Annotated in this window: 62 protein-coding genes, 1 riboswitch and 3 other annotated features (2 of these 66 cut by a window edge); of the genes, 16 read left to right on the top strand and 46 right to left on the bottom strand. The window is 49.0% G+C overall.

Annotated features, from left to right (window positions below; genetic code table 11):
* On the bottom strand, positions 1-1,216 hold the 5' portion of the coding sequence (locus tag AF331_RS04085) for an MDR family MFS transporter (protein ID WP_053426877.1). Its footprint begins 290 nt before the window's first position; 1,216 of the gene's 1,506 nt are visible here — the first part of the coding sequence; it begins with the start codon at positions 1,214-1,216; the stop codon falls past the left edge of the window.
* A 145-nt stretch (positions 1,217-1,361) separates the two neighbouring features.
* The gene (gene cspD, locus AF331_RS04080) at positions 1,362-1,559 is read right to left on the bottom strand and encodes a cold-shock protein CspD (protein ID WP_053426876.1); all 198 of its coding nucleotides are present in this window, start codon (positions 1,557-1,559) and stop codon (positions 1,362-1,364) included.
* Positions 1,560-1,797: 238 nt separating this feature from the next.
* On the opposite strand from cspD, the gene AF331_RS04075 reads away from it, so the two are divergent.
* On the top strand, positions 1,798-2,397 hold the full coding sequence (locus AF331_RS04075) for a hypothetical protein (protein ID WP_053426875.1): 600 nt from the start codon (positions 1,798-1,800) through the stop codon (positions 2,395-2,397).
* Positions 2,398-2,428: 31 nt separating this feature from the next.
* Here AF331_RS04075 and AF331_RS04070 read toward each other — a convergent pair whose 3' ends face one another.
* Positions 2,429-2,872, bottom strand: coding sequence for a hypothetical protein (locus AF331_RS04070; RefSeq protein WP_053426874.1), 444 nt, complete (start codon positions 2,870-2,872; stop codon positions 2,429-2,431).
* A gap of 176 nt (positions 2,873-3,048) precedes the next feature.
* Here AF331_RS04070 and AF331_RS04065 point away from each other — a divergent pair, with 176 nt between their 5' ends.
* Entirely contained in the window at positions 3,049-3,306 is a 258-nt protein-coding gene (locus AF331_RS04065) for an excalibur calcium-binding domain-containing protein (RefSeq protein WP_053426873.1), read from the top strand.
* Positions 3,307-3,677: 371 nt separating this feature from the next.
* On the opposite strand, the gene AF331_RS04060 is transcribed toward AF331_RS04065, so the two are convergent.
* Entirely contained in the window at positions 3,678-4,304 is a 627-nt protein-coding gene (locus AF331_RS04060) for an NUDIX hydrolase (RefSeq protein WP_053426872.1), read from the bottom strand.
* 141 nt (positions 4,305-4,445) lie between these two features.
* Here AF331_RS04060 and AF331_RS04055 point away from each other — a divergent pair, with 141 nt between their 5' ends.
* Positions 4,446-5,060 (top strand): PH domain-containing protein, encoded by a 615-nt coding sequence (locus tag AF331_RS04055; protein ID WP_053426871.1) that lies wholly within the window; start codon positions 4,446-4,448, stop codon positions 5,058-5,060.
* A 111-nt stretch (positions 5,061-5,171) separates the two neighbouring features.
* Positions 5,172-6,236: a DUF3900 domain-containing protein gene (locus AF331_RS04050; protein ID WP_053426870.1), complete on the top strand. Its 1,065-nt coding sequence runs from the start codon at positions 5,172-5,174 to the stop codon at positions 6,234-6,236.
* Positions 6,237-6,369: 133 nt separating this feature from the next.
* Here AF331_RS04050 and AF331_RS04045 read toward each other — a convergent pair whose 3' ends face one another.
* Positions 6,370-6,732: a VOC family protein gene (locus AF331_RS04045; protein ID WP_053426869.1), complete on the bottom strand. Its 363-nt coding sequence runs from the start codon at positions 6,730-6,732 to the stop codon at positions 6,370-6,372.
* A 174-nt stretch (positions 6,733-6,906) separates the two neighbouring features.
* On the opposite strand from AF331_RS04045, the gene AF331_RS04040 reads away from it, so the two are divergent.
* Positions 6,907-7,710: a GNAT family N-acetyltransferase gene (locus AF331_RS04040; protein WP_053426868.1), complete on the top strand. Its 804-nt coding sequence runs from the start codon at positions 6,907-6,909 to the stop codon at positions 7,708-7,710.
* A 47-nt stretch (positions 7,711-7,757) separates the two neighbouring features.
* Here AF331_RS04040 and AF331_RS04035 read toward each other — a convergent pair whose 3' ends face one another.
* Together AF331_RS04035 and metG are read right to left on the bottom strand one after the other, a co-directional pair.
* The gene (locus AF331_RS04035; protein ID WP_235576307.1) at positions 7,758-8,249 is read right to left on the bottom strand and encodes a metallophosphoesterase family protein; all 492 of its coding nucleotides are present in this window, start codon (positions 8,247-8,249) and stop codon (positions 7,758-7,760) included.
* The gene (gene metG / locus AF331_RS04030) at positions 8,246-9,880 is read right to left on the bottom strand and encodes a methionine--tRNA ligase (protein WP_053426867.1); all 1,635 of its coding nucleotides are present in this window, start codon (positions 9,878-9,880) and stop codon (positions 8,246-8,248) included. The genes AF331_RS04035 and metG overlap by 4 nt, the downstream gene beginning before the upstream one ends.
* Positions 9,881-9,938: 58 nt before the next feature.
* Positions 9,939-10,203 (bottom strand) — a binding site (T-box leader).
* Positions 10,204-10,295: 92 nt separating this feature from the next.
* Here metG and AF331_RS04025 point away from each other — a divergent pair.
* Positions 10,296-10,895 (top strand): SAM-dependent methyltransferase, encoded by a 600-nt coding sequence (locus tag AF331_RS04025; RefSeq protein WP_053426866.1) that lies wholly within the window; start codon positions 10,296-10,298, stop codon positions 10,893-10,895.
* Between the two features lie 164 nt (positions 10,896-11,059).
* Here AF331_RS04025 and trpA read toward each other — a convergent pair whose 3' ends face one another.
* The 12 genes from trpA to ku form a co-directional block, all read right to left on the bottom strand.
* Complete coding sequence (trpA, locus tag AF331_RS04020) at positions 11,060-11,845, bottom strand: tryptophan synthase subunit alpha (RefSeq protein WP_053426865.1); 786 nt, start codon at positions 11,843-11,845, stop codon at positions 11,060-11,062.
* Entirely contained in the window at positions 11,838-13,037 is a 1,200-nt protein-coding gene (gene trpB, locus AF331_RS04015; protein WP_053426864.1) for a tryptophan synthase subunit beta, read from the bottom strand. The genes trpA and trpB overlap by 8 nt, the downstream gene beginning before the upstream one ends.
* On the bottom strand, positions 13,034-13,654 hold the full coding sequence (locus AF331_RS22130) for a phosphoribosylanthranilate isomerase (protein WP_053426863.1): 621 nt from the start codon (positions 13,652-13,654) through the stop codon (positions 13,034-13,036). The genes trpB and AF331_RS22130 overlap by 4 nt, the downstream gene beginning before the upstream one ends.
* Positions 13,651-14,430, bottom strand: coding sequence for an indole-3-glycerol phosphate synthase TrpC (gene trpC, locus AF331_RS22125; protein WP_053426862.1), 780 nt, complete (start codon positions 14,428-14,430; stop codon positions 13,651-13,653). Before trpC ends, AF331_RS22130 begins: the two co-directional genes overlap by 4 nt.
* Complete coding sequence (gene trpD, locus AF331_RS04000; protein WP_053426861.1) at positions 14,427-15,458, bottom strand: anthranilate phosphoribosyltransferase; 1,032 nt, start codon at positions 15,456-15,458, stop codon at positions 14,427-14,429. The genes trpC and trpD overlap by 4 nt, the downstream gene beginning before the upstream one ends.
* Positions 15,430-16,041, bottom strand: coding sequence for an anthranilate synthase component II (locus tag AF331_RS03995; RefSeq protein ID WP_053426860.1), 612 nt, complete (start codon positions 16,039-16,041; stop codon positions 15,430-15,432). Before AF331_RS03995 ends, trpD begins: the two co-directional genes overlap by 29 nt.
* Positions 16,038-17,402, bottom strand: a complete 1,365-nt coding sequence (gene trpE, locus AF331_RS03990) for an anthranilate synthase component I (protein ID WP_053426859.1) — start codon at positions 17,400-17,402, stop codon at positions 16,038-16,040. The genes AF331_RS03995 and trpE overlap by 4 nt, the downstream gene beginning before the upstream one ends.
* Before the next feature lie 52 nt (positions 17,403-17,454).
* Positions 17,455-17,699, bottom strand: a binding site (T-box leader).
* A 51-nt stretch (positions 17,700-17,750) separates the two neighbouring features.
* Positions 17,751-17,998, bottom strand: a binding site (T-box leader).
* Between the two features lie 78 nt (positions 17,999-18,076).
* Entirely contained in the window at positions 18,077-19,555 is a 1,479-nt protein-coding gene (locus AF331_RS03985) for an FAD-dependent oxidoreductase (RefSeq protein WP_053426858.1), read from the bottom strand.
* Positions 19,556-19,635: 80 nt separating this feature from the next.
* Positions 19,636-21,075: a sodium/pantothenate symporter gene (gene panF, locus AF331_RS03980; RefSeq protein WP_053426857.1), complete on the bottom strand. Its 1,440-nt coding sequence runs from the start codon at positions 21,073-21,075 to the stop codon at positions 19,636-19,638.
* The gene (locus AF331_RS03975; protein WP_053426856.1) at positions 21,068-21,340 is read right to left on the bottom strand and encodes a YhdT family protein; all 273 of its coding nucleotides are present in this window, start codon (positions 21,338-21,340) and stop codon (positions 21,068-21,070) included. Before AF331_RS03975 ends, panF begins: the two co-directional genes overlap by 8 nt.
* A gap of 212 nt (positions 21,341-21,552) precedes the next feature.
* Positions 21,553-22,230, bottom strand: coding sequence for a phosphatase PAP2 family protein (locus tag AF331_RS03970; protein ID WP_053426855.1), 678 nt, complete (start codon positions 22,228-22,230; stop codon positions 21,553-21,555).
* A gap of 14 nt (positions 22,231-22,244) precedes the next feature.
* On the bottom strand, positions 22,245-23,072 hold the full coding sequence (ku, locus tag AF331_RS03965; protein WP_053426854.1) for a non-homologous end joining protein Ku: 828 nt from the start codon (positions 23,070-23,072) through the stop codon (positions 22,245-22,247).
* A 151-nt stretch (positions 23,073-23,223) separates the two neighbouring features.
* On the opposite strand from ku, the gene ligD reads away from it, so the two are divergent.
* Entirely contained in the window at positions 23,224-25,050 is a 1,827-nt protein-coding gene (gene ligD, locus AF331_RS03960) for a DNA ligase D (protein WP_053426853.1), read from the top strand.
* 55 nt (positions 25,051-25,105) lie between these two features.
* On the opposite strand, the gene dapF is transcribed toward ligD, so the two are convergent.
* A complete protein-coding gene (gene dapF / locus AF331_RS03955) occupies positions 25,106-26,095 on the bottom strand; it encodes a diaminopimelate epimerase (protein WP_053426852.1) in 990 nt (329 codons plus the stop codon).
* Between the two features lie 111 nt (positions 26,096-26,206).
* Between dapF and AF331_RS03950 the strand changes: the two genes are divergently transcribed.
* Entirely contained in the window at positions 26,207-26,503 is a 297-nt protein-coding gene (locus AF331_RS03950; protein ID WP_053426851.1) for a hypothetical protein, read from the top strand.
* A 104-nt stretch (positions 26,504-26,607) separates the two neighbouring features.
* On the opposite strand, the gene AF331_RS03945 is transcribed toward AF331_RS03950, so the two are convergent.
* The 11 genes from AF331_RS03945 to AF331_RS03895 all read right to left on the bottom strand — a co-directional run bounded on the left by AF331_RS03945 (position 26,608) and on the right by AF331_RS03895 (position 35,882).
* The gene (locus AF331_RS03945; RefSeq protein WP_053426850.1) at positions 26,608-27,897 is read right to left on the bottom strand and encodes an NCS2 family permease; all 1,290 of its coding nucleotides are present in this window, start codon (positions 27,895-27,897) and stop codon (positions 26,608-26,610) included.
* 103 nt (positions 27,898-28,000) lie between these two features.
* Positions 28,001-28,474, bottom strand: coding sequence for a 6,7-dimethyl-8-ribityllumazine synthase (gene ribH / locus AF331_RS03940; RefSeq protein WP_053426849.1), 474 nt, complete (start codon positions 28,472-28,474; stop codon positions 28,001-28,003).
* Positions 28,475-28,497: 23 nt separating this feature from the next.
* Positions 28,498-29,691 (bottom strand): bifunctional 3,4-dihydroxy-2-butanone-4-phosphate synthase/GTP cyclohydrolase II, encoded by a 1,194-nt coding sequence (locus tag AF331_RS03935; RefSeq protein ID WP_053426848.1) that lies wholly within the window; start codon positions 29,689-29,691, stop codon positions 28,498-28,500.
* Between the two features lie 16 nt (positions 29,692-29,707).
* On the bottom strand, positions 29,708-30,361 hold the full coding sequence (gene ribE / locus AF331_RS03930; RefSeq protein ID WP_053426847.1) for a riboflavin synthase: 654 nt from the start codon (positions 30,359-30,361) through the stop codon (positions 29,708-29,710).
* A 2-nt stretch (positions 30,362-30,363) separates the two neighbouring features.
* Positions 30,364-31,461 carry a bifunctional diaminohydroxyphosphoribosylaminopyrimidine deaminase/5-amino-6-(5-phosphoribosylamino)uracil reductase RibD gene (gene ribD, locus AF331_RS03925; RefSeq protein ID WP_152915532.1) on the bottom strand — a complete coding sequence of 366 codons (1,098 nt, stop codon included), beginning with the start codon at positions 31,459-31,461 and terminating at the stop codon, positions 30,364-30,366.
* A gap of 124 nt (positions 31,462-31,585) precedes the next feature.
* Positions 31,586-31,729, bottom strand: a riboswitch (FMN riboswitch).
* 116 nt (positions 31,730-31,845) lie between these two features.
* The gene (locus AF331_RS03920) at positions 31,846-32,064 is read right to left on the bottom strand and encodes a hypothetical protein (RefSeq protein WP_053426846.1); all 219 of its coding nucleotides are present in this window, start codon (positions 32,062-32,064) and stop codon (positions 31,846-31,848) included.
* 73 nt (positions 32,065-32,137) lie between these two features.
* A complete protein-coding gene (locus AF331_RS03915) occupies positions 32,138-32,830 on the bottom strand; it encodes a hypothetical protein (protein ID WP_053426845.1) in 693 nt (230 codons plus the stop codon).
* Positions 32,831-33,167: 337 nt separating this feature from the next.
* Positions 33,168-34,016 carry a patatin-like phospholipase family protein gene (locus AF331_RS03910; protein WP_053426844.1) on the bottom strand — a complete coding sequence of 283 codons (849 nt, stop codon included), beginning with the start codon at positions 34,014-34,016 and terminating at the stop codon, positions 33,168-33,170.
* Between the two features lie 12 nt (positions 34,017-34,028).
* A complete protein-coding gene (locus AF331_RS03905) occupies positions 34,029-34,424 on the bottom strand; it encodes an NUDIX hydrolase (protein ID WP_160316481.1) in 396 nt (131 codons plus the stop codon).
* Positions 34,414-35,412 (bottom strand): helix-turn-helix transcriptional regulator, encoded by a 999-nt coding sequence (locus AF331_RS03900; RefSeq protein WP_053426842.1) that lies wholly within the window; start codon positions 35,410-35,412, stop codon positions 34,414-34,416. The genes AF331_RS03905 and AF331_RS03900 overlap by 11 nt, the downstream gene beginning before the upstream one ends.
* A gap of 134 nt (positions 35,413-35,546) precedes the next feature.
* Positions 35,547-35,882 (bottom strand): DUF4870 domain-containing protein, encoded by a 336-nt coding sequence (locus AF331_RS03895; RefSeq protein ID WP_235576306.1) that lies wholly within the window; start codon positions 35,880-35,882, stop codon positions 35,547-35,549.
* 163 nt (positions 35,883-36,045) lie between these two features.
* Between AF331_RS03895 and AF331_RS03890 the strand changes: the two genes are divergently transcribed.
* The 5 genes from AF331_RS03890 (at position 36,046) to AF331_RS03870 (ending at position 40,181) form a co-directional block, all read left to right on the top strand.
* On the top strand, positions 36,046-36,825 hold the full coding sequence (locus AF331_RS03890; protein WP_053427776.1) for an undecaprenyl-diphosphate phosphatase: 780 nt from the start codon (positions 36,046-36,048) through the stop codon (positions 36,823-36,825).
* Between the two features lie 13 nt (positions 36,826-36,838).
* Positions 36,839-37,438: an undecaprenyl phosphate transporter UptA gene (uptA, locus tag AF331_RS03885; protein ID WP_053426841.1), complete on the top strand. Its 600-nt coding sequence runs from the start codon at positions 36,839-36,841 to the stop codon at positions 37,436-37,438.
* A gap of 63 nt (positions 37,439-37,501) precedes the next feature.
* Positions 37,502-38,629 carry an amidohydrolase gene (locus AF331_RS03880; protein WP_053426840.1) on the top strand — a complete coding sequence of 376 codons (1,128 nt, stop codon included), beginning with the start codon at positions 37,502-37,504 and terminating at the stop codon, positions 38,627-38,629.
* Between the two features lie 376 nt (positions 38,630-39,005).
* On the top strand, positions 39,006-39,557 hold the full coding sequence (locus AF331_RS03875; protein WP_053426839.1) for a GNAT family N-acetyltransferase: 552 nt from the start codon (positions 39,006-39,008) through the stop codon (positions 39,555-39,557).
* A 105-nt stretch (positions 39,558-39,662) separates the two neighbouring features.
* Positions 39,663-40,181 carry a hypothetical protein gene (locus tag AF331_RS03870; RefSeq protein ID WP_053426838.1) on the top strand — a complete coding sequence of 173 codons (519 nt, stop codon included), beginning with the start codon at positions 39,663-39,665 and terminating at the stop codon, positions 40,179-40,181.
* 285 nt (positions 40,182-40,466) lie between these two features.
* On the opposite strand, the gene AF331_RS21740 is transcribed toward AF331_RS03870, so the two are convergent.
* The 6 genes from AF331_RS21740 to AF331_RS03845 all read right to left on the bottom strand — a co-directional run bounded on the left by AF331_RS21740 (position 40,467) and on the right by AF331_RS03845 (position 45,886).
* A complete protein-coding gene (locus AF331_RS21740) occupies positions 40,467-40,613 on the bottom strand; it encodes a YflJ family protein (RefSeq protein ID WP_082346713.1) in 147 nt (48 codons plus the stop codon).
* Positions 40,614-40,672: 59 nt separating this feature from the next.
* Positions 40,673-41,743, bottom strand: a complete 1,071-nt coding sequence (locus AF331_RS03865; protein WP_053426837.1) for an undecaprenyldiphospho-muramoylpentapeptide beta-N-acetylglucosaminyltransferase — start codon at positions 41,741-41,743, stop codon at positions 40,673-40,675.
* A gap of 117 nt (positions 41,744-41,860) precedes the next feature.
* Entirely contained in the window at positions 41,861-43,327 is a 1,467-nt protein-coding gene (locus tag AF331_RS03860) for a phytoene desaturase family protein (protein ID WP_053426836.1), read from the bottom strand.
* Entirely contained in the window at positions 43,324-44,418 is a 1,095-nt protein-coding gene (locus tag AF331_RS03855; RefSeq protein ID WP_152915531.1) for a glycosyltransferase family 2 protein, read from the bottom strand. Before AF331_RS03855 ends, AF331_RS03860 begins: the two co-directional genes overlap by 4 nt.
* A 6-nt stretch (positions 44,419-44,424) precedes the next feature.
* Complete coding sequence (locus tag AF331_RS03850; protein ID WP_053426835.1) at positions 44,425-45,123, bottom strand: lysophospholipid acyltransferase family protein; 699 nt, start codon at positions 45,121-45,123, stop codon at positions 44,425-44,427.
* A complete protein-coding gene (locus AF331_RS03845) occupies positions 45,110-45,886 on the bottom strand; it encodes a carotenoid biosynthesis protein (RefSeq protein ID WP_053426834.1) in 777 nt (258 codons plus the stop codon). The genes AF331_RS03850 and AF331_RS03845 overlap by 14 nt, the downstream gene beginning before the upstream one ends.
* Before the next feature lie 99 nt (positions 45,887-45,985).
* On the opposite strand from AF331_RS03845, the gene AF331_RS03840 reads away from it, so the two are divergent.
* Positions 45,986-47,350, top strand: a complete 1,365-nt coding sequence (locus AF331_RS03840) for an MATE family efflux transporter (RefSeq protein WP_053426833.1) — start codon at positions 45,986-45,988, stop codon at positions 47,348-47,350.
* A gap of 53 nt (positions 47,351-47,403) precedes the next feature.
* Here AF331_RS03840 and AF331_RS03835 read toward each other — a convergent pair whose 3' ends face one another.
* The 3 genes from AF331_RS03835 to AF331_RS03825 all read right to left on the bottom strand — a co-directional run bounded on the left by AF331_RS03835 (position 47,404) and on the right by AF331_RS03825 (position 49,693).
* Positions 47,404-48,189 (bottom strand): SDR family oxidoreductase, encoded by a 786-nt coding sequence (locus AF331_RS03835; RefSeq protein ID WP_200908236.1) that lies wholly within the window; start codon positions 48,187-48,189, stop codon positions 47,404-47,406.
* Positions 48,190-48,323: 134 nt separating this feature from the next.
* Positions 48,324-49,106: a CAP domain-containing protein gene (locus AF331_RS03830; RefSeq protein ID WP_053426832.1), complete on the bottom strand. Its 783-nt coding sequence runs from the start codon at positions 49,104-49,106 to the stop codon at positions 48,324-48,326.
* Positions 49,107-49,429: 323 nt separating this feature from the next.
* Positions 49,430-49,693 (bottom strand): hypothetical protein, encoded by a 264-nt coding sequence (locus tag AF331_RS03825; protein ID WP_082346711.1) that lies wholly within the window; start codon positions 49,691-49,693, stop codon positions 49,430-49,432.
* 75 nt (positions 49,694-49,768) lie between these two features.
* Here AF331_RS03825 and AF331_RS03820 point away from each other — a divergent pair, with 75 nt between their 5' ends.
* Entirely contained in the window at positions 49,769-50,011 is a 243-nt protein-coding gene (locus AF331_RS03820) for a DNA alkylation repair protein (RefSeq protein ID WP_053426830.1), read from the top strand.
* 51 nt (positions 50,012-50,062) lie between these two features.
* Here the strand turns inward: AF331_RS03820 and AF331_RS03815 are convergent, their stop codons facing one another.
* The 3 genes from AF331_RS03815 to AF331_RS03805 form a co-directional block, all read right to left on the bottom strand.
* Positions 50,063-51,664 carry an MDR family MFS transporter gene (locus AF331_RS03815; protein ID WP_053426829.1) on the bottom strand — a complete coding sequence of 534 codons (1,602 nt, stop codon included), beginning with the start codon at positions 51,662-51,664 and terminating at the stop codon, positions 50,063-50,065.
* Positions 51,665-51,763: 99 nt separating this feature from the next.
* Positions 51,764-52,192, bottom strand: a complete 429-nt coding sequence (locus AF331_RS03810) for a MarR family winged helix-turn-helix transcriptional regulator (protein ID WP_235563523.1) — start codon at positions 52,190-52,192, stop codon at positions 51,764-51,766.
* Positions 52,193-52,274: 82 nt separating this feature from the next.
* The gene (locus AF331_RS03805) at positions 52,275-53,177 is read right to left on the bottom strand and encodes a CobW family GTP-binding protein (protein ID WP_053426828.1); all 903 of its coding nucleotides are present in this window, start codon (positions 53,175-53,177) and stop codon (positions 52,275-52,277) included.
* A gap of 210 nt (positions 53,178-53,387) precedes the next feature.
* Between AF331_RS03805 and AF331_RS03800 the strand changes: the two genes are divergently transcribed.
* Positions 53,388-54,101, top strand: a complete 714-nt coding sequence (locus tag AF331_RS03800) for an AlbA family DNA-binding domain-containing protein (RefSeq protein ID WP_053426827.1) — start codon at positions 53,388-53,390, stop codon at positions 54,099-54,101.
* A gap of 41 nt (positions 54,102-54,142) precedes the next feature.
* Here AF331_RS03800 and AF331_RS03795 read toward each other — a convergent pair whose 3' ends face one another.
* The 3 genes from AF331_RS03795 to AF331_RS03785 all read right to left on the bottom strand — a co-directional run.
* Positions 54,143-55,546, bottom strand: a complete 1,404-nt coding sequence (locus AF331_RS03795) for a lmo1851 family serine protease (protein ID WP_235576305.1) — start codon at positions 55,544-55,546, stop codon at positions 54,143-54,145.
* 160 nt (positions 55,547-55,706) lie between these two features.
* Positions 55,707-56,291: a YitT family protein gene (locus tag AF331_RS03790; protein WP_053426825.1), complete on the bottom strand. Its 585-nt coding sequence runs from the start codon at positions 56,289-56,291 to the stop codon at positions 55,707-55,709.
* A gap of 411 nt (positions 56,292-56,702) precedes the next feature.
* Positions 56,703-57,041 carry the 3' end of a M15 family metallopeptidase gene (locus AF331_RS03785; RefSeq protein WP_053426824.1) on the bottom strand. Its footprint extends 501 nt past the window's final position, so the window shows 339 of its 840 coding nt (coding positions 502-840); its start codon lies off the right edge, out of view — the gene reads right to left on this strand; its stop codon occupies positions 56,703-56,705.

The following is a 57,041-nucleotide window of genomic DNA, read 5'->3' as shown; positions in this document are numbered from 1 at the left end:
CTATGGTCATCCCAAGGGAGCGGAAGAATGAATTTGTTGAATTCGCGGAACCGCGATAGCGAGGTTCGAGCTTATGGATCGTGGCATTGGGCAGGAGGGAGAACGAAAATCCTACGCCGAATCCACTGATGACCATATAGATCGTCAGAAGCCATCTGCTCGTATCAGGCCCGACCGTCGATAAAAGGGCCATTCCGATGATAAAGGAAATGATGGAAATCCACATGATATTCCTGTAGCTCGTCTTGGACATGGCAATTCCGGCCACTGCACTCCCGACAACGGAGCCCAGCATAAGGGGTGTGAGGACAAGCCCGGCATTCGTTGCCGATCCCCCGTAAACTGCCTGAACGAAGATCGGAATCAGGATGGTCAGGATGATGAAGGTAGCACCATACAGGAATGCCAATGCCTGCGCAGAGGCAAAAAGCGGTTTCTTGAACATCCAGAATGAAATGATCGGTTCGCTAGCCTTGCGTTCGATCATCAAGAATGCGAGGAAGAAAATCAAAAAGCCTGCGAACAGAGAAAGGATCTGCCAGGAAGTCCAGGCATATTCTTTCCCTCCGAATTCAAGTCCGAACATCAGGCTGACGACAGCCACCACGAGGGTAATCGCTCCACCCCAATCAATGCGCTGATCGGATCGTTCCGGTGATTCCTTGTATGAACCCAGAATAAAGATTAACGAAAGAAGACCGATAGGGAGGTTCACATAGAAAATCCAGTGCCATGAAAAATTGTCCGTCAGAAACGCCCCGATCAACGGACCGAAGACGGAGGATGAACCAAAGACAGCTCCGAGGAGCCCGGTCATTTTCCCACGTGCTTCAGGGGGGAAGATGTCAAAAACGATCGTAAAGGCAATCGGCATCAAAGCTCCCCCGCCGATTCCCTGGATGGCCCGGAAAATACTGAGCTGGACGATACTTTGTGAAAGACCGCACAGAACCGATCCAAGCAGAAACACAAATAAGCCGAACACGAAGAATTTTTTCCTGCCGTACATATCCGATAGTTTCCCGAAAATCGGCATTCCCGCCATGACCGCGACCATATAAGCGGAGGTTACCCATACGAACTTATCTGCACCGTTCAAATCGGCGACGATAGCCCCCAAAGCGGTTGCAACGATGGTATTGTCCATCGCAGACATAAGTATGGCCAAAAGAAGTCCCGCAAGGACAAGTTTGGACCCTTTTTGTTCTATTACCACTGTTCTGCACCCTTTCTATATGTCTAAAGTGTCATATAATGATATCGTAGTTAATTATAACCCTTTTTTACATGATGTCCAATTCAAACTCTCCGCAAAAAAACAGGGAGCGTGACCACGCTCCCTGTCCGGAAATCGAAAATGATTACTTTTGAACGTTGGCTGCCTGAGGTCCACGGGCCCCTTCAACGATTTCAAACGTCACGTCCTGACCCTCTTCCAACGTCTTGTATCCTTCGCCTTGAATCGCTGAAAAATGAACGAATACATCGTCTTGGCCTTCGACTTCGATGAAGCCGAATCCTTTTTCGGCATTGAACCATTTAACTTTACCCTGTAACATAGATCATAGACCTCCTCGTGCAGCATGCACATTAAAATGATACTATTCCTGCTCTGATTAAGATTCAAGACGAAAGATTTCTATCAAGATAATTAACCGAACAAAAATAACTACCTATACTATAGCAGTATTTTTCAGAAAACTCAATAATCTTACATCATTTTATTCATGCTGTTTAGGGTGCACGATTTAAGGTTAGAAGAGTATCATCATGTGAAAATGAAACGGAGGAAAATGAATGCTCTTGCTTTGGATCCTTCTCATCCTTTATGCAATCTTCCTCGCTCCCGGGTCAGGAAGAGATGAAATCTTCCATGCACTGATTCGCGGTGATTTCGCCGATGTCGAACCCCTGGTGGTGACCATCTTCTCTTTCTTAGGGGTATTCCCCTTGCTCTTCGCCGCCATCCTCCTGCCGGATCGAAGAAGTGGTTCCTGGCCGTTCGTCCTATTATCCATGGGAACGGGAGCCTTCAGTCTCCTCCCGTATTTCTACTTAAGGGGACGTTTCAAGGGTCTTGAGAAGATTGTCACTCCTGTCTGGCTCATGAGGGTAGCGTCCTCCAGATCATTCATCGGCATCATAGTGGCTTTGTTCATTTTATCGCTGTTACCTCTGACCGGAGGGATTTCTTTGAATGCATACAAGGATGCATTCATGCACTCTTCCCTGGTCAGCGTCATGACCGTCGATTTCCTGATCCTCGTTCCCCTATCCTGGTACGCCATGAAAAGGTTTCGCGGCATCCCTTCGCCGATTTCGTTCATCCCGATCATCGGTCCAGCCCTCCTCCTATGGCAGCAGAGGGGAGAGAAGGATAATGAAAGGACGGAATGAAAAAGACGTGCACCTGCACGTCTTTTTTTAATCAATTGACTTTCACTTCATGAATCGTACGGTCGTCGATCCGTCCTTTATCATTAACAATTTCTATCGTCACGGACTCCTTATCCTTGTCCCGGATGTCTTTGATAATTTGCTTGAGAGTTTCTTTGTTTTTGAGCGGGACCGTCACTTCCTGGGTCACATCACCCTCTTTTTTCTTCCTGCTCTTCAACTCTTTGTCTGTATAAACCAAGTCGGTTCCAAGAGCTTCTTTCAACGTATTGCCTTCTAAGAAGAAACGCGTCTGATAAGGTGTTCCCGTCTCAATTTCCTTATCAGTCACAATGGCTTTAAAGGTAAGTTCACCCGCTTCTTCATCCACTTGCACGCTCCCTCCCTTGATCATCTCGGCTGCATTACGGTTACAACCGGTGATCAATAGCAGAAGCATCATTCCCACGACCGTTACAAACATTTTCTTTTTCACTGTCAGATCCCCCTCTAAAGTTGTGCCTTTTCATTTTACATGAATGTCGATTGGAATCCCACTTCTATGTCGGGATCACGTGCTTCAAGTCTACTTTAAAAAAAGACAGCTTGGAAAGGAATTCCCTTTCTTTTGTCGAATATACTTTCTCATCCATAGTGAAAGGAAGGATTCCAATGAAGAAAATGATTGGTTGTGTGCTCATTCTCTCTCTCTCGCTCGCTTCACTGGGGGTACCCACCACAGAGGCAGCCGCCAAAAAGTACAAAAATTGTACTGAACTGAACAAAGACTACAAAGGTGGTGTCGCCAAGGCGAAAGGTGTGAAGAATAAAGGAGGTAAGACAAAATACACCCCGCATGTTTCAAAAGCACTCTATGAAGCCAACAAGAGTAAGGATCGTGACAAAGACTCCATCGCATGCGAAAGATAAAGAGCAGACCAAATAGGGACATCCGGCACTTCAATGTGCGGATGTCCCTATTTTGCTCCATTCATCATATGAATTCCCCTGACTGAGTATAGAATGACGGATTCTCTTAAACCACGTGTCTGTTGCAAAGCGCTTTTAAAATGAACAGCTTCTCCCGAGAACTTAACATTTTCCAGCTTTTCGCACGAATCATCACGATTGGTTCCCCCTCCTGCATTCGATATACTGTTCTATACCTTCTTTTCAGCCATGACAAACACGTCAAATTGTTCATTATTCACCCTTAATGTGCCAAAGCATGACAGATTCATGCAGGAAAAAGGGATCAAAGTCAGAAAGTATGTCGGTACATAGGGGAACCTCCCGAAAGATTATTGGTTTTTCTTCAGCTCACTTAAAAAATGATGAAGGATCCGTGCCGTCAATCCCCAGATGACTTTGTCTTCATGGTAATAAAAGACCTCCTGCATCTTTCTGGCCTGCCATTCATACTGTTTGCCACCTGGAATGCGGTCATAGGGGAACGACTCTTCCGGATGCATCTTCACATCGATCGTATAGATATCAGGTTCATCATTCAACAGATCATCCAATGGCACAGTAAAGACCTCCCCCACCTCTGCCGGATTAGGTTGAAGATCTTCCGGGGAGGTTTCGATCCTACCGACAAACGGATAGATCATCGTTCCAAAGGGTGTGATGATATAGTCAAGGGGATACACATCCCTCACCTCATCCAATGAGATCCCGAGTTCTTCAGAAGTCTCCCTGATGGCAGCTTCCTTTTCACCTTGATCGGATGGATCCACTTTCCCTCCAGGAAAACAGATTTCACCCGGCTGTCGGCGCATGTCCTGTGAACGGACTTCAAACAGGATATGAGGCTTTCCATCGACCCGGATCAGTGGCAGCAAAATCCCGAAGGAAGCATAGGATCCCGCTCCAAGCAGCCTTGGTTTCCGGTGCCTGAATGTCTCAAGCCACTTTTGCTCATCCATGTACTCACTCCCTTTTTCTTACCATTATAAACCGTTCCGGCGACCCGTCACAACAATGATGCCCCCATCAACTGCCGAGGCTCCAAGGAACTCCAATATGATATAATGAAAGAGTATATACGAGAAAGGAATTGATGCGATATGTTCGGAAAGATGGCTTCAGATGTACTGGGACTGAGCGATATTGGTTCGGTCATCCATCCACAGGATTATGATAAGGCGGATGCAGATGACTACATCATGCATGAAGACGGTGAGAAGATCTATTTCCTGATCAAATCGAAGTCCGACGAATATTGTTTCACCAATAAAGCCCTCATCCACCTTGACGGGACGAGCGCCACAAGCAAAAAGCGCATGTTGAAACGCTTTGATTATTATAAGCATACCATCAGCGGCGTCATGCTTGAAACGGCCGGTACAGTCGACTTGGATGTGGAGATCAAATTCAAGATCGGTTCAGAATCTTATTCCATCGATGTGCATAAAAAATTCCTCACTGAAGTGAAGGACCTTTATAAATCCCTCATCAAGATCGGTGAAATTGCCGCTGATAACAGCGTGTATTCAACTTATGCTTCAGAGAGCCTTTCCGTTGCATCCCAAACCCTGGGACAGGTAAAGGCAGACCGCGCAGATGTGTCCGCTCAATTCAGGGAAATCAATGAATATGCCTTCGACTGGCTGCTTGAAAAGAAAAAGACCTTCGTGCAGAAGGATTATGGAAGCGTCTTTGAAACGTTCATCCAAAATTGACATCCAGCGACCCGGCCCCGGCCGGGTCTCCTTTTGTATTAGGAATCATTGACGGGAAGAGATGGATTTTCTTATACTGGATAAGCACAAAATGATGACAGGAGAGGACTTATGGACTTTACGATACAATATCTATCATTCTATCTGATTTCTGTCGATGGAAAGGGTGAAGAAGCAGACAAGCGCCAAAAACACTTCCAGACCCTTACGACTGCTACCTATGAAGAAAGCCCCCTTAAAACATTTTTAGACGGGGAGCTCACAAAGATCACTAAACGGAAGGTGGACCGTCATGCAAAATCCGAAAATGCACCAACCAAAATCGGACGGTTCATCGTTGAACCCGGTCATGAGCTGACAGCGAATCCCAACTACAACCTCTTCCATAAGACCCGGTTCGCAGAAGACAGCGACACCTTCCGAGAGGCGACCGATCAAATCGTGCAGATGTACCTCGAAACGAGCGCAATCCGTGGAGGGGCCGTGATCGTTGCCACTGCAAAGCTGACGAAATTCTTCGATGATCCTTTTGTCTTCATCATGAAATGTGATTTTGAACCGAAGGTCGCGACCATCACGGACGAAGCGACGCTTATTCACAATGTTGAAATGGCCATCACGACAAAGGGGATGAAATCGGTGCAGTATCCGTATATGCCGGAAGACGGGATGATGGACCCGGCTGAACTGAAAATTCATCAGGCATCTCATGCCCACTACTTCGAAAACTTCCTCAAATGGGTCGAGTTCGAGAAATCCATGCCTGAAATCGTAAAATCCCAAGTGTATGGCATGGTGAAGGAACATATCTCCGAAACCTATGCAGAATCAAGCGACGAGCGCGTGGAATTTGAAGAAGCAGTGGAGGAATGGGCCATCAGTCCGAAACGGGAGATGCAGGAAAGATTCACCCCGGAACAAGTCGTCGAAGCCGCAGCGCAGATTGTCGAGCAGTCACCTGAAGTGGAGCTGAAGATGCGCCTTGACCATATGGCCGTAAAGGCAATGCTGTCGGATTTCGGTGATCGTCTCCATTTTGCAAAAGTGAACGACCGCTACGTCCTCATGATCGAGAGCGATACCGTGACGTTCGAGCAGGGATTTTCTCCTTTGGAGTTCCTGAAACCGGATGACCTTCATGAGGTGATCGAGCGTATACAGAATAAGCCACAGTAAAAAGCAGTAGGGTTCCACAGGAATAGGAATCCCTACTGCTTTTCTTTATTCAATCCACCTTCAGGGGAATCGTGATTGATTCCGAGCCAAGCAGGTCGAACACACCCTATGTCTATGAACACCAGCAAAAGAGCTAAAGAACCTGTATCATCTCCACCCGATTGCCAAAGGGATCCCGACATTCAAAGCGGTCATAGCCCGGTATGGCAATCGACTGAAGGATGTTGGTACCATGCTTCTCCAAATGTTCCTTCCAATACCTCACATCGTTGACTTCATAGGCAATGTGGGCCTTTGTTTGGTATCGATCGACCCCTTCTTCCGTTCCGATATGAAGGTCTGCGTTACCTGTGTGGAGCCAGAAGCCGCCCCTCCCTTTCAAACTCTCCGGCTTATCCATTTCCTCCAGTCCAAGCAAGCCACAGTAAAAAGCCCTCGCTTCTTCTTCCTTCCCTGAAGGAATCGTAATTTGTGCATGATGAATCCCTGCGATCATCGCCATCACTCTCCTTTTCTCATTTTCATTATACCTGATAGGGTAGGCCAGAACCGATCAAATCCATGATGACTGCTCATAAGGATTTCTTATCAGATGGGTATTGCCGGACAGACGTCGCTCTGCTAATCTAATACAATATAGACATATTACGGAAGAATGGAGATCCACTGCATGCTAACACATGATCAACTCGATGACATATTCACCCTTCAATCCCTATGCGAAACGCATGACGGCATCACCATCAAATTGAACGGCGACATGCTCAGGAGAGAATCCTATGAGTCTTATGATCTCCTGAGTTACGATAACGGACGCCTCACCGGCTTCCTTGGAGTCTACCCTTTTGGGAGCACCATTGAGCTTTGCGGGATGGTACATCCCGATTTCAGGAGGAGGGGGATCTTCCAATCCCTCTTCAATCGGGCATTGAAAGAAATCAGTAAGAATACGGTGGATAAGGTGCTTGCCAATTCACACGGACGCTCTCCTGCCGGGAAAGCGTTCATTGAAGCGAATGGCGGCCTTTTCGACAACACCGAATTTGAGATGGAGTGGGTCCCATGTGAGCTGCCGGAACCGGATGAATCAGTCCAGCTCCGCGGTGCAACCCGGAAGGATACACCGGAGATGACACGTCTCGGATTGGAATGTTTCGGCATTAAGGACGCATCATTCGATGAGGCTCATATCGACGATACCCTCATGATCCTGTTTGATGGAGAAGTCGCAGGGCAAATGAAGATATCCCGCGACGGGGGGCAGTGCTACATCTACTGGTTTTCAGTGTTTCCTGCGCTCCAGGGACGCGGAATCGGTCGACGTGCATTGAGCCGGGTGGTGAGGGAAGCTGAAGGTAAATACTCCGTTATCGGACTCGATGTGGCAGCAAAGAATGAACATGCACTAAAACTCTACACGTCCTTAGGTTTTGTTGTTCAGAGTCATCAGGACTATTATTCTCTTTCCCTTTAAATAAACAGCCGGGACCTGTAGGAGGCCCCGGCTGTTTATTTATTTATTTATTTATAGAAGATATGCTTTATACTCCACACGTCATCAATCTCAAGCACCCCGTGAGAATGATACGAAAGCTTGCGTTTATCGGTGGGCGATCCCGGATTGAACAGAAGCACTCCAGCATCCACCCTCACGTAGGGAATATGGGAATGACCAAAGATGATCAGGTCGACTTCTTCCTGTTCAAAGGCATGGCGAGCGCGTTTTTCCGTCGTCTTTCCGGTGCCGTCTCCATGAACCACACCAATGCGGAGGTCCTTCAATGTAATGATCGTCTTCTCCGGAAGGATTTCCTTGAGGCTCTCATCATCGACATTCCCCGCCACAGCTGTTACCTGCCCGTATTCTTTGAACGCCTCATAGTGCTCAATCGTTTGAAAATCACCTGCGTGGATGATATGATCCGCCGTTTTGAGATCTCCCAACAAAGGGGAGGGCAGATCCCTCCCTTTTTTCGGAAAATGGGTATCGGCCACGATCACCACCTTCATCATGGGTTGCTGCTTTCCGCAATCAGTTTCTCCACTTCTTCTTCGATGACAGATGGATCGATCCTCTCAAACAGCGGTCCACCTTCTTGAAGATGAAGGACATCAGATCCTACAGGACCCCAGATGGCGCTGCCCGAACCGAGCTGCCTGCCTAGCTCCTCCCCTTTCTCTGGAAGAAAGGGCGTCAGGAGGGCACGCAGGTTGGTGATGATATAAATGAATTCCGTGAGAAGTTCTTTCCCGCGATCCTCATCCTCCTTGACGACCACCCAGGGTTTCGATTCATCGAAGCGTTTATTGATCCCCCTGATGTAAGTGAAGATTCCATCAAGCGCCTCCCTGGTCGTACCCTCTTCGATGCGCCCTCCGGCCAAATCGAATTGTCTTTGTGCTTCTTCACGCAACCCTTTTCCAACGGTAGTAAAGTCGACCTTTTCTCCGTACGCTTTACGATAAAACTTCAGCGTGCGCTGCACCAGATTACCGAATGCTCCGAGGAGCTCTCCGTTGTGGCTATGGATGAACTCCCTCCAGGAGAAATCCGCATCCCTCTTTTCCGGGGCATTGATCGTGAGGAAATATCGCAGGGAATCGGGTTCATATCGATCCAACAGATCGCGCGCCCACACGGCCCAATTGCCGCTGGTGGAGAACTTCTTTTTTTCGAGGGTCAGATACTCATTGGACACCACGTGATGAGGAAGCGCTTCTACTCCGATCCCTTTCATGACAGCCGGCCAGATGATCGTGTGGAATGGAATATTGTCCTTTCCATGGACGTAATATGTATGGGTGTCCTCTTCCCAGAAATGTTTCCAGTCCTTCCCGGTTTCAACTCCCCATTCCTTGGAGGCACTATAATATCCGCTCACCGCCTCGATCCACACATACACCTTTTTATCTTCAAATCCCTGAATCGGAACAGCCACCCCGTTTTCAAGGTCACGTGTCACGGCCCGGTCATGAAGACCTTCATTTAAATATCTCTGCGTCAGATTAAGGGCATTTTCACGCCAGTCCCCCCCATGGTCCTTTACCCATTCCTCAAGTGCATCCTGAAATTCCGAGAGGGCAAAATAGAGATGGGTCGTCGATTTAATCACCGGTTCGGTCTGACATAGTTTGCACGTTCGATCCTTGAGATCCAAGGGATCCAGGACCGTCGAACAATGATCACACTGATCTCCCCTTGCCTTTGCACCGCATACCGGACAGATTCCCTCTACGAATCTGTCTGGCAGGAAACGTTGATCCACTTCACAATAGGCCTGTTCGACTTCTTTCTCATACAGCCACCCATTTCGGTGAAGCGTCCGAAAGATTTCCTGCACCGCTTCATGATGGGGCTGCTTGTCTGTTCGCGTATAAAGGTCATAGCTGAATCCGAGGGAATCGAACGTTTCCTTGAATTCCCGGTGGAACCGATCGGCGATTTCCTCCACGGGGACACCTTCCTGGCTCGCCCTGATCCCGATGGGCGTTCCGTTGCAATCACTCCCGGATACGTAAAGGACATCTTCCCCTCTCATCCTATAGTAGCGTGCGAGGATATCTCCCGGCAGCAGGGCTGCAATATGCCCCAGGTGCAGGGAACCATTCGCATACGGCCATGCTCCTCCAATGAATACTGTCATGCTGATCATCTCCTTTTGTTGTAAACAAAAAAACCCCCGTCCTGACGCCATAAAGACGTCTAAGGACGAGGGGGATGCTCGTGGTACCACCTTAGTTCGCAGGATGCTCGCGCAAATCCTGCCTTCATGAGTACGAAGCCGATCTAGCCCTTATACTCCGGCGTGTGATAACGGGTGCCTGCCCCGTCCCACCCTACTCCAAAGGTTTCGAATGGAACGCTCCGAGACCATCTTCGGGACCAGTCTGTGCCTGCCCCTTTTCAGCTGCCGGGGCTCTCTTTCAAGACCGAATTGATCCGTACTCTTCTCATCGTCGCGATTAAGTATAGTATGCCACTTTTTTCAAAAAAGGCAAGAGGTTTATTTCTGCACCGTTGTGGAAAGAGAAAGAAAAACAAGGAAGGAGTGTTCCGCCTTGAGCGTATTGCAGAAACAATTCAAAGAACCATCCGGACCGTTGGGTTGGTTGGCAGGAAAAATCATGGAGTTCGATAATCGCAGGATCCATCATTGGAGCTTGAAGCGGCTCGGCATTCAAAACGGGGACAAGGTGCTTGAAATCGGATACGGGACGGGTTCTTGCATCGATAGGATCGCTGCTTCATACCCACATGCGGTCGTCGACGGAATCGACATCTCAGAAACGATGGAGGAAACGGCAAAGAAGAAGAATGAGAAAGCGATCCGCGAAGGCCGGGTACGCCTCTGGACTGGAGATATAGGCGATTTCTCCAGTGAGACGTCCTATGATAAAATCTTTGCCATCAACAACTATCCCCTTTGGAACGATCAAGAGAAATCCCTCGCGAGGATCCACTCCCTATTGCATGAAGGTGGCATCCTCTTGATCACAGTTCAGCCGAGAGGCGATGAAGCGAGCGATGAACGAGCGAAAGAGTACGGTGAAGAAATTGCTGCTGTAGTCCGTTCAACCGGTTTCAAAGATGTTTCGATCGCTTATAAAAAAGGATCCCCTGCCATGACCGCCTGTGTTACCTGCAAAAAAACAGGTTGAGCCCGGTGCTATGGACCTGCCCATTCTAGGGGTGATCCATTCATCGATCGGAGTGTGATTTCCGCTCCTACTTATCACTCCACAAAAAATCCAAGCAGCTCCATCTTTAGGGACAAGACGGAGATTGCTTGGATTTCTGGAACTACGTTCAGGTTTACTTTTTCTTACGCACGTACTCCTTTGGATGCACCGATCAGGGACTTGATGGTTTCCTCATCCCCCGCTTGAAGGAGATCGATGATCCTGCTCCCAACCACCACTCCGTCACAGCTCTGCGACATGGTTTTCACATGCTCAGGGCTCGAGATCCCGAAGCCTGCGAGGACCGGGACAGGGCTGTGTTCCTTCAGTAGATTGAGGTGTCTGCTGATGACGTCATCGAATTCCTTCCGTGCCCCGGTGATTCCTTTGACCGTTACGGCATAAAGGAAGCCCTCCGATCTTCTTGCAAGCTCCTTGACGCGTTCTTCACTGCTTGTCAGGGTGGCCAGCTGGATAATGGCGATTCCATGCTCCACGGCATCCGCTTCAATCAGGTCAAGATGCTCGAGGGGGAGATCGGGGATGATGAGTCCGTCCACTCCCGCTTCCCGGCAATCATGGAAGAAGCGGGAGACACCATAGCGGAAAATCGGATTGATATACGTCATGAATACCAATGGGATCGTGACTTCATGACGATTTCCCTTCAGGACATCCAGTACGTCGGCGAGTGTCGTCCCGTGCTTCAAGGCCCGCTTACCAGCTTCCTGGATCGTTGGGCCATCGGCAACGGGATCTGAAAACGGGATCCCAAGCTCAATGGCTGTCGCCCCATGCGCCTCCAACCGTCGTAGCGTGGGGATAAGTTCATCAAGCCCTCCATCACCGGCCATGATATAGGGGATGAACACCTTATTTTCGAGCTCGAGTTCGGTTTTCAATGCCTTTTCCAAAAACTCCTTACCCATGTTGACTACCTCCCAGCATGTCTTGTACTTGATTCACATCTTTATCTCCACGGCCCGATAGGCAGATGACGATGGATTCTTCCGGCTTCATCCCCTTCGCAAGCTCCACAGCATAAGCAACGGCATGGGAGCTTTCCAGTGCCGGGATGATTCCTTCGGTCTTGCACAGAAGCTGAAATGCATCCAGTGCCTCACCGTCTGTCACCGCCGCATAGGTCACGCGTCCTTGATCTTTCAAAAAGCTATGTTCTGGACCGACCCCCGGGTAATCAAGTCCCGCTGAAACCGAATGGGCTTCTTGGATCTGGCCGCTATCATCTTGGAGCAGATACATCATGCTTCCGTGCAGGATCCCCACAGATCCCTTCGTCAGAGTGGCTGCATGCTTATCCGTTTCAACACCTGCCCCTGCAGCTTCCACCCCGTATAATGCAACATCGTCCCCGACAAACGGGTGGAACATGCCCATGGCATTGCTACCTCCGCCCACGCAGGCGACAATCGCATCGGGCAGCCTGTTTTCTTTCAGGAAGAACTGTCTCTTCGTTTCATTTCCGATGACGCTCTGGAAGTTCCTGACCATTTTCGGGAACGGGTGCGGTCCAAGGACAGACCCCATGATGTAATGGGTGTCATCCACATGGGAGACCCAGTAGCGAAGGGCTTCATTCACGGCATCCTTCAGGGTTGCGCTTCCCTGTTTCACCCCCACCACTTGGGCACCGAGTAGCTCCATCCTGAATACATTGAGCTTCTGCCTTCTGATATCTTCTTCCCCCATGAAAATGACGCATTCCAGATTCAGAAGGGCACATACCGTTGCCGTAGCCACGCCATGCTGGCCGGCACCTGTTTCTGCGACGACTTTCTTTTTTCCCATCCTGACGGCAAGGAGGGCCTGACCGATCGTATTATTGATTTTGTGGGCACCTGTATGATTCAGATCTTCTCGTTTCAGATAGATTTTCGCTCCACCGACTTTGTCTGATAGATTCCTGGCATGATAGAGGGGATTTTCCCGTCCCACATAGTCTTTCAGATAGAGCTGGAGTTCTTCCTGGAAGGATGGATCCACCATCGCTTCTTCGTAGGCGGATTCGAGTTCATTCACCGCCTTCATGAGCGTTTCAGGGACGAATTTCCCCCCATATGGTCCAAATAGTCCTCGTTGATCGGGCTGTGCATATATCATTGTATTCCCTCCAATTGTTTGACTGTTTTCATGAGCTCGAAGATTTTTTCCCGGTCTTTTCTTCCGTCCGTTTCTACTCCGCTCGATAAATCTACCATCTCCGGACGGACTTCCCGGATGGCTTCACCTATATTGGATACATTCAATCCTCCAGCAAGGATGATCCGATGCCCTGACCTCTCGATCCCCTTCAGGTAATCCCACTGGAATGTGGTCCCGTTGCCACCACGATGAGGTCCCTTTCCACTGTCTACAAGAACGGGGCCTTCAGGATAAAGCCCCACCCGTTTCACATCTGATTCCTCTTTGATCGAGACAGCTTTGATATACGGTATGGAAAGTGTGAGGCAAAATTCAGGTGTTTCATCTCCATGGAGCTGAACATAGTCAAGCCCCGCTTCTTCAAAGATGGATTCAAGGGTTTGCTTGGATTCATTGACGAAAACTCCGATTTTCATCACGTGGTCCTGCAGTTCAGAGCTGATGACCGCCGCTTCCGGTACCGAAATCCTCCTTTTGCTTTCCGCAAACACAAATCCGACAGCATCGGCTCCGGCTTCCACCGCCCATTGTGCTTCCTCTAGTGTTCTCACCCCGCATATCTTGACCTTTGTCATTCCGTCACCTTCTTTACCTGAAAGGAAGCAACAAGTCCGGCAGGATCCTCGCTGCGCATGAGGGTCTCTCCGATCAGAATGGCATCGGCTCCGTCTTCTGCCACCGTCTTGCAATCTTGAATCGTCTTGATCCCACTCTCGCTGATCAGCTTCACGTCCCTGCCTTTTACAAGAGAACTCAGCGCTCCCGTCTTATGGATGTCCACTTCGAATGTCTTAAGGTTTCGGTTGTTGATACCGATCACGCTTGCCCCGAGAGCCAGTGCCCTCCGCATTTCGCCTTCATCGTGTACTTCCACCAGTACTTCAAGACCCTTTCCCCTTGCATAATCATATAAATCTTTCATCCGTTCATCATCCAGGGCGGCAGCAATCAGAAGAATGATGGATGCTCCTGCATCTTCCGCTTGATCGATCTGAAGCTCATCGATCATGAAATCCTTGCACAGGACGGGTACCGAAACCTTCACGCTCACCTCGGCTAGATCATCATAGCTCCCTTTGAAGAATGATGCGTCGGTCAAGACCGATATGGCCGCAGCTCCTGCCTGTTCATAGCTCTTTGCCTGATCCACGGGGTCGACATCCATTCTGATATCCCCCTTTGACGGGGACGCCCGTTTGATCTCGGCGATGATATGGAGGTGCTCCTCCTGCAGGGAAGAACGGAATGGCTTCTTTTGGGAACCGAGATGGTGTCTCTTGAATCCTTCCGTCTTCAGCTTTGCGACTTCTTCCTTCTTCTTCTTGATGATCGTTTCCAATATGGTTGTCATGATGGGATGACCTTCTTTCTGCGATTTGCGCTATAGTGGATCATGGATTGGAGAGCATTCAAGGCGTTTCCGCTCCGGATGCTTTCCCTGGCAAGATGTACGCCCTCAGAGATGGTTCCTGCCTTGCCGCTAGCATAAAGCCCTATGCCTGAATTGAAGAGCACGGTGTCAAGATGTGCCCCTTCCCGCCCCTCCAGTACATTCATGAGAATGGCGGCATTTTCACCCGCACTTCCTCCGTTGATTTCCTCATTTCCATACGAGTTCAGACCCACATCCTCCGCTTTCAGGATCACGGATGAAATGCGATCATCCTCAAGAATGGTCAAATGGTTCTCTCCTGCGAGTGATGCTTCATCCATTTGACCTGCGCCGTTCAGGACAACGGCTCTTTTGCGACCGAGCTCCCTCAGCACTTCTGCCATCGTTTCAAGCTTATCTCTCCTGAAGACCCCGACCAGCTGCGTATCCAATTGCACGGGATTGGTCAGGGGACCGATGAGGTTGAAGATGGTGGGAATCTTCATCTCCCTCCTTACCTTCATGACTTTCTTCAGGCTTTTATGAACAAACGGTGCATATAAAAATGCGATATTGTTACGGTTCAGTAGCTCTTCAATCTCTTCTCCGTCGAAATCAAGGGCCACACCCAGTCCCTCCAGTACATCTGCACTTCCCGTTCGGCTGGTGATGCTCCGATTACCGTGCTTTGCGACCTTCACACCAGCTCCTGCCAATACGAATGCGCTGGTGGTGCTGATGTTGAAACTTTGTGACCGGTCCCCTCCTGTCCCGCAGTTATCCATGACTCCCTGCTCGAGTTTTCGGACGGGCATCGCCTGTTCCCTCAGGACTTCAACAAGGGCCGTGATTTCATCCACGGTTTCTCCTTTGATTCTCAACAGGGTCAAAAAGCAGGCAATCTCGCTTTCCGTTGTTCCTTCTTGAAGCATTTCCCTTACTGCTTCCCTCATCTCTTCTCTTCCTAGTGAATGACCGTCAGATAATTTGTTCAGTACGTGTTTCACGGTGATTCCCCTTTCTCATCTCGTCTATGAAGTGCTTCAATATGTCCTTTCCTGAAAGCGTCCCGATCGATTCGGGATGGAATTGCAGGCCGTAAAGCGGATAACCGCTATGCTTGATTGCCATGATTTCCCCATCATCCATGGCGACGGCCAGCGTTTCAAACTGAGGGGGAAGGGTTTCCCTTTTCACCACAAGCGAGTGGTACCTCATCACCTCCAGGGGCTGAGGCAGATAATGGAACAGGCCTCCCCCCGTATGGCGGATCATCGACGTCTTTCCGTGCTTGATGTCTCTGGCCCTTTCGATTTCTGCACCAAAGGCAGCTGCGATGGCCTGATGACCGAGGCAGACACCCAGTATCGGCAGACTAGCGTGAAGATTCTGGATAATGCTGATGCACAGACCCGCATCTTCCGGCCTTCCGGGTCCAGGGGAGAGAATGATGGCATCCGGTTCAAGCTCCCGGATCTCGTCGAGGCTAGTGCGGTCATTCCGTTTCACCATGACCTCCTCCCCAAGCTCAGTCAAGTATTGATACAGATTATAGGTAAATGAATCGTAATTATCGATCAACAGGATCATTCCGATACCTCCAACAGGGATTTGGCTTTATTCATCGTTTCCTCGAATTCACTGGCGGGATCTGAATCGAATACAATACCCGCCCCTGCCTGAACAAAGGCCATCTGATCCTTGACGACCATCGTCCTGATCGCCAGGGCAAAGTCAAGATCGCCTGTGAAACTCATGTAGCCGACCGCTCCGGAGTAGACGCCCCTTTTGACCGGTTCCAAATCGTTGATGATCTGCATGGCCCGGATCTTCGGTGCACCGCTCACCGTCCCCGCCGGCAAGCAGGCAGCCAGTGACTGAAGGGGGGATATCCCTTCCTTCAACCTACCTTTCACTTCTGAAACGATATGCATCACATATTTGTATCGTTCGACCAGCATGTATTTACTCAACCGGATTGTACCAGGGTCACAGATCCTCCCAAGATCGTTCCGGCCAAGATCGACGAGCATGCGATGTTCTGCAATCTCTTTCTCATCGCCCAGGAGCTCTGTTTCGAGCCTGCGGTCTTCCTCCACCGTATTCCCGCGCTTTCTCGTCCCCGCGATAGGATTGGTGGTCACCTCGGATCCCTTCACTCTGATCAGACTCTCAGGGGAAGCCCCTAACACCACATATTCTTCAAAATCTATGAAAAACATATAGGGCGAAGGATTGGATTTGCGGAGGCTCCTGTAAAAGGAAAATGCATCTCCGTTAAAATGCGCCTGGAGCCGCTGTGAAAGGACCACCTGGAAAACATCACCTTTCAAGATCGATTCTTTCGCCTTCTCCACCTTCAACATGAATTCCTCTTTGCTTAGTTGCGCCTGAAAAGAAAGCTTCTCGATTCTTTCTTTGCGGGGATCAAGATGAATCATCCGCATCTCGGATTCCACAGCCATTATCCGGTCATCAAGGTCTTCAGTTCTCTCTGAGCTGACGACGATGAATACCTTCTGCTCGACATGATCGAAGACGATGACCTTTTCATAAAACATCAGGTGGATATCCGGCATGTGCAATTGATCATGGGGTGTGATGCCGATCTGCTCCATCTGTCTGATCACATCGTAACCAAGATAACCGATCCCACCCCCCATGAATGGGAAGCGGCTTTCCCCTGATTCTCCCGTAGGAACAAGAGCATCGATGATGGAAATCGGATCGCCGGTCAAATGCCTTTTGCCCTCAGCATCTTCCACGGTCACTTCTTGGCCATTCACCGTGCACTCCATGAAAGGATCGCTGCCGACGAATGAATAGCGCCCTGTTTCTTCGTTTTTGAGTGAGCTTTCAAGCAGGAATTTCTTCTTCCCACTGATCGTTTGGAATAAGGAGATCGGGGTGAACATATCCCCGTTCAGTTCCTTTACTTTCATCTTTCTCATTCTGCTTCCTCCATTCTTTTCCACAAAAAAAATCCTCCATGAACAGTTGTTCATAGAGGACGATGCTGACCGCGTTGCCACCTCTGGTTGGGGACAAGTGTCCCCCTCTTATTCAGGTACGGGCTTGATCAGCCTATACCCTATCCCTGTAACGTGGGAAATCCGTATGATCCTACTGCACTGTTCAGACCATCTCTCATAAGTCCATTCCAGACAAGCTGACTTATCAGGGTCTCACCATCCCTGATTCTCTGTAAAGCCTTACTTGAATGTACTCCTCTTATTCAACGATGTAGTTATTTTAATTTTTTTGTACAAAAAAAGGGCATCTCGCATTCCTCTTCATTAGAAAAGGACGAGATACCCGTGGTGCCACCTTTGTTGACTGTAATTACAGCCCGCTTGACCGCATCGAAGCTCATGCTTGAATGCGTGTACCGGATAACGATCGGACATTCGCCAGAGCCTACCTCGGTCACCCGTTTCGGTCTGGGGGCTCGGAAGTCCATTCCCATCGTTCACCACGCTAGTTCACACCAACCACTAGCTCTCTTGAGTGGATCATCGAAGGTACTCCTCTTCGTCACAGCCATTCGCTCATTTGATTGATTATTATGATATGCTCTTTGGTTTTAAAAGTCAACCATTTCTTTCGATTTTTTTGTAAAAGGCCGTCACGGAAGCTTCAGACCTGTGATGGAACGGCATACATGATACGCACTCACTGACACACCAATTGTGCCCGCTCCCGGGAAAACCGAATCCCCACACACCCATAAGCCGTCTAGGGGGGTACGGTGGGAAATGCTGTGGAAGAGGGCGTTTTCCGTCGTCTGCGGATATCCCCCGACCATGCCGTCGGGTCGACCCGTGAATCGTTCCCATGCACGCGGGGCGCCGGGATATTGATCCACGATGGATTTGCTGAAACCTGAAAACGTCCCTTCGATGACCGAAAGCATCTTTTCATGCAGCTCCTGCTTATACGCATCGTACTTTTCTTTCGTCTCCCACCTAGACAGATCCGTGTGGGTCGAGACCGTCAAAGTTCTGAACCCGGATGGGGAGCGGAGGTGATCTCCCCGTTTTGAAAGGGATAAGAAGAGATGCTCCCCTTCGCTCATCCCATTTCCTGTACAAATCTGCTGAAACAGGGTCATGCCGTCAGGAATCTTCGCTTCATCCAGGACAAAGTAGACCGTCATCGTGCCCCATGATGTCAAATTCCTTTTGCGGTTCAAGACTCGCTTAATCGTGTTCCCGCTTTCTTCATCCAGCAATGGCGGGAGCGCTTCGATTGGCGCTGCAAAGATGATGTGGCTACCTTCATATCGGTTTCCGCGATGGTCTTCTACCTGCCAGCGATCTTGTTCTTTACTGATTTTCTCCACTTTTCTCCCGCGTTTCAGGAGAGCACCCGACATTTCAGCTGATTTTGCCAGTTCTTCTGCCATCCGGTACAGGCCGCCATCGACGTAGAAAGCACCTTGATGATACATATCAAGGGCGAGGCATCCAAGAAGGAATGAGCATTCTTCAGAAGTTGTCTGCATACTGTCGATCAGTTGACCATCAATGAATCTCTGAAAATCCCCATGCCGGTGCAGACCGAATGATGTCAGAACCCCACCCATAGTCCGATTGATGTAGGGGAGGAGAGCCAATGTACCGGGTTGAAGGCTCTTGACCAGGATTGCCCACTCCCCGGGAGTCTTTGGAGGAAGGGCCGGCAGGGGATCCATCAGCTGCCTGATCCGCGAGGCGATTTTATACACAAGTGCATAAAAGCGTTCCAGATCAGAGGCACACCCGGGAAACTGGTTTTTGAGTCGGGCTACATGTTTATCCCTATCACGGTGGAAGACGAGCTTCCGACCATGCAGGTGCACATACATCACCTCATCAAGAAGATGTGACTCAGGTGGATCCACCTGTAAATAGTTGAAGATCCTCTGATGAATCCCTTCCTCCTCTAAACCCATACCGAGGGTGGCACCGACCGGAAAAAGATGCTTGCCCCGCTGGAACTTCCCGGCGCATCCTCCCCATTCCCTTGAGCCTTCAAGCAGGGTGACGGCTTCACCTTTCTTGCTCAGGAGGGCAGCGGCCGTAAGTCCGCTGACCCCTCCACCCACGATGATGATCTCCTTCATGCTCCCACCTCTTCACGCCTGATCGGCTTCATTATCTTCACTCTACCCCACTTTCCGCCACCTATACAAAGAAGGATGGGCTAAGCCCATCCTTCTTTGTATTGATCTTTCGTAACCAGTGAAACGATGATGTATACCACCAGCGAAATCAGGATCGGAAATACCACGGTATTCACATCCATGAAGTTCGGAATGAAATGATAAAAAAGAACGTACGAAACCAGTCCCGTAACCATGGATGCAAGGGCCCCTTTTCCGTTCCCCCTTCTCCAATAGAGTCCGAGGACGATCGGCCAGATGAAAACAGCCTCCAATCCACCGAACGAAAATAGATTCAACCAGATGATCAGATCAGGTGGACTCAGGGAAAGGAAAAAGACAAGGACCCCCGTCAGGGCCGTCACCCATAAACTGACTCTCCTGATCTGCTTCTCTTGTGCATCCTTGTTGATGAAATTCATGTACACATCCTTCACGAGGGCAGACGAAACCATCAACAACAGGGCATCGACCGTCGACATGATGGCTGCCATCGGTGCCGCAAGGACAATGCCTGATACCCAAGGCGGCAGGACTTCAAGTGTCAGGGTCGGCATCACCTTATCAGCATCTTCAATTCCCGGCAGGACAGATCTTCCCAGTACTCCTGAAAGATGCATTCCGAGCATGACGATCCCGACAACGATCGTCCCGATGATGAGGGCACGATGCATGCTTCTGGAATCCTTGTATCCCATGGCCCTGACAGCGACTTGCGGTAGGCCTACGACTCCGACCCCAACGAGGATCCAGAAGGACGAAATGTATGCAGAGCTGAACTGGCGATCGGGTCCATTAGGCGTCACGAGGCCGGGATCGATGCGTTTCAAATCGTTCATGATCGCTTCCATGCCTCCACCAGCATGCACGATGGCAATCAACAGGATCAAGGTGCCGGCCATCATGACGAGACCCTGAATCGCATCGGTCACGGCAACGGCCCTGAAGCCTCCGACAATCACATACACCAGCACCGAAACGGCAAAGAAGACAAGTGCGGTACGGTAAGACAGTCCCGTCAGAGATTCAATCAGGCGCGCACCTCCAACCCATTGAGCAATCATCGCCGAAAACAGGAACACGATGATGCTGATGGAGGCAAAAATGGTGATCGACTTACTTCCGTAGCGGCCCTGAAGATAATCGATAAGAGTGACGGCGTTGTACTTCCTGGACATGATGGCAAATTTCTTCCCGAGCACCAAAAGGACAAAATACCCCGTCACGACCTGGCTCATGGCGAGCAGCACCCATGAGAGACCATATGTATAGGCAGCACCAGGTCCGCCGATGAATGTACTGGCACTTCCGTAAGTGGCCATCATGGACATGGCTAAAATGAAGCCTCCCATTTGGCGGCTTCCGAGAAAATATTCCTGAACAAAAGAATCGGCCTTGTTCACGCTTCTGGCCGTATACATCCCAACTGCAAAAATGATGATGAGGAATAGTATAAAGGGTATAAGAGCGATATTACTCACGATCTTCCTCCTCATCAAACGGTATATCCGTCAGCAGATATTTCACCACGAAGGCCACAAGCACTACCATCAGGATAAAACCGCCGATACAGCTGTATACGAACCAGGCAGGCATCCCGAAGATCCACGTATAATCGGAGACTGGCTGACCGCCAAGTCCGTAAGCGAATCCGTACCACCACAGGAAATTGATCAGGACCAGTGCAACCCCGATGAGGGCTTCCTGATTGGCAATGCGGAATCGTTTATCATCATGATGCTTCATGATCAATCCTCCTTAAACAACATCCTTATACAATTTACGACAGCTAGTGGATAAATGCAATCACATTGCCTTATGCAGGATCACCCACGAAAAGAAGAACAGGCCTATGCGGGACCTGTTCTTCCGGGGGGTATTCTCGTTTATCAGAGGGGGAACTCTTTAAATGAGAATGATTTTCAATATCATCATTATATGTCACCTTCGATAAGGTTTCAAGCTTTTTTTTCGTCTTTATTCCACCATTTGTAGCGCCTCGCCATATAGCTGTAGGCCAGGATGCTCACGATGAGCCATGCCCCTCCGGCGGTATATCCTCCGACGATATCGCTTGGATAGTGGACGCCAAGATAGACCCTGCTCGTCCCGATCACCAGGATGAGACCGACTGCGATAACAATGGAGATCCATTTATATAGATGTCGGTCGAATGCCCGGTAGAGCATGAATGCAATTGCTCCGTAAAAGATGAATGAGCCCATTGAATGGCCGCTCGGGAAGCTGTACCCCCCCTGCTCGATCAACACGTGGAAATCGGGACGATCCCGCTTGAACAGGGATTTCAGGAGCGAGTTGAAGGCCCCTCCGATTCCCACCGTGATCGCCATGAAGACAGCCAGCGGAACCTTCTTCAGGAAAAGAAGGATCACGATGCTTATGATGGTACCCATCGCAATCCCCATCACCCCGCCCAAAAAGGTGATGGACGTCATGATGGTCGTCAACTTGGGTGAAATGAATCCTTGTACAAAATCGATCACTGCCTTATCAAATGATTCGACTTCATTTTCCCTCAATTCATCGACGATGGAGATGAATCCCCATGTGAATAAGACGAGGAAGGCGACCCCAAGGATCAAGGCAGCCCACGTCTTTTTATCTCTTCCTTCCATGTTTCTCCCTCACTTCATGCTTTCGCTTTCTTTTTTGTCGTCTTTTTCTTTGGTTGTGATGTTGGCTGAGGCTTTGACGTATCGATGGATGCCTGAAGGGCAGCCATGAGATCCGTTACATTGTCCCGAGGAGCTCTTTCAGCCGGAGTGACGACTTCCTTACCTGTCTGCTTGCCTTCGATCAATGCCATTAACCGCTCCCGGTATTCATCTTTATAGTTCTCCGGGTTGAATTCCGCCGTCAACTGATCGATGAGCAGTGTCGCCGTTTCCAATTCTTTTGACGTAATATCATCCTCAGCTGGTACATTCGGGACATCGGATGAAGGTCGGACCTCATCCGGATAATGAATCGTTTCCATGACAAGGGTCTTATCATACACCCTGATGACACAGAGATGTTCCTTGGACCGCATGATGAATTTGGCAATGCCCACCTTTCCTGACTCGGATAACGCCTTTCGAAGGAGTGAATAGGCTTTCTTCCCTCCGTCTTCCGGAGATACATAATACGTACGGTCGTAAAAGATCGGATCAATCTCGTCCATCCGGATGAAATCCTGGATCGACACGGCACGCTCTTCGTTCCCTTCTTTCAGACCTCCAAGCTCCTCCTCCTCGAGTACAACAAATTTGCCTTTCGTCAGCTCGTAGCCTTTGACAATTTCCCCTTGACCAACCGACTTGTCACATACCGGGCACACCTTCTCATATTTGATCGGTGTATGGCACTCTTTATGAAGAGAGCGGAGCTTGATGTCACGGTCTTCTGTTGCAGAATGAAGCTTGATGGGGATGTTCACGAGGCCGAAGCTGATCGATCCCTTCCAGATTGTATGCATTTCAATACCCTCCTAAAGTCAAACTAATCCTATTTTCATTAGCTTTCTCCCCTTCCATTCGTTCATCCCCCTGAACTATTGGAAATGAGTAAACAGGGCATACTACCGGGGACGTTTAAACGAAGAGCCGAACAAGGAAGGATGATAGCTGATGAAGCCCATGCTGCCAACACTGACGACGGATCCACCGGAAGGGGATATGTGGCTCTCCGAAGTGAAGTATGACGGGTTCCGGGGAATCCTCCAGATTGAAACACGCGAAAGGATGAAGCTCATAAGCCGGAATGGGACCAACCTGTTGCCACAATTCCCTGAAATTGAAAAGTACATCAAAGAACTGATCGAGGACGGTAGGCTCCCGGTTCCCCTCATGCTCGACGGGGAGATCGTCCTTCTCCGAACGGCCCTGTCGTCGGAATTCAGAGCCCTCCAGGTAAGGGGCCGTATGAAGAATCAAAGGAGCATACACCGGACAAGTTCGATCAGACCTGCCGTTTTCCTATGCTTCGACCTGCTTCGCTCCGGATCAAAAGAAACAAAGGATCTTCCCTACGAAAAACGAAAGGAGATCCTTCTTGCGTTATTCTGTCGGGCAGGTCTTCCCACATCCCCTTCCCCCCACCATCGGGATCTCCTGCAAATGATCCCATGTACGCGGGATCACCACTTGCTTTTCAAAGAAGTGTACGATCAGGAGGGTGAGGGCCTTGTCTTCAAAAAGAAGTACGGAACCTGGGAAGAAGGCGTCCGAAGCAGCAACTGGCTCAAGGTGAAAAACTGGAAAACCTGTTCTTGCTTCATCACAGGTTGGGAATCCCGCAACGATTATTTTTATGTAGGCGTTTATAGAGGGGACGAGATCATCTCCCTTGGAGCCTTCCACTTCGGTTTGAGCCCAGGGGAAAAGAGGTCCCTCAAACAGATTATCCAGGAGAATCATACCGGTAAAGACGGCACATTCTTTTCCATCTCGCCTGCCATCACCGTAGAACTTCATTATCTTGAACGATACGATGATGGGCTTCGCGAGCCGCATTTCAGTCGGTTCCTCTTTTCCGAAGCACCCCAAACCTGTTCCGAGGAGCGCTTCAGGGTCGATGAACTGAGTCTTCCAGGGAGCGTATCCGTCACCCACCCTGAAAAACCGATTTTCGAAGGCATATCAAAGCTTGAATACCTGCATTATTTGCGAAAGGTATCAGGCGCCATCCTTCCATTTATACGTGGACGGGCCCTCACCTGCATCCGTTATCCCCACGGCATCTTCGGGGAATCTTTTTTCCAAAAGAACACGCCAGAACATGCACCGGATTTTGTGGAAACCGTCAGGGAGGATTCCATCGATTATACTCTATGCCATACGATCGATACGTTGATGTGGCTTGGGAATCAACTGGCCCTCGAGCTACACGTCCCTTTTCAGCTCCAGGGAAGGGAGGATGTGTTCGAAGTCGCCTTCGATCTTGACCCGCCTGATCGGTCGGCATTCCCCCTTGCCGTCAAGGCTGCCCTGATTCTGAAAGATATCCTCGATCGCCTCCACCTGCGGAGCTTCGTCAAAACTTCAGGGAATAAAGGGCTCCAGCTCCATATCCCGATCCCAAGGGGATATACTTGGGATGATACCCGGCTCTTCACCGAATTCATCGCCCGCTACCTCGTTTCAACCCACCCTGAAGAGTTCACGGTGGAACGATTGAAAAAAGAACGAAAAGGACGACTTTATATCGACTATGTCCAACATGGACCAGGCAAGACGCTTGTAGCCCCCTATTCGGTCAGGGGGAATAATGAAGGTCTCGTTTCAACCCCGCTCCTTTGGGAGGAAGTGGATCTTGACCTTGACCCCTCCCGTTTCACGATGGAAGCCGTCGTGAATCGCTTCAGGGAGATCGGCTGTCCGTTTTTCGACTACTACAAGGCGGGGGAACAACAACCTTTCAAAGAAGTGATGACCTTTTTACAATCAAATGGATGATCCAAAAAAAAACGGCAGCCGCTCATGTTTCGAACGGCTGCCGGTTTTTATCTGATTAAAGGAAAACCTTTTCTTTCACAAGTGACGCGGCATGCTCCTCCAACTGACGATACGCAACATGCTCATCAAGCTCCTTCTTCGCTTCCCAATCATAGCGGTTCGGGAACGCAGGATCCCACTGTATGGTCGCTTGGTACACATATGTAGCATTTCCGATCAGCTCCATGAAATACGAGCCATCGGTGCGTTCATTGACGACGACCCTTACTTTGCCACCGGGATTATATACGTCCACCGCAACTCCTTTTTCGTTATATCCGAGAAGGCATGTAACGAGGGTGGAAGCGGACATCGCAGTGCCACATGCATTGGTGAATCCAACGCCCCGCTCATAGGTCCTGACAAAGATTGCCCCCTTATCCATGATGGTCACATAGCTTACATTCACTCCATCCGGGCAGATCGGATTCGATCCGTTAAGGTATTCCGATATGTTCTTTTGTTCATCTCCCGAGAGCACATCCCGGTCGACCACGGCAATCAAATGGGGGTTGGGGACGGCCAGTGCAGTGAAAGCCCTCTCAGTCGGAAGACCTTCCACTTTTTCGTCAATCAGCTTCTCCCCGTGCCCATTCATCGGAAGGGACGATAAATCAAAAAGGACCGGGGAAATCTCGACATTGTACGTGGGGATCCCATCATAAAGGTCTTCCTCTTTGGATACGTGGAGATCTGCTTTCAACGTTTCCACCATGATGTCGTCCTTCCCGATCTTTTCACACACATAACGGCCGACACAGCGTAGGCCATTCCCACACATCGATGCTTCAGATCCATCGGAATTGAAGACTCTCATCATGGCGTCACATCTGTCGCTTTCAAGGACAAATAAGATCCCATCCGCTCCCGGGCCTGTTTCACGGTTGCAAAGGGTGAGGGTCAAAGCCCTTCGATCCTCATCGGTAAAATCGTAAGCCTTCCCGACTTCATCCAACAATAGAAAATCATTTCCAGATCCATGACACTTCGTTACGTCAATTTTCACTCTTTTCCGCCTCCAGTTGTGCAATCCATAAAATCATAATAGTACTAGATTGCCATAAACGTGCCCGATGTGCAATCATAGATAAAAGCCGATCTGATAGGAGGAATGGGCATGAAGGAGGAGTACAGCTTCCGCTTTCAGGTGCAAAAAGTGGACGAGGCGCTTGATGGGAACGAATCCAGGCACGTCCATGTGTTGGCAAAGGTTTTCAATCAAGAAAAAGAGCTGGTACATGAAGGCCGGTACCGCGTGAAGTTCAACGACATCGGAGTTTTCCCTTTCCCTGCCGATATCGCCGGCCAGGTTCAGACAAAATCCCTTCAAAGACTCCTCATGGTAGAGCTGAAACGGTATATTAAACCTCAAAGAAGATTCCTGACTCCTGGAGAGTATAAACCGGTTTGGTGACTATGTTGGCTACTATCTTATTCGGCCATCGATCAATGGAGTTCAGGGTTAGCCTGTTCAAAACAAAACAAGCACGTGCGACAGGCGCACGTGCTTGTTTTTTCCTAATGAATCGCATGGACGATGAAATTCAGAAGGAACAATACCGCAATGATATATAGTGTCAAAGACACTTCCTTTGCCTTACCCGTTGCCACCTTCAGGATCGGATACAGAACGAATCCGAATGCAATCCCGTCAGCAATGCTGTAGGTGAATGGGATCATGACGATGATGAAGATCGCCGGAAGGGCTTCTGTCAGATCGCCCAGGTCCATATGTCGGATATTCTGGATCATCACGCCTCCGATCACGATGAGGATCGGCGCGATCGCATGATCCGGAATCCACTTCAGGTAAGGAATGAACAAAACCGAAGCTAGGAACAGGACGCCAGTGGTGAATGAGGTCATCCCCGTACGCCCTCCGGCGGTCATGGCAGCAGCGCTTTCCACCGTAGAAACAGTGGGGCTTGTGCCGAAGATACCGGACGTCAATGCCGAAAATGCATTGGCCTGAAACGCTCTAGGATACTTATGCTCCTGCCCGATCATGGCCGTATGTCCGCTGACAAGCCCGATATTCTCGAATACGAGGACCATCGTCATGGAAAACACGGCAATCCAAAACGGGATATCCACGATCGCTTTGAACGAAACCTGTCCGAAGACATCACCATACTCACTCCAATGGAATGTAGAGGATGCCGTAGAAGGCTCGATTCCCAGCACCAGTCCGAGGATGGTTCCGAAAGCGATGCTCCAAAGGAATTGCCCCTTCACATTCCGGATGAAAAGGAACAGCGTGAGGAGTAATGTGAGGAGGGTTGCCACAACCTTCCAATCACTGAAGTCCCCGATCGTGATGATCGAACTCTCCCCCCTCTGGATGATCCCGCCCTTTTCAAGGCCGATGAACATGAGGAACATCCCGAGGCCGACCGTAATGGCCTCTTTCAGCACCTGGGGTATGGCCTGCGTCAGTACGCCAGAAAGACGCGTAAACGCAATGACCATGAAAAGGATCCCTGATATCAGGACGACACCGAGTGCTTCCTGCCAGCTGAGGCCGGAGGATTTCACAAGCGTGAACGTAAACATCGCATTGATTCCCATGCCAGGTACTAGAAGGATGGGGGCATTCGCCCAGAACGCCATGACGAGACATCCGACGAATGACGCCAGGATCGTCGCCAATACGGCTCCTTCAAACGGTATACCAGCTTCAGAAAGAATCAGAGCGTTAACGGCGATGATATACACGATGGTGAAATAGCCAACCGACCCTGCAAGCATTTCCTGTTTCAGTGAAGTGCCATGCGCTTTAAACTTAAACACATGTTCAAATGCTTTCATACAATCTTCCTATAAAACTGCCCTCTCCCTACCCGCGTCACCCGGATTACTCCGGGGAGCCACAAGACTTTATTTTAGCAGATAAAGAGTGTGTTGCCAATAGTCATCCTTGTTCGATGGAACGGATCAGGTTCGCCATTTCGATTGCTGAAACAGCCGCTTCCCAGCCTTTATTCCCTGCTTTAGTCCCAGCACGCTCGATGGCCTGCTCGATCGTATCGGTTGTCAATACTCCGAAGATGACAGGGATTTCCTCTTGCATCCCCAGGTTGGCCACTCCTTTTGCCACTTCCCCGCTTACATATTCGAAGTGTGGTGTCGCTCCGCGGATCACCGTACCAAGTGTGATGACGGCGTCATAGTTCCCTGTACGGGCAAGTTTCTTGGCAATCATCGGGATTTCAAATGCTCCCGGCACCCATGTGACTGAAACGTCCGCTTCTTCGACACCATGGCGTTTGAGCGCATCCTCCGCACCCCCGAGGAGTTTGGATGTGATGAATTCGTTGAAACGCGAAACGACGATGGCCACTTTCAGGCCTGTACCTACAAGATTTCCTTCAAATGTTTTTGTCATGATGTTTCCCTCCATTGGTATGATTAGAATTTTAATAAGTGCCCTAGCTTGGCTTGTTTTGTTTTCAAATATTTTTCATTTGCTTCCTTGAAGGGGAGCTGGATCGCAACCCGCTCGGAAATGGTGAGACCATAGCCTTTGATCCCCGCGATTTTCCTGGGGTTATTGGTCAGCAACTTCATTTTCTTCACCCCAAGATCCCTCAGGATCTGGGCACCGATGCCATATTCCCTCAGATCGGCATCAAAGCCGAGCTTATGATTTGCTTCCACGGTATCATAGCCTTCTTCCTGAAGCTTGTACGCTTTCAGCTTATTGATCAGTCCGATTCCGCGTCCTTCCTGCCTCATGTACAACAGGATCCCTTTCCCCTCATGTTCGATCTGGGTCAGTGCCGTTGCCAGCTGGGGACCACAGTCACAGCGGTTGGACCCGAATACATCCCCTGTCAAGCATTCCGAGTGAACCCTGACAAGGATTTCCTCTTCTTCTGTCCATTCCCCTTTAATGAGGGCGACATGCTCTTTACCCGTGAGGACTTCTGTATAACCGATCGCCTTGAAGTCCCCGAAATCAGTCGGCAGGCTGATTTCCACCTCACGATTGATCAGCTTGTCCTCTTTCCTTCGGAACCGGATGAGCTCTTCGATCGTGATGAACGAAAGTCCCCACTTTTCAGCCAGGATCTTCAGGTCGGGGACCCGTGCCATACTGCCATCCTCGTTCATGATTTCACAGATCACCCCTGCGGGTGTCGAACCTGCCAAGCGGGCGAGATCGACGGCTGCTTCCGTATGTCCCGCCCTCTTCAACACACCACCTGGTTTTGCCACAAGTGGAAACACATGCCCGGGTCGCTTGAAATCCTCCGGTTCCGAGAGAGGATTCACTAATTCCTTGATGGTGTGGGCGCGTTCGAATGCGCTGATCCCAGTCTTGGCGGAAGTATGATCCACACTGATCGTGAACGCTGTCCCGTGGTGATCCGTATTGGTTGAGGTCATCTGATTCAAATGGAGTCGACCGGCAATCTCCTCATCTACGGGCGTGCAGATCAACCCCCGCCCTTCCCTGGCCATGAAATTAATGACCTCCGGCGTGACACCTTCAGCAAGGGCGATGAAATCCCCTTCATTTTCTCTGTTCTCATCATCGATGACGATGACGGGTTTACCTTCGCGGAGATCGCGGATGGCTTCTTCGATTGTGTTGAACATCCTATTCCCTCCTTGGTTAGTCAGCGAAGCCATGATCCGATAGGAAGTCATAGCTCAAGCTTTTCTTAGCTGTTGTGTCAGTTTTCTTTGTGAAGAACCGGTGAAAATACTTGGCCATCATGTCACATTCGATGTTGACCTCGTCACCGATCTTCTTGGATCCGAGGACCGTATCTTCCTTCGTTTGCGGAATAAGCGAGACCGTGATGGAATCGTCTGTGATGCCGAATACGGTCAGAGATGTACCGTCGATGGCGACTGATCCCTTCTGGACGAAAAACACAGTGAGTTCTGAAGGGATGTTGATGGTGACGTAGAGGGCGTTCTCCAATTCCTGGAGACTTTTGATCGTACCCACTGCGTCCACGTGACCGTTGACGAAATGACCGCCGAACCTGCCTCCTGCCGCCATGGCGCGCTCAAGATTGACCTTTGTTCCCGTTTTAAGGTTTCTGAGGGACGTCCCTTTGAAGGTTTCAGGCATCACATCTGCCGTAAACTCATCCTTTGAAAATGTGGTGACCGTCAGGCATACTCCGTTCACCGATATACTATCTCCGATCGCCACATCACCCAGGACCTTTCCTGCAGCAAGCCTCAGCTCCATGGAAGAGGCGGATGAGCGGACTCCTTTGACACTGCCTATTTCTTCAATGATTCCTGTGAACATGCTCAATCTTCCTTCCTTTCCTGGGGTACCGCGGTAATCTTCATATCTTTCCCGATTGTTTCAACGCTTTTGATTTCCACCAGGATTCCTTCGGCTATGGATGGGAATCCATCTCCGCCGAAGCTCGGGAACGAGTCCCGTCCTCCGAGTAGTTTCGGGGCCATATAAAGGATGAGCTCCTGGAAGGCCTCCTCCTGAAGGAAGCTTCCGTGAATGCTGCTGCCACCCTCTACATAAACCGATACAAGCGATTTTTTACCAAGTTCAGCAACAAGTTCTTTCATGGTAATGGTTGGGCCAGATAGGGAGAGTATTTCACATCCCTCCTGAATGTATGCCTGTTTACGGGCCTCAGGCACCTCGCATCCTGTGATGAGGATGGTCGGGCTTTGACGATCTTGAATGATATGGGAATGAATCGGGGTACGCAGGTGCGTATCCACGATAAGTCGAATGGGGTTTTTTCCACCTTGGGGCAAACGGGTGGTCAGGTGTGGATTATCTTGAATGATGGTGTTGACTCCAACTAATATCGCGTCATGCCGGTGACGATCATAGTGGACGTCCAGTCTTGATTGTTCTGTTGTGATCCATTTACTGTCTCCGGACGAAGAAGCAGTCCTGCCGTCCAATGTCACGGCAGACTTCAGTGTCACATAGGGTGTGCCTGTCCGGATGAAGTGGAAAAAGTGCTTATTGAGCTCAAGTGCTTCAGATTCTCCCATGCCGAGGTGGACATCGATGCCCGCTTGCTTCAGCCGCTCGATTCCCTTCCCTCCTACAAGGGGATTGGGATCCTGACAAGCGATGAAGACGCGCTTGATCCCGCTCTCGATGATCAGGTTTGCACACGGAGGCGTACGTCCGTGATGGGAACAAGGCTCCAGGGTCACGTAAATATCTGCCCCTTCGGCTCTATCACCCGCCTCCCTGATTGCATGGACCTCTGCATGGGGTCCGCCCGCCTTGAGATGCGCTCCGGTGCCGACAATGCGGCCATCTTTGACAACCACTGCTCCCACGACGGGGTTTGGTGAAGTCTGGCCTTGAGCGGACCTTGCCAACTGAAGGGCAAGCTTCATGTATTCATTTGGTTCCAATTTGATCTTTCACCTCCTGATTCATTCATAAAAAAACCCCAAGAACGAAGTCTTGGGGGAAGTTTGGCATGACGAAATAAAGCATCTATCCTGATTGTTTAAAAAAATCAGAGATACACACTTGCCGGTCCTTCTCCCATCCAGACTTTCACTGTCGGCTTTGGAGTTTCACCAAATCCACCGTCTAATAACCATTAGCCGGGTCACGGACTGAGAGCATACGCTCATCACCGCCGGTAGGGAATTCCACCCTGCCCCGAAGGAAACCTATTCGATTATGTACTGATTATCGCCTCAATCCAAATTGATTGTCAAGCATTGAGTTTTTGCCGATCCTGCATAGTATCGTTCGAACTCCCTGACGGGAAACAGGTACCGGCTCATTCATGCGCCATATTTCCTATCCCGGATCATCCCGGCTGAAAGGATATTCTCTCGCCTGAACATCCTGAGTGCCCGCTTTGTATAACAGTAGGCACGAACATGGGTGGGGGTTATGGTCTCAACGGTTATGATCCTCTCGCTCAGCCGCGATTGCCGATCGATATAGATGATTTTCAATGGGGTCCCTTCTTCGATTGCCTTCCTCATCAAGTAGTCCATAAGCCCACTCCATTCTGCCTAGTATGAACTGATTATATACGAACACACGTTCTTTTTCAAGAGTATGATCTTTTCAAGGAGTAATATAAAACTCCTGATCGAGATGCCAAAGAAAGGCAAATAACCAGTCCATTTCATCTGAGTAGGATTCAAATAGCGTAATCAAGGTGTGGTGGGCATCGAAAATGGAATGAAGATGCGCCGGGAGAATCCCATTTTGGATGGCAAATATATTTACGCCATTATAGTTTAATATCCACTTCTCGGCCCCCTTATAAATCAGGATTTTATCATTTTCCAGACTCCTCCACTCGAGGGCGGTCCGACTGGCATATTTTAAGATGAACCGTTTTTCAACGGGGTGATCCATGTTCAGGACCCGCTTCCCCTTTAAAATAGAAATGGGATCTTTATTCTCCCTGAAAAAGGCATATTCTTTTCTTGAGCTGAGCGGCTGCTGCCGATGAACGGCATACTTCACCCACCCGTTGGTTTTCACGTAGAAATATCCTTCCTTCGCCGATACTCCGATCAATGTGCTGCTTGATACCGGCAGCTCGCGGAACCAGATCCGGTACGCTTTTCGAAGCTCCCTGTTCATACTGAGCGAAAGATACAGATTGGAACAGGCCGGTATGAAAATCAAAAGGGGAAAATAGAAAAGCTCATGTATGACGAGGAGCATGCCGACACCCACAAGGAAGTACATCGTTCCCCTGAAAAGGAGGGTATACTGCTCGTTCTTGTAGATTTGATAGAGATTCATTTAAGCCCGTCCTTTCAAGCAGGAATCTCTACTATGCTATGAACCATCCATCATATACAGAACAGGAAAGAACTTGAGGCAAAACGAAAAGGGACCATTAGAGGACGAACACAATCTATTAGTTCTTATTCCCACTCATGATGTTGCTTGCAGGACTCCGCTTTCCCCTTGTAGCCCGTAAGCCTGAGGAGTCTCACATCAGCTACTCTTCCCGGTGGAATCTTCATGTCACACCAGAACCGCTAGAAGCAAGTGGATTTAAATGGCCAGTTAACAAAAAAAACCGAACTCAATTGCATTTAAGCTAATGAATTCGGATTTCCTATGATTAAGCCTCTTATGTCCATGATAAGATTCGGTTCAGCTGTGATTCTGCGTCTCGATACCCCTGTTGGTAAAGAGTATCCAGTTTAACAGGGTTTTTCTCGATCCTGCTTACTTGGAGGGGTTCTTGGGGCTGGATGATGATGACTTCCCCCCTACGCTCTTTTTCCTCGAGTTCAGCAATCGTTTGGTTGTAATGGAGATACCGATTTTTCAGCGCATTGTACAATTGGGGATACTGCGGATATTTCCGCTTCACGAAATAGGAGAACCGTGACGGCTTTTTCATATATCCGCGGTTCCTCGTTAAAATCACTACATTCTTCTTATATCCATCCCTTTCCGCCTGCTGGAAAGGCACTGGATCGCTGATGCCGCCATCAAGCAGTTCGTGACCAAAGAAATTCACAATGGGGGCAACAAACGGGAGGGAACTGGATGCCCTGATCGCTGTGAGGAGCTCATCCCCATAGTCGCTTCTTCGGAAATACTGGGGTTTTCCTGTTTCACAGTTGGTCGTCCCGATCACGAATTCACTCTCATTCGAGGCGAACGCATCGAAATCGAACGGCACGATCCTCCGGGGGATTTCCTCAAAAACATAGTCCATCCCGAAAAGCTCTCCGGTCTTCCAGTAATTCCTCCAGGACAAATAGCGGGGGTCACGGATGAAATCGACATTGACCTTGCGATTTCTACCTTTTTGTCTCGATAGGTACGATGCCGCGTTGCATGCCCCGGCCGATACCCCGATCACATAAGGAAAGTCCACTCTTTGCTCAAGGAAGTATTCAAGGGCACCTGCGGTATAGATCCCCCGCATGCCCCCACCTTCCAATACAAGTCCTCCGTTGATCTTCATGATGTTTCCTCCTTACCGATTCACTAAAAACGATTTCACTTGTTCGGGGTACAGGGTCGTAGACAACGCTTCGTCAAGCGACATCCAGACGGGCCTATAGCTCCCACTTCGATGTCCTGTAAACTCGTCCCCTTTCCCTGTTCCGAACGTCCCTTCATATTTTCCCACAAGAAAATAATGATGGACACCTTTTTGCTCGAACATCATACATGGCTGTATGGATGAAACCGTTACCCCAAGCTCCTCATGTGCTTCCCTACATGCAGCTTCCATCGGGGTTTCATCGGGTTCAATCCCGCCGCCGGGGATCACATAGTAGATTCGCCCATCCTTTATGCGTTCGATCAGGGCGATGTAGCCATCCTCGATCAATAGTACCCCTGCCCGGTCCCTCGGTTCACGAGTCATGGTCATATAGACTGTGAAGGTTTTCCACCTCTTCTTTCACGGTGTCCTGAAGGGTGTCCGGTGACAGGACCATCATCTTGGAGCCAAAGCCAAGGATCCAGTTCACCAGGCCGTCACTTATCCTGGCTTTGGTTGTAAGGATGAAATGGTCTTCCCCGTCCCGCGTCGTCGAAATATCCTTGCCGAACTTATCGATAATCACATTGATCAAATTATTGCGGCAGCGGATCTTGATCCATTCTTCATCCCCTGCAAACATATGGAAGGTCGACTGGGTATAACTTGAAACATCGAACGATTCATACGCGAAGGTTTCATCCGTTTCCATTACATTCTGAAGCCTATCGACCCGGTAATGACGGATTTCTCCTGCTTCAAAATAATAAGCGATCAAGTAATAGAAGTCATTCGCCCAGGCGAGGGCGTACGGTTTCACTCGGTAGACTCTTCCTTCATGGCTGAGCTGGAATTTCTTATCCACATCGTACCGGCCATATTGGAAGGTGATGACCCTTCTTTGTTCGATGGCTTCGTGGATTTTATGTATCGCAAGGCGGATATAGGGGTTTTCACTTTTGATCGAAGAATCGATCTGAATTTCATTTTGCAGCTTCTTCCCCTGATGGACGCTTGTTAAGCGTCGGATCTTACCAGTCAGCTGGCGGGTTTCTTTTTTTGAGATGAATTTCGCCGAAACGACTGCGTCGATGAGCATGCGGAGCTCGTACAGTTCGAAAAGGCGATACTGATGGCTGTAATACTTCGGCATCCCTTCTTTTTCCTGATTCACAGTGATATCAAACCCGTTCTGGATCAGATGCTCCATATCATCTTTGAGTGAATGCTTATTCAACTTCACATCGGGGCCATATTGCTGTTTGAAGCGAAGGATAAGGTCATCCAGGGTCTTCTCCCTTTCTTCATCTGTCTCTTCGCTCAGGATCTGCCTCAATTGAAGCAGCCGATCTTTGTTATCCAGTCTTGTCAATGCTTTCCCCCTGTTCCCCGGCTGTGCCGGCTGGAGCCTATTGTCTCCTAGTGGATTCTATAAAGTTATCAATCTCAGGGTAAATTTGTCAATGAATAAAGAAAAAAGCCCCTGCTAAAACAGGGACTTTTGACTTATTTGATGAAGCGGATGACAGTCGGGATCCGGTATGTTTCCCCGCCATAAGATTTAACGGCCGCGATGATGGTGAAGATGAACGCCATCAGGCCGACGATCGGAGCCAGAATGAAACCGATCAGGACAATCATCAGGATACTCGCAACAATCCCATAGATTGTATATGAAATCATAAAGTTGAGAAACTCTTTCCCATGGTAATCTACGAACTCCGAATCTTCCCTCTTAATGAGCCAAATGATAAGCGGCCCGATAAAATAAGTAAACAAACTTGACAAATAGATGAGCATGGCCATCAATTTCTCGTCACTGGTGGGCATTGGTCTTTCCATACGTTCTCAATCCTCCATAAAAAATAATAAGTTCATATATATGTACGCATGAGCTAATCAAAAGTTTCACAGACTGGAAAACTTTCATAGATTAGACTCTTTTTGAATATAAGTGAAAGGAATGGGTTTGTCCATACCATTGGAAAAGAAAGGCGGTCTTGTGTTGAGTAAATTAGAAGCATTCATTCTCGGGATCATCCAGGGGTTGACGGAATTCCTGCCCATTTCGAGCACGGGTCATCTTTATCTCGGGAGACTCGCCTTCGGTCTGGAGGAAGCCGGACTATTCCTCGATACAATGCTCCATATCGGTACACTCATCGCAGTCCTTGTTGTGTATCAAAAAGAGCTTCTTCACATGATCAGGCATCCGTTTTCAAAATTATCATTGATCCTCGTTATCGGCACGATACCGGCTGTCATCGTCGGGCTGCTGTTCAAGGATTTTTTCGACAGCATCTCCAAAAATGGTGTTACCATCGGGTGGGAATTCCTTGCGACCGGCTTCATCATGTATTTCGCTGACAATGTGAAAGGCGGTTACAAAAAACTGCAGGACCTCACCTATACCGATGCCCTGGTGATCGGGAGCTTTCAGGCTGCCGCCATCTTTCCGGCCCTGAGCCGTTCTGGGCTAACCATTGCTGCGGGGCTCATCAGGAAGCTGGACCGGGAGACAGCCGCTTATTTCTCTTTCCTGCTCTCCACTCCGGCAATACTCGGGGGCATCGTCCTTCAAGGGAAAGACCTCTTCAGTGGACACGTCGAAGCCATCAGCTTCACAAGTCTCCTCATCGGAACAGTGAGTGCCGGGCTCTTCGGGTACTTCGCCATCGTCGGGATGATCAATTTTCTCAAGAAACGGTCATTGAAGGTTTTCTCCTACTATGTTTGGGCTTTGGGTATCGCTATATTAATTCTGCAGTTTACAGGAGTCCTTTAGGAGGTGGATGACCATGGATACGGATTGGATCCTTCAGCTCTTATCCACGCTGGGTGACTGGGGGTATATCGGGGTGGCGGGGGCCCTCATGGTGGAAGTGATCCCAAGCGAGCTTGTGCTCGGCTATGCAGGCTACCTTGTTCATGAAGGACAGATCAGTCTTGTGGGGGCCATGCTGAGCGGGATGATCGGAGGGACCCTGGCTCAGGTTTTCTTATACTGGCTTGGTCGCTATGGCGGTCGCCCGTTTTTTGATCGATATGGAAAATTCCTTCTCATGCCACCCAGGCATATCGAGGCCGCGGAGAAATGGTTTGAAAAACACGGCACTTTTGTCGTTTTCACGGCCAGGTTCATCCCGGTTGTACGGCATGCCATCAGTATACCGGCTGGGATGTCGAGGATGCCCCTCTCTTCTTTCTGTTTGTATACATTTGCCGCCATGTTTCCTTGGACGCTCCTGTTCCTGCTTGTCGGCATGCAGCTCGGTACACACTGGCAGCACATCGAAGTGATTGGCGTACGGTACATCAAACCGTTGGCCGCGATTGCCATCGGCGGGATAGCACTCTACGTATTGTTTACTTTCTTGCGGAGCAGGAAGAGAAGATGACTTCTATTATCAGGCAGGATTGATTACAATAGAATTATTACCTGATAAGGAAGGGACGACCTTATGAATCGATTACTCTTAACCAATGCAACCATCTATCCCATCTCAAGTCCTCCGATTCAAAATGGCTCTGTGCTGATCGAGGACGGAATCATCAGGCAGGTGTATGCACGTGCCTTCGAAGCCACCGATATCCCTTGGATCGACTGCGGGGGGCGTCATCTTCTCCCCGGGCTTATCGATGCCCATACCCATCTGGGATTATATGATGAAGGGACCGGCTGGGCGGGGAATGACGCGAACGAAACCATCGAGCCCATGACTCCCCACGTCCGGGCATTCGACGGTGTCTATCCCCTTGACCCGGGCTTTACGGACGCATTGAAGTACGGGGTGACGACGGTGAATGTGATGCCTGGAAGCGCCAATGTCATCGGGGGCACCACCTCTGTCATTAAAACGTTCGGTTCGAACATCAGCTCCATGATCGTCAGGAAGACGTCGGGGCTCAAGCTTGCACTGGGAGAGAATCCAAAACGGATCCACAGTAACGGGAACAATGATTCCATCACGCGCATGGGCATCATGGGGATGCTCAGGGAAGCTTTCTTCACGGCTAAATATTGTGATCAGCCTGATGACCTGAGAGTTGCTCCCCTGGTCGCTGCACTGAAACGGGAAATCCCGGTCCGGATCCATGCCCACAGGGCCGACGACATCCTATCTGCCATCCGCTTCGCCGACGAGTTCAACCTAGACCTTCGGATCGAACATTGTACGGAAGGGCATCTCATTGCACACGAACTTCAGGGCCGCAACCTCAAAGTTTCCGTCGGTCCGACATTCACAAGGCGCTCCAAAGTCGAACTGAAAAATAAAAGCTGGATGACCTATCAAAAATTGACGGAAGCAGGCGTCGAAGTGTCGATCACAACGGACCACCCCTACACCCCGATTCAATACTTGAATATGTGCGCAGCCATCGCCGTGAGGGAGGGTCTTGATGAAGGGAAGGCACTTGAGGGGATCACCCTCACCCCGGCGCGGAACCTTGGCGTATCGGACCGTGTGGGCAGCATCGAGGCCGGGAAAGATGCTGACCTCGTACTCTGGACCCACCACCCATTCCATTTCATGGCGAAACCCGTGCTCACGCTGGTGAACGGACGGACGGCTTTCAGCAACCTTTAACAGGGAGGTGAAGCCGAAAGATACAAACGCCTTCAGCCCTTGCGAGGCATGAGATGGACCGTTTTTTCCGCTTGGCATTTCAACGTTTACAATCTTAAAAAAATAAATACAAAAAAACAGCATTTACCCTATTCCCTTTTTGTCGATTATCTTATATGATACAGAAAGGATATAGAATATTTCCTATTACATTGTTCTGAACACGCGATCTATTTATAGATAGGGCGATTGTAATGGAGGGAAGGCAAAAGGTGCGCCACCAGTTTCTTGACTGGTCTTAGTGGGTTCGATTCCCACCCCGAAATTTTTTAGTTACCATTTAAAAATTTCGAGGGTGGATCGTTCACAACGGGACTGCCCTCAAGGAGGGTCTACTATGATCAAGAGACGGGACCTTAATGAGTGTCATGAACTATTCGACCTCATGGTGCATCCGGATGTCTTCCCTTTTGTGCGTCAAAAAGCACATTCATACGAAGAACTATTATTCTTGACGAAACAAACCATTGAAGCAGAAGAACGCGGGGAACTCATCTCCCGTACCATCACCGATGAATGGGGTAGTCCAATCGGGACCATCAATCTTTATGACATTCAGGAAGGGGCCGGTTTCCTCGGGACGTGGCTCGGAAAGCCCTACCACGGAAAAGGCTATAATCAGCCCGCTAAGGATGCCTTCTTCCACGAACTTTTCTATGAGCTCGGGATGGAAACGATCTTCATGAGAATCCGTAAGGTGAATGCACGTTCAAGAAAAGCAGCGGAAAAACTGCCGTATGTCATCAATGCAAACGAATCCAGGGCATCCCTATACCATCAGCTCAATGCGGCTGAAGATGTTTATGACTTATACGAAATCCCAAAAGATCTCTATACGCTTTACCTTTACCAGCAGGAGCAGGCTGAAGAAGAGGCGTTGGAGGCTTAACCAAAGACACCGGCATGCCGGTGTCTATTTTTGTATCGTTGTTCTGTACATAATTCCCCCCTAATCAGGCAAACTGTCAGTAAAATCTTAAGGAGGGGCATTCCCATGATTCTTCGCGTACTACTAGTGATCCTGTCGTGGATCAGCCTGATCTTTATACGGCGGTCGGATATTCTTCGTTTTTCACCCGCAGCCATTTTGGTGTCATTCATATTGACTGTTGTTTCTTTCATCAACCCTGTACTCAAACTGTGGAAGGTGAAAGGAAATAAAAAGGCGCAGGTGTTGGCCGATCTTTCATTCATCATCGGTCCATTTTTCGCAGCGACCATTTGGGTGTTCAAGCTGTCATTTCATTCCTTCCCCCTATTCTTATTCCTGAACGGAGCGGTGAATTACTTTTTTGCCTACCCCATGACGGCATTCTTTCAGAAACAAGGACTGTACAGACTTCTGCACCTGAATAAGCATGCCTTATATGGCGTGAGCATTCTGTACGCCATCATCATCTATCTGTATCAGCACGGCATCGAAAACTTATGCCAAAGGTTGCAAGACATCCGACCAAAGAGATTTTCAAGCGTTTCAAACGATGTTCTCGCCGAAAAGATCACCAAGGGATAAAGCCAATCTCCTGACGAACACGATCCTTATAAGTTCCTTTCCCTTAAATCGCTCATGATTTACTTGCAAGGCTGCTTCACCTTCTATGGGTACCCCTCGGCAATCCGGGAGGTTCCACCTAAGCTAATCTGCCACACAGGAACCTCCGTCTTGCACTCCATTCAAATACTCTAAGCATTAATATAGTCATGATTAAAAAAAGAAAAACCCGAACCATATGCCTGTACCCAGGAATATGAATTCGGGTTTTACCATGATTAAAACACATTTGTGCCAGTCTCTCTGTTAGTTCTTATTCACCTTTTCGAAATAAAGATTGCGGATGACGAAGGTTTTATAGCTTTCAAGCTTTCGTTTATCAACCGGATGGTGGTAGATCCCCATCTTCTTCAGTTCCTGGAGATACCAGCCTTTCGAATACTGATACGCCATGCCTCTCTTCCTTTCAACCGTTTGTACAGTTTATGTACATCGACGGGTGAAAAGACGCATCATTTACTCATGGTGGATAATTCTTCATACATGTCCTGGATGGTATATGCCTTATCGGCGTTTTCCATGGCCGAAACGTACTCATCCCGTTTGCTTTCAAGTTCCTTCACATGCTGGAGGAACGTTTCCGCGGTTACTTCTTCTTCTTCAAGCTTCAGGGCGTAGCCATGCTTGACGAAGGAATTGGCATTGAGGATCTGGTCCCCCCTGCTCGCTTCCCTGGACAGGGGAATCAGGAGCATCGGTTTTTTAAGGGCCAGGAATTCAAAGATGGAATTGGATCCTGCCCTCGAAATGACAAAGTCCGTCATGGCGAGATAATGAGGCAAGTCACCTTTGATGAACTCGTACTGCTTGTATCCCGGTTGTTCCATATGGGGTTCCACATTGCCTTTCCCGCAGATATGGACAATCTGGAAATGATTCAAAAGATCCCCAAGGTTGCTTCTTACGGCTTCATTGATCTTTCTTGCCCCGAGGCTTCCCCCCATGATCATGAGGACCGGCTTCAGATTGTGGTATCCGGTCAGGCGACGACCTTCCTTTTCATCACCGGTGAAGAGTTCTTCGCGGATGATGGCACCTGCACAAATCGATTTCTCGGCAGGCAGGACATTCACAGTTTCCGGGAATGTAGTAAAGATCTTCGTCGCAAATGGGACGGCCAGTTTATTCGCAAGGCCCGGCGTCACATCGGACTCGTGGATCGCAACCGGCACCTTGGCGATTTTGGCTGCCATCACTACCGGCACAGACACGAATCCTCCTTTTGAAAAGATGATATCCGGCTTGGTTTTGCGAATGATGGAAAGAGCCTCGAGGACTCCCTTCATCACTCGGAACGGGTCGGAAAAATTCTTCCACGAAAAGTAGCGTCGCAGCTTCCCGCTTGAGATTTCTTTATAGGGAATATGAGGGAATTGATCTGTGATGATCTCTTTTTCAATTCCGTCCTTGGATCCGATATAAGTGATCGCCCAGCCTTCTTTTTCAAAGTGGGGAATGAGCGCTGTATTGACGGTGACATGACCGGCAGAACCCCCGCCTGTAAATAAAATTCGCTTACTCATAGTGATAGACTCCTAACTGTTTCTCGATAATGGTGGATGCTCCATTTGGCATCATCATTATACACTTTACCAAAAATATGGCCGGGATAGAACAAAAATTCATGAAGAATACATCATTTATCTCTTCCCATGACGTGTAAGGATGAAATCCGCTACGTTTTTGCCACTGATTGTCACCATGGGTGAACCCCCGCCTGGATGGGTCGTCCCCCCTGCGTAAAAGAGATTCCGCACATCCCTGCTTACATTGGAGGGCCGCAGGAACGCTTCCGTCATCGTATGGGAAGCAATCCCGTAAAGTGCTCCCCGGTATGCGGAAAATTTCCCCTTGATGGCATCCGGAGTCATCACCTTCTCGTACTCAAGCTGACTCCGGATGGGGATCCCCTTTTGTTCCAGCGCATCATAAATTTTGTTTTTGTACCTCATAGCTTCTTCTTCCGTCAGATTGACCGCAGGTGCATTGACCAGGATGAACAAATTGCTACCCTTCGTCACCCCTGGGTCGGTGGCTGCGGAATGGCTGATATAGATAGTGGGATCCTTCGGCAGTCTCTTTTTATTGAAGATGTCGTCGAACTCCTCTTTGTAATCATCCGTGAAGAAAACCTGATGGTGGTGGATATCGGCCTGGAACTCTCGCAACCCTGCGAGGATAACGAATGCCGAGATGGAAGGTTCGTATGCATCAAGCTTCCGATCGGGAGTGGACGGTCGCTCACGCTCGTCGAGAAGTTCTTTGGTAGCCGTGATGTAATCTCCGTTCACAATCACATAGTCACCCCTCACTTCATCACCAGAAGAGGTCAGGATGCCTTTCGCTTCCCTTCCCTCGACCAGGATTTTCTTCACCTTCGTGCCGGAGCGGATCACTCCCCCGTGTTCTTTGAAGAAAGCCGAGAATCCTTTGGCGATTCCTGTGTTCCCCCCTTGGGTGTAATAGACACCATCATTCATTTCAAGGTGTCCGATCAAGGAAAAGGTCGCAGGACATTGATAAGGAGATGAACCGATGTAGGTCGCGTACCGGTTGAAAACCTTCAGCACATCAGCGTGGCGGAAGAACCGTCTATGGAAATGGTCCATCTTTTCAAGTGGCCTCACCTTTGCGAAGTGGGCGGAGAGGGAAGGCGATAGATAATCCCTCCAAGAATTGAATACACGATAAAAGAAGCCTTTTTCAGCAAGGTCATACAGCCTCCTCACTTCCTTCAAATAGGCTTCATACCTCTCCCCATCTCCGAAAGCAGAGAGTGATTCTTTCATTTCCTCGGGGTCCGTTGACTGGAAAAGGACCCTTCCGTCCGGAAACACATTCTTTGTATGCTTTGTCAGTTTGGTGAAGCGAAAATAGCGATCCGCATCACCACCGGCGTCATTGATCACTCTTCTAAAAATGTCCGGCATGGTGATGGTATTAGGTCCAAAATCAAAATGGAAGCCGTTCTCATCCACCGGCATCATCTTGCCTCCGGTGTGGACATTTTCGTCGATAATCGTCACATCAAACCCTTTGGATTGAAGGGTGATGCCCGCCGATAGGCCGCCAAGTCCGGACCCGATAACGATGACTTTCCCACTCAATATGATCTTCCTTTCCACTTGTAGCTTTGTTTTCTTATCCGTTTCAACATGGACGCCCACATAATGGCGATCAAGGCCAGACTGGCCAGTGGCATCAGCCAGAAATGATGGGGGGATTGATTGGATGTGCGGTCGATAATGAACGTCTGTGCCCATACCAAGATCAGCGGGAGACAGTAGATCTCCTGCAAGCTGATGATCCCGTAGCCGAACAGCGGCAGCGGGAGGAAGTAAAAGGCGAAATAAAATAAGGATGACACCCCCACCATGAAGGGGTTTTGGCCAAGGCCGATATAGATATTCTTCAAGAACCCTTCCCACACTTCACGATTCGTGTCGTACATGTGGCAGACGGCGTCTTCCGTGTTATTGATCAGGGTCGCTTTCCATCCTTTTTTCTTCACCAGCCTTGTGATATGTACATCTTCGAGGAGGGATGATCGAACAGCTTGATGCCCGCCGATGCTTTCATAGGCGTCCCGCTTAAAGAACATGAAGGCGCCGTGAGCAGCCGTGAAGGCAGGAAACGTTGTATAATTTGCCATGACCAATGGCAGATGGAAGAAGACCAAGAAGTGCTGAAAGGGAACGAGTAGCTTCCCAAGTAGTGGCTTGACCGGAAAACGAGGGAAACCCGTGATCAACCCTGACCGGCGGCGATCCATCTCGGCAAGCACCTTTTCTATGGTATCAGGCGCGATACGGACGTCGGCATCAAGGAAGAACAAATACTCTCCCTTTGCTTCAACGCTTAGTTGATGGCAGGCATGCACCTTCCCGATCCATCCTTCCGGGAGGGGTTTGCCGGCTATGACCTTGAAAAAGGGATCATCACCAATCGACTTCCTCAAGAGCTCTGACGTTTGATCGGTCGAACCATCGTCCAATATGATGACTTCCAGGGATCGATGAGTAAGACATTTCAAATTTCGGATCAGGGATTCCACATTCCGTTCTTCATTGCGCATCGGAATCAACAGGGAAACGAAAGAGTTGGATGGAGGGGCTGCCTTCAGTCGGGGAAGGAATGCCAAGTTGAGGACGGTCAAGATCAAAAATATGATGAGTATGGCAATATAGATTACAATCAATTCATTCTATCCTTTCCTTTTTAAGAACTGCAGTTTTTCACTGCTTGATGAAAACCCGCCGACCCAAGGGGTAAACGAAGAAAGATCCTCTTCCATCACTTCCGATTTCATCCTATCCAGCTGAGTTTCCATCAACGCCCTTAGATGGTCGGTCCTTTCTTTCCGCCCGCCATGAAGGGGTGGTGCATCGTTCAGTCGAATGAACAGCTCCGGGCGCTGGTGGTGACGGAAGGTATAATAGAATGTGACGAGGACCACCGACACTTCCGGCACTTTTCCTATGAGGTAGCCCGGTCCATTAAAGAATGTAAGGGGGCGCTTCTCCACATGCTCCTCGTCCCCTTGAGGAAAGATCCATACCGTTTTATCCTCCTTGAGGCGTTCTTCAGCGTAGCGTAAAGACGCAACCACTTCTCTTGAGGAATCCCGATCCACTGAAAACGCTCCTATTTTCCGGAAGAATCCGTATTCTTCCATCCCTTTGCGGCTCATCATGGCATAACTGTCCCCTTTCACCACATGCCGGTTCAAATAAAAAACCAGTAGCCCGTCCCACCAACTGGAGTGATTCACAAGCATAAGCCCCTGCCCTTTCCTTTGACGATCATCATCCAGCCAGATCCGGTGAAAATGCTTTTTCAATTGAAAGGTTAAATATCCTGACAGGATCCGTTGGAATGCCGGACTTTTTTTAGGCTCTATCATAGGATTCCCTCCATATCTTCCTGATGGTCAACATGATGACATATACAGTCAACGTCACGAAAACCGCAAGCCATAGACCTTCCACCATGGAAGTGACCACGAACATCCCGACGACCATACCGTATAACCATCTCATCCTCGGGCTCCAAACCTTTGGGAATGACGTATCTCTCAAAAGGTAGTAGAGGATGAATTGGATCACGAAGGAAACATAGAACCAGCCAAGGAAGTTTTGCGTTGGAATATCATAATAAATGCCATCCCCCTCCCAGATCCAGTACTGTCTGCCTTTGTAGGCAACCGGATCGATGATGAGATCCATCGTGACCGCAAGGATTGAAGTGGCAATGCTGTACAAAAGAGCATTCTTGAAGGTTTTCTTCCCATTCAGCATCCATTCGAAGTACGCCATACTCGTGAATATGACCATGACCCAAGCGAAGCCGATTGTAACGGGGACTCCGAAAAGTTGGATACCGAAATCTTTTTCATAATGGTACGACCCGAAGATCCATCCGTAATGGACTCCGAGTGATTCAGCCGCAATGGTCCCGATGATGATGATGGCAGCTAGCCAATAACCCATCCCCCTTTTAAATACCATGCCGGCATACAAGACGGCCAGAAACCCCGAAAGATACAAAAAAACGGCATTGGCCCATTGAAGTGCAGGCGGAAGCCAGTCGAGGGAAACAAGCACGAGCCCGACTCCGTACCAAATCAAAAATATGATCCACACCCAATTCTTCCATCTATGTTCCATGGTTTCCCCTCTTTTCAACACTGGATTTTTTCACAGAGCACCCCTATTCTGTGGTACAGTATGATAGTGCATTTTAAGCAGATTAAAGGAGACTACGTCATGATTGAAACTTCATCCATCCCCCAAAAGATCAAACAGTTGATGATCATCCTCATCCCCATCCTGGTCACCCAGTTGGCGATGTTTTCCATGAATTTTTTCGATACGATCATGTCGGGGAAATATTCCCCTGCGGATCTGGCAGGCGTCGCCATCGGATCATCCCTCTGGGTTCCGATCAGCACCGGATTGACCGGCATCCTCTTGGCAGTTACACCGATCGTGGCGCAGCTGATCGGAGCCAAGGAGAAACGTGACGTCCCTTCCACTGTTCTTCAAGGTGGTTATGCCGCCATCTTCCTGTCTATCTTGGTGTTCATCATCGGGGCACTCGTGATCAGACCGATCCTGAATGGAATGAATTTGGAATCGGATGTCAGGGAGGTGGCATATGCGTACCTTGTTGCCATTTCCATCGGGATCCTCCCCCTCTTCATTTATACGGTTTTCAGGTCCTTCATCGATGCACTGGGCATGACCCGTGTGACCATGGTCATCACATTGATGAGCCTGCCGATCAATGTGATCTTGAACTACCTGTTCATCTTCGGTAAGTGGGGATTCCCAGAGCTGGGAGGTGCAGGGGCCGGGTATGCCACTGCCATCACCTACTGGTTGATCGCACTCATTGCCTTCTGGGTCATCCATACGAAGCAGCCCTTCAATGAGTACAGGATATTCAAGGTGATTCCCCTTCCTGATTGGAGCAAGCTGAAGGAACTCTTGACAATGGGGATTCCCATCGGCCTGTCTATCTTTTTTGAGGTCAGCATCTTTTCGGCCGTGACGCTTTTGATGAGTAACTACAGCACGATGGTCATTGCCGCCCATCAGGCAGCCATCAACTTTGCCTCCTTCCTGTACATGATCCCCCTCAGCATCTCCATGGCCCTTACCATTGTCGTGGGGTTCGAGACCGGTGCCAAGCGGGTGAAGGATGCGAAGGTGTACAGCTGGATCGGGGTTACCTTTGCCCTGCTCCTTGCCCTTATTTACGGCGCACTGCTCCTTGCCTTCAAGTCTGATGTTGCCTTCTTATATACCGATGATCTCCATGTGCGGGAACTGATCGGCCATTTCCTCCTGTATGCTGTGTTCTTCCAGCTTTCAGATGCTGTTCAGGCCCCCGTCCAAGGGGCATTGAGAGGGTACAAGGACGTGAATATCACCTTTGTGATGGCGCTGATATCCTATTGGGTGATCGGCCTCCCGCTTGGTTATGTACTCGCCAATTATACGTCGTGGGGACCGTATGGATATTGGCTCGGCCTTACATCGGGACTCACTGCAGGTGCCATCACGCTCTCCATCCGCCTGATTGCCATTCAGCGCAGGTCGATGAAAACAGCACGTCCCGTTCAATGACATGTCCGCATAATAGATGATGGGAGATGAGCTTTACGCTCATCTCCCTTTTCTTATGATCCTTCCTGATGAAAGACTTTTCCCAGCACGTCTTTCCCCCCTGTCACAGGGATGATCGAGCCGGTGATGAAGTCGGAGTCCTCCCCGCATAGGAAGGCAATGACACGGGATAGGTCTTCACCCGTGCCCGGGCGGCCGATGGGTGTCGATCCATCCGCTTCTCCCCTCGCTTCGCTGATTGGTCGTTCCTTCCATTCGGGCACGATGTCCCCGGGGCAAACCATATTCACCGTGATACCGTTGGCAGCTTCCTCCATTGCCAGGGTCCTCGTGAAGGATGCAAGCCCTGCTTTGGCCGCTGCAAAGGCAGATCGGTAGATCCATCCGGGGGCTGTCTCTACGCGGTCGTATCCGAATGTGACGATCCTCCCCCAGCCTTTTTCCCGCATATGCGGGATCAGGAGTCTGGTTAAGTAAAACACCGCATTGAGGTTGCCGGCGATGATATAGTTCCATTCCCCCGGACTATATTCATCAAATGTCTTTCGATCTTTGACGAAGGGGCCAGCATTATGGATCAGGATATCGACTCCCCCCACCTCACGTAATAGTTCCTCCACCATCCGAAAACAGTCCGCCTCGTCCGCGATGTCCCCTTTGACAGAAAAGACCTTGTTTCCATATGTATCATGAAGCTGTTTCATAAGCTCCTGCACTTCTTTGTCGTGTTTTCGATAATTGAGTATGACGGTATGTCCTTTTCGGGAAAATTCTTCTGCTGTCTTCTTTCCGATTCCCTTCGAACCACCGGTGATGAACACTACTTTTTCTTTCCTCAAGCTAGATCCACTCCACGTCTCACTTTATACCTTAATAGTATGGACCAGAGGCACGAAATGCAAATGTAAGCTCTTTTTTTATCCGCAATAAAAAACGCCCGGGTGCTAGACCCGAGCGTTCCTACGTCAATTGATTATTTGCTGATGAATTGTTGTGTCCAGTAGTTACCTTCTTCAACATAGCCCACACCGATGTGTGTATAGTCTGAACTCATGATGTTCTTGCGGTGTCCTTCACTGTTCATCCATGCTTGAACGACTTCTTCAGGTGTCTGTTGACCCTGGGCGATGTTTTCACCGGCCGCTTTGTATTGGATTCCGAATTGCTTCATCATGTCGAATGGAGATCCGTAAGTCGGGCTGTTGTGATCGAAGTAGTTGTTCTTTTGCATATCTTTTGACTTTTCCTTCGCAACCTTGCTCAACTCGGCATCCACTTTCAAAGCAGGAAGTCCTTGTTTCGCACGCTCTTGGTTTGTCAATTCCACTACTTTTTGCTCATACTGGCTCAATTGGCCGTTCTCATCAGAGGCTTTTTGCTCAGATTGCTTTGGTTGTTCCTGCTTTGCAGGTGCCTGTTGCTGCTGAGCTTTTGGTGCTTCTGCTTTTGGTGCTTCTGCTTTTGGCGCTTGGGCTTGAGGAGCTTCTGCTTTTGGCTCTTCCTGTTGTTTTTCAGGTGCCGGAATGCTTCCGTTCATGCAATCCTGTACGTTGATGGCTTTTCCATCCATTTGATATTTTGAAAGGATATCTTGCATCCATTTGTTTAAATCTTCTTGATTAGCAAACTGTTGCGCATTCACGTTTGTATACACTTTAGCCTGATCCAACCCAGCGGCGTCTGCTTTGCCTCCGGCGAATGGTGCTGCAAGGAATGTAAATGCTGTTGCTGTCGTGATAACCAATTTCTTGTTCATAAGTGTGTGTGCCTCCTTAATGAATGTGTTTTCTTGGTGCAAAAACATCATACCATCAAGTTTTTGTTACATTTACGGGAGATGTTGGCAACTCTACGATAATTGTTGGATATTGAAAGACAATTCCTCTCTAGTACTTTAGTAATCACTGAAACTAAAGGGTAAAAAGACTCACCGAAGGGTTTGCTTACATTTCCAACACAAGAAATTCATCTCTCCCACACCTAATAATTACCTGAACAAGAAGATTGACAACTTTATGAACGGCTATAATATATGACATTTGTTACAGGTTTTTTTCAATGATTTCTATATGAAGCAGCTCAGATCAACTCTGACATGACTTCTACGTGGCAATGGATCAGCATGGCTTTCTCTTCCGCCGAAAGGGGGGAATCACTTATCCGTTTGGTGGCAAGATAGAACTTGTCCAGGGGCCCCTTTCTGACCCGTGGGTGGCTGAACTCATCCTGCAGCTCCCGTTTGATTGCTTCTTGGAGGACAACCAGGGGTTCTCTCCCCCCAAGTTCAAGCAGGCGGCCTTTATAAATGTTTTTATACGCTTCCAGAAGTTCCGGGGATGTCATCATTTGCTCTCCTTTTTACATATTATCTGACTTGTCCAGGCACACTATCCATAAAACCCGAAAGGTGGAATCCCGATGTCGATGCCATACCGTTGTCCGAGTTGTAAAACAAACCGTACCCGTTTCAACATTATACAGCAGCTTTCACAGAGTGTTAAACTGGACCCTGCTTCCGGAGAAGTGGTGGAACAATATGAAAGTGGTGAATTGCAACCCTTTCACCTTGCGTATAATGGTCCGGACAAAAAGATTCAATGCGCTGCATGCGGTCTAGTGGAAGATGAAATGACCTTCAAGAAGTTCGGGGAGTCCCACTGAGATTGTGCATGGATTGAAAAAAGCTGACCCCTTCCAGGATCAGCTTTTTTGTTATTCATTGACAGCTTTTTTGGCTTCGGTTTCTTCCTTATTGCTCATCCGTAAAGGAATCTCTTTAATGAAGAAGGTCAATAGGAACCCTACAAAGAGAATGATCGCCCCGATCAAGAAGACATTGGTCAATGCGTAGCTCAGGGCTTCCCTCACTCCAGTGACGATTGTATCAAACACACCGCTCAGTTCTGGGGGGAGCGTCTTTTCTATCTCATTTAGCTTGTCGGCATTCATGATCAATTGTGGATCTTGAAGTTTTTCAAGCCCCTTTGCAGCATCGGGGTTTGACAGGACAGGCGATTCTTTGACTGCCCCCATTTGCTCACTCATCTTATTCGCCATGGACTGGTTCATGACGGTTCCCATGATGGCCACCCCGATTGTTCCACCAATTTGCCGGAAAAGCTGTGTGGCTGCAGTTGCGACTCCAAGGAACTGGTGGGCAACGGCGTTTTGTACGGCCAGGGTGAAGACCGGGAAGCTAAGACCCAGTCCGGTACCGACGATGATGATATTGATCAGTGCCCTGGCATTCGTCGTGTCAGTGTCCATGAACGACAGAAGGACCATCCCGCTGCTCATCACAAAAAGTCCGATAAGGGCCAGGAACTTGTATCGCCCCGTTTTGGTGATGATCTGACCACCGATGGCACTTGCGAGCACCATGCTTAGGGTCATGGGCATCATGACAATTCCAGACTTGGTGGCGGATGTACCCATGACTCCCTGTATGAAGAAGGGCATATACATGATGGCGCCAAACATACCGGCCCCCAGGATGAAACCGATCATATTGGACAGGGTGAAGATCCGGTTCTTAAACAATCCAAGAGGCAATACCGGATTCGACGCATTCTTCTCGGTGACGATGAAAAGGATCAGTGCGATGACGGCACCACCAAGGAGACTGAGGATCTGGACAGACAGCCAGTCGTAGTCATTTCCTCCCCAGGTGAATGCAAGGAGAAGCGGGATGATGGTGAGGGTCAGCATGATGGAGCCCAGATAATCCACCTTCTGCCCTGTTTTCGCCGTCTGGGATGGAAACATTTTGTAGATCATGCCGAAAGCAATGAAACCGACAGGCAGGAACACCCAGAACACCCAGTGCCAGTTGGCATTGTCGACGATCCAGCCTCCAAGGGTAGGCCCGAATACGCTGGCAAGACCAAAGACTGAACTCATGAGTCCCTGCCATTTGCCGCGCTCTCTCGGAGGGAACAGATCCCCGACCGCAGTGAAGGCCGTTGACATGATCATCCCGGCTCCGAAGCCCTGGATGCCCCGGAATAGGATCAGCTGAAAGATGGATCCCGATAAGCCATTAAGGAAGGAGCCTACCATGAATACCCCGATTCCAAGAAGGATAAATGGTTTACGTCCGTACATATCCGACAGTTTCCCCACCAAGATGGCCGTAACCGAGCTGGTCAGCATGAAGATGGTGAATACCCAGCTATAATAGTCCATTCCACCGATTTCTGAAATGATCCGTGGAAGCGCCGTACCGACGATGGTCTGATTCAATGCGGCAAAAAGCATAGCCGACATGATGGCGATCATGATCATCACTTTCTTTTTATGTTCTAAGTGTTCCAATTCATTCCCCTCCTATACCATTCGGTCGTGAAATAATTCAATAAGTGAAGTAATGGGCGAAAAAGGAGGGGCGACCGGATCCTTCCGGTCATCCCCTTCTTATGAATGACGTTTTGGGTGACTTAACAGCTTTTCAAAGAGGTGCGTGAAGATACGGATTTCCTCCTCATCGAACGAGTGGAACAGATCTTGGAAATACTCTGTCTTCCTCTCTTCGCATTTTGCGAGTACTTCCTCTCCGCTTTTGGTAATCTGCAGCTCTACAACCCGTCGATCTTCATTGGATCTCTGTCTTGTAATATGTGATTTTTCCACGAGGGCATCGGTTATGGAAGTGATGTGGCTCGCTGAAACTTCCATCCTCTTTGATATTTCCGAGGACTTCAATGCTCCGTTCTCACGGATGAGCTGAAGGACACGGAATTCCCCATTGGATAAATATTGCCCGAAGATGTTCCGTACATCTGCCTTCATCATTCGGAATACGGATACGAATAATCGCTCTAACTCAAATAAGTCTTTCCCCAATTCTAATCGACCTTTCCTACGGTTATTGAATAATTCAGTACGTTAATCATTAAATCATAGACCTTTTTCCGCTTCTTGTCAATCATCCTTCCAGACTTTTAAGGGAGGAGATGATCCGTTCTCGATCCATCCCTTCGCCGATGACGACAAAATTGGTCGGATAGTTCATGTCCCCAGGCATGTATAGGGGCATGCCATACGAGTATTGGAAGAGCGTCGGATACTTCCTTCCCTGTAATGGAATATATCCTTTCATCCGATAGATGGACTCTTGATGAGCATGGACCCATTGTTCAAAGTCTTCACCGCTCACTTCCGCTTCAAACGTATGGACGATCGCCTGCAGCGTCAGGGTATGGCCTTGTCCACCTTCATAATGATCTTTCTTCGTCATCGACGTAATGGCCCCTACAGGTACTTTCGAATGACTCGTTAAATAAATGGACGCACCGGGATTCAATTGTTGGAGGTCATATGCAAACGTCCCCTGCTCCATTTCAGTCAAAAGGTCCACTTTATTGGCAACAAGGAAACTTGCATGTCGGATCTGTTCCCTCATAAGGTGAAGGACAGAGGGGCTGAAACTCCCTCGCTCTTTCCATTGAAGACCGTCGACAACGGTGAGTATGCCCTTGAAATGGAAACGATCTGCAAACAGCGGGGATAGAATCGAGTCGACCACTTCTACAGGATGGGCGGCTCCCGTCGTTTCAATGACCAATACCCCGAAGTCTTCTTTAATCAGAAGATCTTGAAGCTGGGATTCGAGTTTATCTGATAGGGTGCAGCATATGCAGCCGTCAAGCATCTCCCTCAAGGCCGTATCTTCATCCACTTGATCGCTGTCGATCGACACACTTCCAAGCTCATTCATCAGGACCGCGGGTTTAGTCCCCTCTGCTTTCAATGATTCCAGCAACCCTTTCAGCAAGGTTGTCTTTCCGCTTCCTAGGAAGCCCGATAAGATGTATACATCTTTCTTCATGAACACGTTCCTCTTTTCTTTTTTCACCGGACCAGTATATGATCAATGGTTGCTTCGGCTATACGGTGATATTCTCTCTGTACCATTTTAGTCAATTCAGGACGTTATGACAATGAAAGCAATCTCACCTGATTTTCTGGATACAGCCATAAAGGTCGACCTGCCGCATAAAATGTAGGAGTAGACCAAAGGAAAAGAGGTCGGATCCCATTGTTTCATGACAAGATTGTACCGCAGACTTTGAAGGAATTCTTGATCACCCCCTCCAGGGAGAGCCTGAAAGAATTGCTGCTGAATAATACGGGTGAATCAGATTATGTTGATTTTAAATCGAGCTGGGTCGAATGGACCAAGCTTGCCAAGCATATCCTTGCCATCTCCAATTCAGGTGGAGGTTGTCTCATACTTGGTGTCAGACAGGAAGACGACGGCAGTCTCACATTGAGAGGGCTCACAGATGAAGATTTTTATGATAAAGCCGATGTGGATAATAAACTCCAACATCTTCTGCCGAGCTATCTTACGTATCGGACGGAAGATTATCTTTTCCAAAGCGAAGTCGATCCTCTGTTGCACTCAAAGCGCTTTCAAGCCCTGATCATCGAATATGACCCCCGGTATGTCCCCTTTACTTCGGTGGTCACAAAAGGGGAACTCAGGGACGGGGCCATCTATGTGAGACAGGGGACGAAAACCATCGAAGCCGGGAATGAGCACCTTGTAGAAATCATTATGAAGAAAGTCCATTTAAACGGCTATGAAAGAAGTATGAAGTCCCTTGAAGAACACCTCTCGGATTTAAGGACGTTGCTCAAGGAGTTCCACTCCTCCGCGGATGTACGATATCGACAGTACGTAGAAGAATGGATCATGAGAAAAAAACAAAGGATCGAAAAGGTGCTCGGTCTTGACACGTTTCCATAATAAAAAAGATACCCCGGTCCGTTACCGGGGCATCTTCATGATCAATTCTTTTTATTGAGCTGTTCCACTGCCTTTTTGAACTGTGGATCGTTTTTCTGCAGTTTTTCCCTCAAGCTATCCATCAACTGGATGATGGTGTCAGAATCCAGCTTCCCGGTAACCTTCAGCTTTTTGCTTTCTTGGAACTTCTCCACTGCCTTCGTTGTGTCTTCGTCGTAATATCCATCAACGTTACCAGGGTTGAAGTCAAGGGCATTCAGCATCTGTTCCGCTGTCTTCACTTGATCGGAAAGATCGGATTCTTTCAGTTCTTTGTCCGGATTCAAGTATGGCAATTCTGCATAATCCGGCATTTTCACTTCCACGGTCGGCTTGATTCCCTTCTCATGAATCCAGTTGCCTTCCGGTGTCAGCCACTTGGCCGTCGTAAATTTCATGTTTGAACCGTCCTTGAACTCTTCAGCTGTCTGTACGGTTCCTTTCCCGAAGGTCTTCGTTCCGACCAATGGGATGTCATTTGATTCACTTACGGCAGCCGCAAGGATCTCGGCCGCACTGGCACTGCCCCCATCAACGAGGACGGCTGTAGGGATATCGATTTTATCCCCTCCCTCAGCAACGTATTTCTCAACCTTGCCGTTACTGTCCTCTACCTGGAACATCACTTCCCCTTCAGGTACGAAGAGATTCGAGATCTTGATGGCCTGATCCAAAAGACCACCAGGGTTCTGCCTCAAATCAATGACAAGCTTTTTCATTCCCTTGTCATTCATTTCGTTCAGTGCCTCCGTCAGTTCCTTGTAAGTATGCTCAGAGAATGACGTAATCTGGATCTTCGCGACCCCATCTTTTTTCATTTCTGCATACACGGTCTCGATCGGGATCTCATCACGGGTGATGGTCACTTCCATCGATTTGTCCTGACCCGGCCGCTGCACGGTGAGGGTGACTTTGGAGCCTTTTTCCCCTCTGATCAACAGAACGGCTTCCGATACCGACATCCCCTGGATGCTTTTGTCGTCGACCTTCAGGATCTTATCGTTCGGTTTGAGTCCTGCCGATTCGGCGGGTGACCCTTTTATCGGGGAAACAATGGCGATATAGCCGTCTTTCTCCTGGATTTCAGCTCCGATTCCTTCAAAGGAAGATGAAATGCTCTCATCGAATTTCTTCGCTTCATCTTTATCCATGTAATCGGAATACGGATCCCCCACGCTTTCGATCATGCCGTTGATCGCGCCGTCGATAAGCGTATCTTTATCAAGGTCTTTGTAATAATTGTCGTTCAGTTTGTCGTAAGCATCGTATAGCTTCGTGAATTCCGATCGATCGGTCACTCCGACATTCACGGCTTTTTCATCACCGAAGGCCAGGGCAAAGGTGGTGATTCCTGCTGTGGCGAATACGAGGATGAAAATCAGCATGACGAATTTGAATTTCTTCATTTTAATAACATTCGATTCTTGCTGGGGTGATTGATCTGTCTTGTCCTGTTCCAATGCTTCCACCACTTTCATTGCTATGTATCATAGTGTTTTAGACTGATCATGGAGCCCATAAGGCATCATGAGATTATAACCTCTTCATTCTATCAGCTTTTATACGTTAGCGAAAGGAAAATCCATCATTATGGGTAGGATATGCCAAAAGCGTCGTAAAAAAACCGACTGTGCTTATGGCGACCAGCGAATGAAGGAATGCTTCCCCTCCAATGACTGAGAGACCGGCCAAAAGAACAAGACTGTCAAAAAGGAAAATGACCTTCCCGGGATTGAAACCAAATCCCCTTCCGAGGAGCTGTGCCAGCAAGTCGCTTCCTCCTGTCGCAGCACCCACCCTCAACATCAATCCGATCCCGATCCCGACGGTTGCACCACCCAGTAAAGCGCATGCTAAGGGGGACAAGTACACACGGTCGCTCAAAGGGTGAAGCCAGTCGATCATAAGGGAGGAAATCCATAGCCCATGGACACTTCGGTAAAACAAGCTGCGATCCTTATAAAAGGCGATTGCATAGAGGGGGACACTTAGGACGATGATCGTCAATCCCGGAGGAAGACCAAACCAATAGTATGTCAGGAGCCCGATCCCGATCATGCCTCCATCGAGGAAATGATGGGGCACGAAGAACATATTGATACCGGAAGCCACAAGCAGACTGCCGATTGCGATGGAGACACCCGATCTCATATTTGCTCCCCCCTTGTCCTACTTGCTACCCCTAGTCTATGTAGGTGAGCCAGGATTCAGACATAAAGAAAGGAGTTTGGGAAAAATCCATGCAATGGCGAATACGATCTGTTTAGGTTCTCTACTCCGCTCATGATCTCCGTGCAAGACTTCGCTTTCCGCGGGTAGCCCGTGAGCCTCCTCGGCACGCCTCCGGGGTCTCACATCAGCTACTCTTCCCGCAGGAGTCTTCGTCTTGCACTCCGATCAACCGCTGGAACCGATGAAATTTGAATGTTCATTAAACAAATTAAAAACCCGAATCATTTGCTTTATCATAGGCAAATGATTCGGGTTATACTATGACTAAAACATGTTTGTCTCAGCTTCTTCTTTATGACGAAAACATGTTCGTTCGTGCCCTTTAGATCATCATATTTCTTTCACATGATCAAAATATTCTTCTAGCGTCCAATCCTTATCATAGATGACCTTGGCTGCTTCTTTTCCAACGTAGCGGAAGTGCCATGGTTCATATTGATATTTTGTGATTTCTTCTTTGTCTTCAGGGTAGCGGAGAATGAATCCATACTCGTGGGCATGCTCGGCAAGCCATTTCCCTTCCTCGGTTTCCCCGAAAGGAATATCGATCTGGAATTGATGGCTCTGACTTGAAATATCCATGGCCAAGCCCGATTGGTGCTCACTGTTTCCAGGAGGGGCGACTGCCATGACGGCTTTTTCGTCTCCATATTGTTCCTTCTCTCTTTC

Source organism: Rossellomorea marisflavi (genome assembly GCF_001274775.1).
In the GTDB taxonomy this organism is placed as follows: domain Bacteria; phylum Bacillota; class Bacilli; order Bacillales; family Bacillaceae_B; genus Rossellomorea; species Rossellomorea marisflavi.
This window is presented reverse-complemented; position numbering and strand designations above follow the sequence as displayed.

Coding starts and splice junctions, on each gene's coding strand:
- ligD (WP_053426853.1), top strand. CDS start 23,224: ATGAAGCCCATGCTGCCAACACTGACGACGGATCCACCGGAAGGGGAT.
- ribE (WP_053426847.1), bottom strand. CDS start 30,361: ATGTTCACAGGAATCATTGAAGAAATAGGCAGTGTCAAAGGAGTCCGC.
- AF331_RS03880 (WP_053426840.1), top strand. CDS start 37,502: ATGAATCGATTACTCTTAACCAATGCAACCATCTATCCCATCTCAAGT.
- AF331_RS03975 (WP_053426856.1), bottom strand. CDS start 21,340: ATGAAGCATCATGATGATAAACGATTCCGCATTGCCAATCAGGAAGCC.
- AF331_RS03895 (WP_235576306.1), bottom strand. CDS start 35,882: ATGGAAAGACCAATGCCCACCAGTGACGAGAAATTGATGGCCATGCTC.
- uptA (WP_053426841.1), top strand. CDS start 36,839: ATGGATACGGATTGGATCCTTCAGCTCTTATCCACGCTGGGTGACTGG.
- AF331_RS03870 (WP_053426838.1), top strand. CDS start 39,663: ATGATTCTTCGCGTACTACTAGTGATCCTGTCGTGGATCAGCCTGATC.
- AF331_RS03995 (WP_053426860.1), bottom strand. CDS start 16,041: ATGATCCTGTTGATCGATAATTACGATTCATTTACCTATAATCTGTAT.
- trpE (WP_053426859.1), bottom strand. CDS start 17,402: ATGAGAAAGATGAAAGTAAAGGAACTGAACGGGGATATGTTCACCCCG.
- AF331_RS03830 (WP_053426832.1), bottom strand. CDS start 49,106: ATGAACAAGAAATTGGTTATCACGACAGCAACAGCATTTACATTCCTT.
- cspD (WP_053426876.1), bottom strand. CDS start 1,559: ATGTTACAGGGTAAAGTTAAATGGTTCAATGCCGAAAAAGGATTCGGC.
- trpA (WP_053426865.1), bottom strand. CDS start 11,845: ATGGGTAAGGAGTTTTTGGAAAAGGCATTGAAAACCGAACTCGAGCTC.
- AF331_RS03865 (WP_053426837.1), bottom strand. CDS start 41,743: ATGAGTAAGCGAATTTTATTTACAGGCGGGGGTTCTGCCGGTCATGTC.
- AF331_RS03825 (WP_082346711.1), bottom strand. CDS start 49,693: ATGACATCCCCGGAACTTCTGGAAGCGTATAAAAACATTTATAAAGGC.
- AF331_RS03795 (WP_235576305.1), bottom strand. CDS start 55,546: ATGAAGAAATTCAAATTCGTCATGCTGATTTTCATCCTCGTATTCGCC.
- AF331_RS04055 (WP_053426871.1), top strand. CDS start 4,446: ATGTTCGGAAAGATGGCTTCAGATGTACTGGGACTGAGCGATATTGGT.
- AF331_RS04050 (WP_053426870.1), top strand. CDS start 5,172: ATGGACTTTACGATACAATATCTATCATTCTATCTGATTTCTGTCGAT.
- AF331_RS04045 (WP_053426869.1), bottom strand. CDS start 6,732: ATGATCGCAGGGATTCATCATGCACAAATTACGATTCCTTCAGGGAAG.
- AF331_RS04060 (WP_053426872.1), bottom strand. CDS start 4,304: ATGGATGAGCAAAAGTGGCTTGAGACATTCAGGCACCGGAAACCAAGG.
- AF331_RS03935 (WP_053426848.1), bottom strand. CDS start 29,691: ATGTTCAACACAATCGAAGAAGCCATCCGCGATCTCCGCGAAGGTAAA.
- AF331_RS03840 (WP_053426833.1), top strand. CDS start 45,986: ATGATTGAAACTTCATCCATCCCCCAAAAGATCAAACAGTTGATGATC.
- AF331_RS03850 (WP_053426835.1), bottom strand. CDS start 45,123: ATGATAGAGCCTAAAAAAAGTCCGGCATTCCAACGGATCCTGTCAGGA.
- AF331_RS03945 (WP_053426850.1), bottom strand. CDS start 27,897: ATGAAAGCATTTGAACATGTGTTTAAGTTTAAAGCGCATGGCACTTCA.
- AF331_RS03905 (WP_160316481.1), bottom strand. CDS start 34,424: ATGACTCGTGAACCGAGGGACCGGGCAGGGGTACTATTGATCGAGGAT.
- AF331_RS03820 (WP_053426830.1), top strand. CDS start 49,769: ATGTCGATGCCATACCGTTGTCCGAGTTGTAAAACAAACCGTACCCGT.
- AF331_RS03920 (WP_053426846.1), bottom strand. CDS start 32,064: ATGGACTACTTGATGAGGAAGGCAATCGAAGAAGGGACCCCATTGAAA.
- trpB (WP_053426864.1), bottom strand. CDS start 13,037: ATGATATATGCACAGCCCGATCAACGAGGACTATTTGGACCATATGGG.
- AF331_RS21740 (WP_082346713.1), bottom strand. CDS start 40,613: ATGGCGTATCAGTATTCGAAAGGCTGGTATCTCCAGGAACTGAAGAAG.
- AF331_RS03910 (WP_053426844.1), bottom strand. CDS start 34,016: ATGAAGATCAACGGAGGACTTGTATTGGAAGGTGGGGGCATGCGGGGG.
- AF331_RS04075 (WP_053426875.1), top strand. CDS start 1,798: ATGCTCTTGCTTTGGATCCTTCTCATCCTTTATGCAATCTTCCTCGCT.
- AF331_RS03875 (WP_053426839.1), top strand. CDS start 39,006: ATGATCAAGAGACGGGACCTTAATGAGTGTCATGAACTATTCGACCTC.
- trpC (WP_053426862.1), bottom strand. CDS start 14,430: ATGACAACCATATTGGAAACGATCATCAAGAAGAAGAAGGAAGAAGTC.
- AF331_RS03915 (WP_053426845.1), bottom strand. CDS start 32,830: ATGAATCTCTATCAAATCTACAAGAACGAGCAGTATACCCTCCTTTTC.
- AF331_RS04065 (WP_053426873.1), top strand. CDS start 3,049: ATGAAGAAAATGATTGGTTGTGTGCTCATTCTCTCTCTCTCGCTCGCT.
- AF331_RS04035 (WP_235576307.1), bottom strand. CDS start 8,249: ATGATGAAGGTGGTGATCGTGGCCGATACCCATTTTCCGAAAAAAGGG.
- AF331_RS03790 (WP_053426825.1), bottom strand. CDS start 56,291: ATGAGATCGGGTGTCTCCATCGCAATCGGCAGTCTGCTTGTGGCTTCC.
- AF331_RS22130 (WP_053426863.1), bottom strand. CDS start 13,654: ATGACAAAGGTCAAGATATGCGGGGTGAGAACACTAGAGGAAGCACAA.
- AF331_RS03970 (WP_053426855.1), bottom strand. CDS start 22,230: ATGGAAGGAAGAGATAAAAAGACGTGGGCTGCCTTGATCCTTGGGGTC.
- ku (WP_053426854.1), bottom strand. CDS start 23,072: ATGCATACAATCTGGAAGGGATCGATCAGCTTCGGCCTCGTGAACATC.
- AF331_RS03985 (WP_053426858.1), bottom strand. CDS start 19,555: ATGAAGGAGATCATCATCGTGGGTGGAGGGGTCAGCGGACTTACGGCC.
- AF331_RS03845 (WP_053426834.1), bottom strand. CDS start 45,886: ATGGAACATAGATGGAAGAATTGGGTGTGGATCATATTTTTGATTTGG.
- ribH (WP_053426849.1), bottom strand. CDS start 28,474: ATGACAAAAACATTTGAAGGAAATCTTGTAGGTACAGGCCTGAAAGTG.
- metG (WP_053426867.1), bottom strand. CDS start 9,880: ATGACAGTATTCATTGGAGGAGCATGGCCGTATGCGAATGGTTCCCTG.
- AF331_RS03805 (WP_053426828.1), bottom strand. CDS start 53,177: ATGAAGAAAGATGTATACATCTTATCGGGCTTCCTAGGAAGCGGAAAG.
- AF331_RS04040 (WP_053426868.1), top strand. CDS start 6,907: ATGCTAACACATGATCAACTCGATGACATATTCACCCTTCAATCCCTA.
- AF331_RS03950 (WP_053426851.1), top strand. CDS start 26,207: ATGAAGGAGGAGTACAGCTTCCGCTTTCAGGTGCAAAAAGTGGACGAG.